Here is a 56,323-nt window from a genome sequence, read left to right as displayed (position 1 = left end):
CACCGCGGTCTGCAGCATCTCGATGCCCAGCGACAGCAGTGCCGCCGCGGCCATGGTGCGGATCAGCGAACCCAGTGGCGAGACGGTCAGCCTGCCCCCCGCCATCGGCAGCAGCACACCCAGCGGAGCGAGCAGCGCGAGCCCCTCGCCGACCCGGCGGGCCCCGGCGCCCCAGCCCAGCGCGAAGTCGGCCCGGATGCCGTCGAAGAGCCGCAGGTTGGCGGGCATCACCCAGGGGACGTTCAGGGGGCGCAGCGTGCACCAGGCGACGAACACGAGGTACGCGGCCAGGAGGAGACCTCCTGTCACACGGACACGGGACGCGGCGGTGCCGCCGACGGGGCCTTGACGCTGCACGAAACCCTAGACGCGACGCCCGGCGGGATCGGTTCCGGGAAGTGCCCCGTTCGCCGGGTGAGGCATGCGCCACAGCCCCGTCGGCCTCGGTCCGTGGCGCCCGTCTTCCGGGGTCACCCCTCGGTGACCGCCGTGGACGGGGGTTCCGTGCCGCCCGGGCGGGCCCGGACCTCGTCCGTGCACCGGTAGCGGCGCGGCGGCCCGTCGTCCTGGCCGCCCAGGACCACCGAGCCGTCTCCCTCGGCCGCCGCCGAGTCGGAGAAGGTGCAGACGATCTGCGCGAGCGCGTAGGACGTCAGGCTCCCCGGCGCGGTGCTCAGGCGCAGCGCGTCCTCCGGGTCGCCGGACCGCGGACCGCTCACGGTCATCCCGCCCCGTACGTCCGTCGTGTACCCGGCCTCCCTCTCGGCGGGCGTCGGCGGCGCCGAGAGCTGGTCCAGCAGGCCCTGCGCCACCAGGGCGCGCCGCTGCCCGGAGTCCGCCGCGCCCTCAGGCACCCGTACCGTCCGGTCGACGGCCATCAGCGACGAGCCGCAGAGCAGGAACACCCGCACCGGCAGGCCCCGCGCGGGCTGCGCCGCCCCGTCCGCCTCGGCCTGCGAGCAGCGCACCCGGGAGGGCGCCGGACCGAAGTCGGTCGGCACCTCGGTGGCCCGGATCCCGCACCCGGAGAGCAGGACACCGAGCGCGGTGACGGCCAGCAGTCCCGGCAGCCCTCGTGTGCCTCGCACACCTCGTATGCCGCGTGTGCCCGTCGAGCGCGGAGTCGTCCGGCGTATGTTCATCGGGCGTCCCCTGCGGCACTCGACCGCCGGGGACCGGCGCCGCCCTTGCCGTGCCGGGCGTTGTCCGGGTTGCCTGGGTTGTCGGCGGGTCCGTCGTCCTGCTCGGTCAGGGCGGATACGTCCCGCGGCAGCCGCAGCGTGAACACCGCCCCGCCCTCGGGGGAGTTGGCCGCGGTGATCTCGCCACCGTGGGCATGGGCGTTCTCCAGCGCGATGGACAGGCCCAGGCCGCTGCCCTCGGAACGCGGCCGGGAGGCACTGGCCTTGTAGAAGCGGTCGAAGACATGCGGCAGGACGTCCTCGGGGATGCCCGGCCCCTGGTCCCGCACCTCGATGACCACAGCGCCTCCGGCCATGGTGTCCCCGACCACGGTGCCTCCGTCCTCGGCGCCCGTCCCGGTGTCTTCCCCGGTGCCGTCCTCGTGGGCCCCGCCGTCCTTGCGCTCCCCGCCCTCCGAACCGCCCCCACCGGCCTCCTCGTTCACGAGGCCTGCGCCGTCGCCGCCGTCCTCGCGGTCCACGCGCACCGACACCCGTACCGGCGAGCCGCCGTGCTTGAGCGCGTTGCCTATGAGGTTGGCCAGGATCACGTCCAGCCGACGCGGGTCGATCCGGGCGTGGATGCCGCGCTCCGCGTCCAACTCCACCGCGTCCAGCCAGGCACGGGCGTCGATGCAGGCGGTGATCTGGTCGGCGATGTCGACGTCGTCGAGGACGAGACGGGCGGTGCCCGCGTCGAAGCGGGTGACCTCCATCAGGTTCTCGACCAGGTCGTTGAGCCGCCGGGTCTCACTGACCACGAGCCGTACGGCGGGCTCGATCATCGGGTCGATGCCACCGCCCTCGAACTCCAGCTCCTCCTCGAGGACTTCCGTCACCGCCGTGATCGCGGTCAGCGGAGTGCGCAGTTCGTGACTCATGTCCGCCACGAACCTGCGGGACGCCTCGTCCCGCGCGGCCATGTCGGCCACCCGTTTCTCCAGCGCCTCGGCCGCCTTGTTGAACGTCCGGGACAGATCGGCCAGTTCGTCCGTCCCCGACACCCTCAGCCGGGTGTCCAGCCTGCCCTCGCCGAGCCGCCGGGCGGCGACCCCGAGCCGCTGCACCGGCTTCAGCACGGTCGTCGCCGCGGCCTGCGCCAGCAGTGCGGAGCCGATCAGGGCGAGGCCGGTGGCGATACCCAGCGACCAGGCCAGCGAGTTGAGGTCCTTGGCCTCCGGCTCCAGCGACTTGAGCATGTAGCCGGTCGGCCCGCCGCCGATCGTCCGGGTGCCGGCCACCAGATAGGGGGTGCCGCCATGGACGGTCCGCTGCCAGTACAGGCGGTAGGGATGCTTGTTGGTCGAGGTGATGCTCTGCCGCTCGTTCACCGCCTTGCGCAGCGAGGTCGGCACGTCCTGGGTCGAGAAGCCGCTCAGCCCGCCCGAACTGCCGTACACCGTGCGGCCCTGCGGGTTCTCGGCGATCAGCAGGACCGAGAACCGCTGACTGCTGTTGGCCATCTGGCCCGCGGTGTGCTGCAGTTCCTCCTGCGTCGGATGCTCCGGCAGTGCTCCCGCCCGGTTCTGCATCTCCTGCTCGAAGTCGCCCAGTACCGCGTCCTGGGTGCGGGTGAGCACCGCCTCGCGGTTGAGCCAGTACGCGATGCCCGAGGCGGACACCGCGGCGGTGAGCGCGACCAGCCCGAACACGACCACCAGCCGAAGCCGCAGACTGGTGAAGCGCAGCCGCGACCAGACCCCCTTGCGCGCCGCGGACCAGCCGCGGGAACTTTCCTGGTGCTCCTGTGTCACTGAGGCGGGTCCAGTCGGTAGCCGACACCGCGCACGGTGCGGATCAAGGTCGGTGACGACGGCACGTCCTCGACCTTGGCGCGCAGCCGCTGGACGCAGGCGTCCACCAGACGCGAGTCGCCCAGGTAGTCGTGCTCCCACACCAGCCGCAGCAACTGCTGCCGGGACAGCGCCTGACCGGGCCGCCGGCTCAGTTCGAGCAGCAGTCGCAGCTCGGTCGGGGTCAGCTGGAGGTCCTCGCCGTTCTTCGTCACGGTCATCGCCGAGCGGTCGATGACCAGGCTGCCGAAGGTCGCCGCGTCGTTGGACTCCCGCTCCCCGCGGCGCAGCACCGCCCGGATCCGGGCGTCCAGCACCCTGCCCTGCACGGGTTTGACCACGTAGTCGTCGGCACCGGACTCCAGGCCGACCACCACGTCGATGTCGTCGTTGCGCGCGGTCAGCAGGATGATCGGCAGCTGGTCGGTGCGCCGGATGCGCCGGCACACCTCGAATCCGTCGATGCCGGGCAGCATCACGTCCAGCACGATCAGATCGGGCCGTTGCTCGCGCAGCAGCTTCAGTCCGTCCTCACCGCTGGCAGCGGTCGCCACGCGGTGGCCCTGGCGCGTGAGTGAGAGCTCCAGGGCCGTGCGGATGGCGTCGTCGTCCTCGATCAGCAACAGGGAAGGCACGGGCTCATTCTGTCCCATGGAGGGCTCCCGGTTCGACCCGTGGGGGCAGAAGCCCGTGGGACCCGCACACGGACGGCCACGTGCGCCGACATCCGTCAGGGCGCCGTGGTCGACGACCGGAGCCCGGCGTGGCGGCCCCTGTGACAGCTCTGTGACAGTCGGCGGACACGGTCATGAAGTCGCCCGGGCAGGATTTTCGTCACCAGCACAACAGCACATGAAGACACCGGAAGTCCACGACGGGGGGCGCGAGATGAACACGCTGCACGGCACCAGCTCCAGCGCGGTTGTCACGCGTCTGCACGACGTGCACCGAGCCGGTGAGAAGTCCGGTGCCCCGGGCAAACGGGGGTGCGCTCGCGGTGCCGGGCGTCACACCGCCTACATGACGGTGATCGACGCGCCCACGGGGGAAACCAACACGGGGGAAACACACGGGGGAAGCGGGTACGGGGAGGCAGAGGGGGAGCGCCGTTCGCTGTCGGAGGTGGAGTTCACCGCCTACGTCCAGGAACGACGCGCCGCCCTGTACGCGACCGCCTACCACCTGACCGGCGACCGCTTCGAGGCCGAGGACCTGCTGCAGAGCGCGCTGTTCTCGACCTACCGGGCGTGGGACCGGATCAGTGACAAGGCCGCGGTCGGCGGATACCTCCGCCGCACCATGACCAACCTGCACATCAGCGCGTGGCGCCGCCGCAAGCTGAACGAGTACCCGACCGAGGAGCTGCCGGAGACGGTCGGCGACACGGACGCGATGCGCGGCACCGAGCTGCGCGCGGTGCTGTGGCAGGCGCTGGCCAGGCTGCCCGAGCTCCAGCGCACCATGCTGGTCCTGCGCTACTACGAGGGCCGCACGGACCCGGAGATCGCGGACATCCTCGGCATCAGTGTCGGCACGGTGAAGTCCAGCATCTGGCGGTCGCTCCGCCGGCTGCGCGAGGACGAGGTCCTCAGCTTCGGCCGTGACCGGGAGGACGCCTTCGGCGAACTGGTCGCCTGAAGGTACGGGGGAACGGGGGAACCGGGAAACCGGAGAAACGGGGGGAATCGGGGGAAACCCGGGGGAGAGGAAAACGGGGAACCGAGGGATCGGGGGATCTCAAGGGGAACCGGGGGGACACGGGGGACAACGGGGGAGCACAAAGGGGCGGGACTGGAGGGCCGGGGGGCCTTTCCGGTCCCGCTTTCGTGCGTACGCGCCGGGTTCGCCCCGGCTACGCCGACTGCGCGGTCGTACTCGCGCCAGAGTCTTCGGTGCGCGTCTCCGCTCCACCCCGCCCGGCGCCGCCGCCGGCCCCCGCCGCCGCCAGGCGGCTCAGGGCCTCGTCGCGGTCGCAGGCGTACGCGCCGAGCGAGGTCTGGCGGGCGACGATCGTCCGCTCCAGCCGCATCAGCCGCCAGCCGCGCCGCAGCAGGAAGGGTACGGACTTGCGCCCCTCCCTGAGGTCCCGCAGGAAGCGGCGGCGGAAGGTCTTCACCGGGCCGCGGCTCAGGCACAGCGCGTCGGCCAGGAGGCCCAGCTCGCCGCAGCGCGTGACGATCTCCGCAGCGAAGATTCCCTCCGCGATGAACAGCGGAGCCACGCCGATGTCCACCGTGTCCGCACCGGTCCGGGCGCTGAGGGAGATGTCGTACACGGGCACGTCCGTACGACCCGTGCGGCACAGCCGGTCGATGGCGGCGACGGCGGCGTCCGCGTCCCACGAGCCGGGGTGGTCCCAGTCGATGTCGGAGCTGCCCGCCACCAGGGGCAGCGTCGGGTCGTCGCCCTCCTTGTAGAAGTCGTCGAGACGCAGCACCGGAAGGCCGGAGCGGGCCGCGAGGAGGGACTTGCCGGAGCCGGAGGGGCCGCAGAGCAGCACGACTCGCGCGGAGATGGGCGACTGGGAACTCACGGGACACCAGTCTGATGCATGGAACAGGTGCTCCACGACCGTGCGGACCGGCTTTGAAGCACGCGTCACACTTCAATTACGCTGCGCGTCTATCCGATTACCGAGAGAAGTAAAGGGTGGCACCAGTAATGGCCCGACACGACGCACCCAAGAAGCCGACCGTCCGGCGCGCCCTGGCCACGCTCGCGGCCGCGGGAGCGGTCCTGGGGGTGGGCGCTACGGCGGCGGCAGCGGCTGACTCCGGCTCCCCGTTGGACCTGACCGGCGCAGCCGGGCACACCGTCGGTCCGGTCGCAGGCCTCAAGCCCAACCCGCTCGCCGGAACCGGCGTCGACCCCCTCGACAACGGCGTCCGTACCCAGGTCGCCGACTTCAAGCCGGTGGACTCGCGCACGGTGACCGACCCGGTCGCCCAGGCCCCGTCGGTCGACGGCGTCCCGGTGGTCGGCCGGGCGACGGGGGCACTCGGCGGCTGACCCGGGGGCAGGGCAACGGCGGAGAGCCGCGCCCCCTCGGGTGGAGGGGGCGCGGCTCTCCGGGGTGCGGAGGGGGTGCTCGGTCAGTAGGCGGAGCCCGAGGCGCCCAGGGAGCCCGTCGGGTGCCAGACCGTCTTCGTCTCCAGGAAGGCCGTCATGCGGTCCGTGCCCGGGGCCGCCGACCAGTCGTCCACAGGCTGTGGACGCAGGACGCGCTTGAGGTTGTCCGCCGCCGCGATCTCCAGCTCCTTCGCCAGCACCTCGTCGGCGCCGGCCAGGTCGATCGCGTTGACGTCTTGGTGCGCGGCCAGCGGCGCGGCGATCTCCGCCGTACGGCCGGAGAGGACGTTGACCACGCCGCCGGGCAGGTCGGAGGTGGCCAGGACCTCGCCCAGAGAGAGGGCGGGCAGCGGGGACCGCTCGCTCGCGATCACGACCGCCGTGTTGCCGGTGGCGATCACCGGGGCGACCACCGAGACCAGGCCCAGGAAGGACGGCTCCTGGGGTGCCAGGACGGCGACCACACCGGTCGGCTCGGGGGAGGACAGGTTGAAGTAGGGGCCCGCGACCGGGTTTCCGCCGCCGACCACCTGGGCGATCTTGTCGGTCCAGCCCGCGTACCAGACCCAGCGGTCGACCGCCGCGTCCACCTGCTCGGCCGCCTCGGACTTCGACAGTCCCTCGGCCTCGGCGACCTCCCGGACGTACTGGTCCCTGCGGCCCTCCAGCATCTCCGCGACGCGGTAGAGGATCTGGCCCCGGTTGTACGCCGTCGCGCCCGACCAGGCGCCGAACGCCTTGCGGGCGGCGACCACCGCGTCCCGGGCGTCCTTGCGGGAGGCGAGCGGTGCGTTGGCCAGCCAGTTGCCCTTCGCGTCAGACACCTCGTACACCCGGCCGCTCTCGGAACGCGGGAACTTCCCGCCGACGTACAGCTTGTAGGTCTTGAAGACCGAGAGCCGCGGTTCGGTCCTCTCGACCTTCTGGGTCCTGTCGGCCTTCTCGGCTTTCGCGCCCTTCTCGGCCTTTTCGATCTTCTCGGACTTCTCAGACATCGAGGTACGCCTCCAGGCCGTGGCGACCGCCCTCGCGGCCGAAGCCCGACTCCTTGTAGCCGCCGAACGGCGAGGTGGGATCGAACTTGTTGAACGTGTTGGACCAGACGACACCCGCGCGGAGCTTGTTCGCCACCGCCAGGATGCGGGAGCCCTTCTCCGTCCAGATGCCCGCCGACAGGCCGTACGGCGTGTTGTTGGCCTTGGCGACCGCCTCGTCCGGCGTACGGAAGGTCAGGACCGACAGCACCGGGCCGAAGATCTCGTCGCGGGCGACGGTGTGCGCCTGGGTGACGCCCGTGAACAGCGTCGGGGCGAACCAGTAGCCGTTCTCGGGGAGTTCGCAGGCCGGGGACCAGCGCTCGACGCCCTCCGCCTCGCCCTGCTCGACGAGCGAGGTGATGCGTTCGAGTTGCTGCGCGGAGTTGATCGCGCCGATGTCGGTGTTCTTGTCCAGCGGGTCGCCCAGGCGCAGCGTGGACAGCCTGCGCTTGAGGGAGTCCAGCAGCTCGTCCTGGATCGACTCCTGGACCAGCAGGCGCGAGCCCGCGCAGCAGACCTGGCCCTGGTTGAAGAAGATGCCGTTCACGATGCCCTCGACCGCCTGGTCGACGGGGGCGTCGTCGAAGACGATGTTGGCGCCCTTGCCGCCCAGTTCGAGCGTGACCTTCTTGCGGGTGCCGGCGACCGTCCGCGCGATCTGCTTGCCGACCGCGGTGGAACCGGTGAAGGCCACCTTGTCCACGTCCGGGTGGGCCACCAGCGCGGCGCCCGCGTCGCCGTATCCCGGGAGGATGTTGACGACGCCCTTGGGCAGGCCCGCCTGACGGCAGATGTCCGCGAAGAAGAGCGCGGAGAGCGGGGTCGTCTCGGCGGGCTTCAGGACCACCGTGTTGCCGGTCGCCAGCGCCGGGGCGATCTTCCACGCCAGCATCATGAGCGGGAAGTTCCACGGGATGACCTGGCCGGCCACGCCGAGGGCCCTCGGGTTCGCCCCGTAGCCCGCGTGCTCGAGCTTGTCGGCCCAGCCCGCGTAGTAGAAGAAGTGCGCGGCGACCAGGGGCAGGTCGGCGTCCCGGGTCTCCCTGATCGGCTTGCCGTTGTCCAGCGTCTCCAGGACGGCCAGCTCGCGGCTGCGCTCCTGGATGATCCGGGCGATGCGGAACAGGTACTTGGCGCGCTCGGCGCCGGGCAGCGCCGACCACTTGGCGAAGGCCTTCCGCGCGGCCCTCACCGCGCGGTCCACGTCCGCCTCACCGGCCTGGGCGACCTCGGAGAGGACCTCCTCGGTGGCCGGGCTGACGGTCTTGAAGGCCCTGCCGTCGGCCGCCTCGGTGAACTCGCCGTCGATGAACAGGCCGTACGAGGGCGCGATGTCGACGATCGCGCGGGACTCGGGGGCCGGGGCGTACTCGAATGCGGACGACCGCTCGTGCGTGGTGCGCGTGGTCTTTTCCGTGGTCATGGTGATCAGTCCACCGTCACGTAGTCGGGGCCGGAGTAGCGGCCGGTGGCCAGCTTCTGGCGCTGCATCAGCAGGTCGTTCAGCAGGGAGGAGGCGCCGAAGCGGAACCAGTGGTTGTCCAGCCAGTCCTCGCCGACGGTCTCGTTGACCAGGACGAGGAACTTGATCGCGTCCTTGCTGGTGCGGATGCCGCCGGCCGGCTTCACTCCGACCTGGACCCCGGTCTGCGCGCGGAAGTCGCGGACCGCCTCCAGCATCAGGAGGGTGTTCGCGGGCGTGGCGTTCACCGCCACCTTGCCGGTCGAGGTCTTGATGAAGTCCGCGCCGGCCAGCATGCCGAGCCAGCTCGCCCGGCGGATGTTGTCGTACGTCGACAGCTCGCCCGTCTCGAAGATGACCTTCAGCCGGGCGCTCGCCCCGCAGGCCTCCTTCACGGCGGTGATCTCGTCGTACACCTTCAGGTAGTTCCCGGCGAGGAACGCGCCGCGGTCGATGACCATGTCGATCTCGTCCGCGCCGGCGGCGACGGCCTCCCGGACGTCGGCCAGCTTGACCGCGAGCGGGGCGCGGCCGGCCGGGAAGGCGGTCGCGACGGAGGCCACCTTGACCGCGGAGCCGGCGACGGCCTCCTTCGCCGTGGCCACCATGTCGGGGTAGACGCAGACCGCGGCCGTGGCGGGGGCCGTGCGGTCGGTCGGGTCGGGGCGGACCGCCTTCGCGCCGAGCGCCCGGACCTTGCCCGGGGTGTCCGCGCCTTCCAGCGTCGTCAGGTCGACCATCGAGATGGCGAGGTCGATGGCGTACGCCTTCGCGGTCGTCTTGATCGAGCGGGTGCCGAGCGAGGCGGCACGCGCCTCCAGGCCGACCGCGTCGACACCGGGCAGCCCGTGCAGGAAGCGACGCAGCGTGCCGTCGGACGCGGTGACGTCACTGAGAGCGTGTGGTGCAGTGGAGGACATGGTCACCAGCCGAGCATATCTACGCGCGTAGCGGCTGTACAGTCCTCCCGCCCGTTTCCGACCCGCCCACCACCCACCGGCGCGTGCGGACCCGTCGGGCAGAATCGGGGGCATGAACACCCCAGCGCAGCAGCCGTCCGCTCCGGAGCCCGAGGGCGGGCACGGGCCCGAGGGCCCCGAGGCCGAGGACCGGGTGTACCGGTCGACCCCGGGCATCGCCGGTGGCGTGCTGCTGCTGGCGATCGTCGGCTGGCTCTGCGTCGACGCCGTGGTCACCGGCGAGGGCCGGGCCCCGTGGCTGGCGCTCGCCACGCTGCTGGCGACCGTGCCCCCGGTGGTCGCCTACACCCTGCTGCCCGCCGTGTACGCCGACGACGACCGGCTGCGCGTCCGCAATCCCTTCCGCACGATCGTGCTGCCCTGGGGCCGGGTCGTCGCACTGCGCGCCAGTTACACCAACGAGGTCGTCTCCGACGCCGGCACCAGGTACCAGCTGTGGGCCCTGCCCGTGTCCCTGCGGGCCCGCAAGCGGGCCGCGCGGCGGGAGATGCAGGCCGCGGGCGAGCGGGCGCAGGGCGTCGACGTCCGCGCCGCGGGGCAGGCCCCGAGGGCGGGCGGCGCGTCCCGGCGCGGGGGTGCCGCGCCCGTGCCGGGCGGATCGGAAGGACCGGAGCGGGCGCCGAGCGACCGCGCGATGGACGAACTGCGCGAGCTGCACGAGGCCCGGCAGGCCGCGGCAAGCGCGCAGGGCGAGGTGAGCGTGCGCTGGTCCTACGAGGTCCTGGCCCCGACGCTCGCCGGGGTGATCCTGCTGACGGTCCTGCTGGTCGTCACCTGAGCCCGGGAGCGACGACCGGAGGGGTCCGCGGTCCGCGGAACCGCGCCCCCTCCGGTTCTCGACCGCTCAGATGCCGGCCGCGGTCTTCAGGTCCTGCTTGATCGCGGTCAGCAGGGCGGCCGCCCTGGCGCGGGCCGCGGGCAGGTCGGCCCGGGCGGTGACCGGGACGACGACCTCCAGGTAGCACTTCAGCTTCGGCTCCGTACCGCTCGGGCGGACGACGACGCGGGCACCCTGGAGGGTGTAGCGCAGGCCGTCGGTGGGCGGGAGGGTGTCCGTGCCGCGGGTCAGGTCCTCGGCCCGGGTGATGCGCAGGCCGGCCAGTGCGGTCGGGGGGTTCTCGCGCAGGCGGCGCATGGCGTCCGCGATGAGCGACAGGTCCTCGACGCGGGCCGACAGCTGGTCGGTCGCGTGCAGGCCGTGGGTCACGGCGAGGTCGTCGAGGAGGTCCAGGAGGGTACGGCCCTCCGCCTTCAGCTCGGAGGCCAGCTCGGCGAGGAGCAGCGCGGCCGTGATGCCGTCCTTGTCGCGCACGCCCTCCGGGTCGACGCAGTAGCCCAGCGCCTCCTCGTAGCCGTAGCGCAGGCCCTCGACCCGGGCGATCCACTTGAAGCCGGTCAGGGTCTCCTCGTGCAACAGCCCCGCCTGCTCGGCGATACGGGCGAGGAGGGTCGACGACACGATCGACTCGGCGAACGTGCCGGTCGCGCCGCGCCGGACCAGGTGGGCGGCGAGCAGGGCGCCGACCTCGTCACCGCGCAGCATGCGCCAGTCCCCGTCGCCGGTGCCCTCCCCGCCGGAGTCCTTGACGGCCGCGGCGCAGCGGTCGGCGTCCGGGTCGTTGGCGATGACCAGGTCGGGCTCGGCCTCGCGGGCCTTCGCGAAGGCCAGGTCCATCGCGCCGGGCTCCTCCGGATTGGGGAACGCGACGGTGGGGAAGTCCGGGTCGGGCTCGGCCTGCTCGGCGACCAGGACCGGCTCCGGGAAGCCGGCCCGGGCGAACGCAGCGAGCAGGACGTCCTTGCCGACGCCGTGCATCGCGGTGTAGACCGTGCGGGCGGTGCGGGGGGAGCCCTCGGCCAGGACCGCGTCCGTGCGGGCGAGGTAGGCGTCCAGGACGGAGTCGTCGAGGGTCTGCCAGCCGGTGGTGGGGCGGGGCACGTCGTTCAGGGACCCGACGGCCGCGATCTCGGCGGCGATCTCCGCGTCGGCCGGGGGGACGATCTGGGACCCGTCGCCGAGGTACACCTTGTAGCCGTTGTCGCGGGGCGGGTTGTGGCTGGCGGTGACCTCGACCCCGGCGACCGCGCCGAGGTGCCGGATGGCGAAGGCGAGCACCGGGGTGGGCAGGGGGCGAGGGAGGACGGCCGCCCGGAGACCGGCGCCGGTCATCACGGCGGCGGTGTCGCGGGCGAAGTCCGCCGACTTGTGCCGGGCGTCGTAGCCGATCACGACGAGGCCGGCTGTGTCGTCCCCGTGGGGGGTCCCCTGCTTCCTGAGGTACGCGGCGAGGCCGGCGGCGGCGCGGATGACGACGGCGCGGTTCATGCGCATCGGGCCGGCGCCCAGTTCGCCGCGGAGACCGGCGGTGCCGAACTGGAGGGTGCCGCTGAAGCGGGCGGCGAGTTCGGCGCCGGCGTCGTCCGTGGCGTTTCTGTCGAGCTTGTCGAGAAGGCCCGCGAGTTCCGCCCGGGTCTCGGGATCGGGGTCCTCGGCGAGCCAGGTGCGGGCCCGAGCGGTCAGGTCGTCGTGCACGTGTCGGTCAGCCTCTCGAGTGGTCGGTTGAGTCGTCCCGCCCCTGCCCCCCGCCGCCGGGGGCCGCGGGCGGCTACAGGCGGCCCAGCACCTGGGTCAGGAGGGTGCCCATGCGGGAGGCGGAGTCCCGGCCCGCCTGGAGGACCTCCTCGTGGTTGAGCGGTTCACCGGTCATACCGGCGGCGAGGTTGGTGACCAGGGAGATGCCGAGCACCTCCGCGCCCGCCTCCCGTGCGGCGATGGCCTCGAGCACCGTCGACATGCCCACCAGGTCCGCCCCGATCACCCGTGCCATGCGGATCTCCGCCGGGGTCTCGTAGTGCGGGCCGGGGAACTGGGCGTAGACGCCCTCCTCCAGGGTGGCGTCGATCTCCTTGCAGAGGGCGCGCAGCCGGGGGGAGTAGAGGTCGGTGAGGTCGACGAAGTTGGCGCCGACGATGGGGGAGGTGGCCGTGAGGTTGATGTGGTCGCTGATCAGGACCGGCTGGCCGGGGCGCATGCCCTCGCGCAGACCGCCGCAGCCGTTGGTCAGGACGATCGTCTTGGCGCCGGCGGCGACGGCGGTGCGCACGCCGTGGGCGACGGAGGCCACGCCGCGGCCCTCGTAGTAGTGGGTGCGCCCCAGGAAGACCAGGACCCGCTTGGCGCCGAGGCGGTACGAGCGGATCTTGCCTCCGTGCCCCTCGACCGCCGGCGGCGGGAAGCCGGGCAGCTCGGTGACCTGGAACTCGGCGTCGGGTGAGCCGAGGGCGTCCACGGCCGGTGCCCAGCCGGAGCCCATCACGAGGGCGACGTCGTGGGTCTCGGCGCCCGTGAGCTCGCGCAGGCGCGCGGCTGCGGCGTCGGCTGCGGCGTGGGGGTCGCCCTGGATGTCGTCCGGAAGAAGAGAAGCGTTCACGCGGATGAGGGTAGCCGGTCTTCGCCTACGCGCGTAGATGCCAAAGCTCACGGGCCCGCGATCGTTGTCTTGTCGTTTCCGGGAATGCCTTGCCGGCTCGGTCCCGACGAGACCTCGCCGGCTCGGGCCTGTCCGGCGGATCAGGTCGCAGGAGATCGGCGGCGCCTTGTCGGCGCGGGTGAGCGGGGGCGATGGGGGTGCCCCCGCTCATGGGGCCCCTCCCGCTCATGGGGGTCCCTCCCGCTCGAGCGAAGTCGAGAGTGGGGTAGAAGTCGAGAGTGGGGGAGAAGTCGAGCGCGGGGGAGCAGCCGAGCGCGGGGGAGCGTGCAGCCGCAAGGCGGAGAAGGGCGTCGACGCGATGGGGCCCCTGCTCGAGCTCGTCGAGAGCTCGGGGGAGTCGGCAACCGACGACAACGCCGCTGGAGGTTTCCCTGCTCGAAGAGCTCGGGGGAGGGCGTGCCGGATCCCGTGTCTGCGGCGTGATCCGCCGGACGGGCCCCAGGGCGGGCGGGTCTCGACGTCCCGGCTCGGGTGCGGGTTCAGCAGGGGCGTTTGCGCAGTTCCATCACGTAGTCGTGGGGGGCGCCCGCGGATTCCGCCGCGTCGGCGACCTCGCCGAGGTAGCGGGCCGAGGGGAGGCCGCCCTCGTAGGTGTTCAGGACGTAGGTCCAGGCGGGTTCCTCGCCGTCCAGGGTGTGGACGCGGACGCGGACGCGCCGGTAGATGTCCAGACCCGTGCCCTCCCAGTGGTCCAGGGACTCCTCGTCCATGGGGGCGATGTCGTACAGCGCGACGAAGACCTGGGCGAAGTGGTCCTCGACGATCGTCGCGAGCGCGCCGCCTCCCGCGACCGGGTCGGTGGGCTCGGACGGGTCGGTGGGCCCGCTCGGCCAGTGCACGCCCAGGTTCTCGCCCCCGAAGGTCAGCCGCCACCCGTTCAGCCAGCCGGTGGCGCGCAGCGGCGAATGCGGAGCGCGGCGGGACATCAGCCGCGCGTCGAGGTTGCCGGCGTACGCGGCGTAGAGCGACATATGGAAGAGCGTACGGCAGCCGCACCGCGGGCCACTCCGGTAACAGGGGGGCCACGGGGGTGGCCCCCGGACGGTCGCACGGTGAAGTGTGCGGGACAATGGAGCATGTGACTCGGATCGTGATCATCGGTGGCGGACCCGGCGGATACGAAGCGGCGCTGGTCGCCGCGCAGCTCGGCGCGGAGGCGACCGTCGTCGACTCCGACGGTCTGGGCGGGGCGTCGGTGCTCACCGACTGCGTGCCCTCGAAGACCCTGATCGCCACGGCCGAGGTGATGACCACCTTCGACTCCTCCTACGAGGAACTCGGCATCATCGTGGCCGACGACACCCCGCACGTGGAGCAGGCCGCCCGGGTCGTGGGCGTGGATCTGGGGAAGGTGAACCGCCGGGTGAAGCGGCTGGCCCTGGCCCAGTCGCACGACATCGCCGCGTCCGTGACGCGGGCCGGCGCGCGGGTGCTGCGCGGGCGGGGGCGGCTCGAGGGCATGCAGGCCCTGGACGGGTCGCGCAAGGTCGTGGTCCGGGCCGCCGACGGGTCCGAGGAGACGCTGACCGCCGACGCGGTGCTCATCGCCACCGGCGGCCACCCCCGCGAGCTGCCCGACGCGCGGCCCGACGGCGAGCGCATCCTCAACTGGACACAGGTGTACGACCTGAACGAGCTCCCCGAGGAGCTCATCGTGGTCGGTTCCGGTGTGACCGGTGCCGAGTTCGCCGGTGCCTACCAGGCGCTGGGGTCGAAGGTGACGCTCGTGTCGTCGCGCGACCGGGTGCTGCCGGGCGAGGACCCGGACGCCGCCGCGGTGCTGGAGGACGTCTTCCGCCGGCGCGGCATGAACGTCATGGCGCGTTCGCGCGCGCAGTCCGCCAAGCGGGTCGGGGACCGGGTGGAGGTGACCCTCGCCGACGGGCGGGTCATCACCGGGTCGCACTGCCTGATGGCCGTCGGCGCCATCCCGAACTCCGAGGGCATGGGGCTCGAGGAGGCCGGGGTCAGGCTGCGTGATTCGGGGCACATCTGGACCGACAGGGTCTCCCGGACGACCGCTCCGGGCGTGTACGCGGCCGGCGACGTCACCGGCGTCTTCGCGCTGGCGTCGGTGGCGGCGATGCAGGGGCGGATCGCCATGTACCACTTCCTGGGCGACGCGGTGGCTCCGCTGAACCTGAAGACCGTCTCGGCGAACGTCTTCACCGACCCCGAGATCGCCACCGTCGGCTACAGCCAGGCCGAGGTCGACTCCGGGAAGATCGACGCGCGGGTCGTGAAGCTGCCGCTGCTGCGCAACCCCCGCGCGAAGATGCAGGGCATCCGCGACGGCTTCGTCAAGATCTTCTGCCGGCCGGGCACCGAGATCGTGGTGGGCGGCGTCGTCGTGGCGCCCCGCGCCTCGGAGCTCATCCACCCCATCTCGCTCGCGGTCGACAACAACCTGACGGTCGAGCAGATCGCGAACGCCTTCACCGTGTACCCCTCGCTGTCGGGGTCGATCGCCGAGGTGGCACGGCAGCTGCACACGCGCAAGGCGGCGGGAGAGGCCTGACGGCCCGGCAGCTCGACGGCCCGGCAGCCTGATGGCCTGACGGGCCGGCAGCCTGGCGGCTGAAACCAACTCCCCGCCGTTCACGGAGAGTTGCCGGATGGGTGTTCGGCATATGCGAGGCGACTAGGGCTTATACCACTCGGCGGTCGGTTGTATGAACAACTTCTGCTATTCAGCGCAAAGTGCTGAAAGCAGACGGTCGCTGGCGTTACTGTCAGTTTCGTGTTCGCTGCAGAACGTCGCCAATTGATCCTCGAAATGGTGCGAGCGAACGGGGCCGTGTCGCTCCGTGAGCTCGCCCGCGTCGTCCAGACCTCCGAAGTGACCGTACGGCGGGACGTGCGCGCGCTGGAGGCAGAAGGACTCCTCGACCGCCGGCACGGCGGTGCGGTACTGCCGGGCGGGTTCACGCGGGAGTCCGGCTTCCCGCAGAAGTCACATCTCGCGACCGCCGAGAAGACCGCCATCGCCGACCTCGCCGCCGGCTTCGTGGAGGAGGGTGAGGCCATCGTGGTCGGTGCGGGCACCACCACGCAGGAGCTGGCCCGCCGGCTGGCCCGGGTGCCCGGTCTGACCGTCGTCACCAACTCCCTGCTCGTGGCCCAGGCGTTGGCGCACGCCAACCGGGTGGAGGTCGTGATGACCGGCGGTACGCTCCGCGGTTCGAACTACGCCCTGGTCGGCAGCGGAGCCGAGCAGTCCCTCCAGGGGCTGCGGGTGTCCAGGGCGTTCCTCTCCGGGAGCGGGCTGACCGCCGAGCGGGGGCTGTCCACGTCCAACATGCTGTCGGCCTCAGTCGACCGGGCGCTGGTGCAGGCGGCCGCGGAGGTGGTGGTCCTGGCCGACCACGGCAAGCTCGGCATGGACACCATGTTCCAGACCGTGCCCACGGACGTCATCACCCGTCTGGTGACGGACGAGCCGCCCGCGCACGACGACCGCGCCGGCACCGAGTTGCAGGCACTCGCCGACCAGGGTGTGCAGATCGCCGTGGCCGGGGCGTCGGGAGGTGCCGCGGGCTCGGGGGGTGACGTGGCCCCGGCACGTCAGCAGCGCCGGGACATGCCGCTGCCGGGGCCGCGTCGACAGGGTCCGGGGCTGCGTTCGGCCGTGGCCCTGGGAGCGGCCGAACAGGCCCAGAGCGCGGAGCGGGCACGCGTCGCGGACCTGCGCAGGCGGTGATGACGCCGGGCGCCCGGCGGGGCCTTCGAGGCTCCGCCGGGCGCCCGGGGGTGTCGTGCGGGTCGGTCGGGCCGTCAGTCCTTGATCTCGCAGATGACCGCGCCGGAGGTGACGGACGCGCCGACCTCGGCACTGAGTCCCTTGACGGTGCCCGAGCGGTGCGCGTTCAGCGGCTGTTCCATCTTCATGGCCTCCAGCACGACGACGAGGTCGCCCTCCTCGACCTGCTGGCCCTCCTCCACCGCGATCTTGACGATGGTGCCCTGCATCGGCGAGGCCAGGGTGTCGCCCGAGGCCACCGGACCGGACTTCTTCGCCGCCCGGCGCTTGGGCCGGGCCCCGGCCGCCAGCCCGGTGCGGGCCAGCGACATGCCCAGCGAGGCGGGCAGCGACACCTCCAGGCGCTTGCCGCCGACCTCGACGACCACCGTCTCCCGGTCGGCCTCCTCGTCCGCCTCGGCGTCCGTGCCGGCCGTGAAGGGCTTGATCTCGTTGACGAACTCGGTCTCGATCCACCGGGTGTGGACCGTGAAGGGCTCGGCGGAGCCGGTCAGCTCGGGGGCGAAGGCCGGGTCCTGCACGACCGCGCGGTGGAACGGGAGGGCGGTGGCCATGCCCTCCACGGTGAACTCGTCCAGCGCCCGGGCGGCGCGCTGCAGCGCCTCGGCGCGGGTGCGGCCGGTGACGATCAGCTTGGCCAGCAGCGAGTCCCAGGCCGGGCCGATCACGCTGCCGGCCTCCACGCCGGCGTCCAGCCGCACCCCGGGGCCGGACGGCGCGGTGAACGCGGTGACGGTGCCGGGGGCGGGCAGGAAGTTGCGGCCGGGGTCCTCGCCGTTGATGCGGAACTCGAGGGAGTGGCCGCGCAGCGGCGGGTCGTCGTAGCCCAGCACCTCGCCGTCGGCGATGCGGAACATCTCGCGCACCAGGTCCAGGCCGGCGACCTCCTCGGTGACCGGGTGCTCGACCTGCAGGCGGGTGTTGACCTCCAGGAAGGAGATGGTGCCGTCGGCGGCGACCAGGAACTCCACGGTGCCGGCGCCGACGTAGCCGGCCTCCTTGAGGATGGCCTTGGAGGCGGCGTACAGCTCGGCGGTCTGCTCGGCGGTCAGGAAGGGGGCGGGGGCCTCCTCGACCAGTTTCTGGTGGCGGCGCTGCAGCGAGCAGTCCCGGGTGGAGACGACCACCACGTTGCCGTGCGCATCGGCCAGGCACTGGGTCTCCACGTGCCGCGGCCGGTCCAGGTAGCGCTCGACGAAGCATTCGCCGCGGCCGAAGGCGGCCGTCGCCTCGCGCACCGCGGACTCGTACAGCTCGGGCACCTCGTCCAGGGTGCGGGCGACCTTCAGGCCGCGGCCGCCGCCGCCGAAGGCGGCCTTGATGGCGATCGGCAGGCCGTGCTGCTCGGCGAAGGCGAGGACCTCCTCGGCGCCGGAGACGGGGTCGGGGGTGCCGGCGACCAGGGGGGCGCCGGCGCGCTGGGCGATGTGCCGGGCGGCGACCTTGTCGCCCAGGTCGCGGATGGCCTGCGGGGGCGGGCCGATCCAGATCAGGCCGGCGTCCAGGACCGCCTGGGCGAAGTCGGCGTTCTCCGAGAGGAAGCCGTAGCCGGGGTGGATGGCGTCCGCGCCGGACTCGGCGGCGGCCTTGAGGACCTTGTCGATGTCCAGGTAGCTGGTGGCCGGGGTGTCACCGCCCAGGGCGAATGCCTCGTCCGCGGCGCGGACGTGCAGGGCGTCCCGGTCCGGGTCGGCGTAGACGGCGACGCTCGCGATGCCGGCATCCCGGCAGGCCCGGGCCACGCGGACAGCGATTTCGCCACGGTTGGCGATGAGCACCTTGCGCACGATTGAGGCTCCCTCCTTGAAACAAGCCGAGTTTAGGGACTGCCGACACGGCACTACGACCCGTCCCCATTGGTGAGCTTGCCCACACGGAGCGTGATCCGAGGCTCGCTCGACCCGCGAAATCCCATGTCGCACCTTGGTACGCAAGACTCCTTCGGGAAACCCTAGCCCTCTCATGTGGTCAAGGTCTCTGTGAGAGCGTGCTGCGGCCCACTACGTTTTTTTGTCGAGTCCCTACGAATGGCCCAATGGTTCTCTGCCCTTCGCGGGACCCTTGTCCCCGGCTTTACTTGTCAGTAACGTTCGCGTTGTCTCGAACATACTCGGGGTAACCACAGTCGTGCTCGAAAGTGGGTGGGGGCCGGTGGTCCGCAGACCGGTGGCGTGGATCGTGGCCTTCGTGCTCTTCGTCGAGGCGCTCGGCATCGGGGCGGTGAACTGGTTCCTCGGGGTCGTCGTCGACCGGCAGCACATGTCACTGGCCGGCCTCGACCCGCACATGATGTCGGTGTCCTCGAAGGCCGGCGGCATCGTCTTCGGGCTCTACTTCGCGCTGTGCGGCCTCGTCGCGCTGCTGGCCGCCCTGCGTGACCGCGCACCCGCTGGACCGGGCAGGGTGCTGCTGATCAGCGCCGCCGTGGTGCACGCGCTGCTCGGCGCTTTCGGGTGGGGCCTGGTCGGCCCGCACGCCTTCCTGTACATGGCGGTGGTGCTGGGCCTCATCGTCCTGCTGCTGATGACGCACGACCGCCCGGAGGAGCCCGTCGCTCCCGAGTCCGCCGACCCCGCGCCCAGCGGGCCCCCGCTCACGCCTCCGGCGGCGCCCACAGCTCCGTGATGCCGACGCCGAGCTCGGCCAGCAGGCGCCGCACCAGCGGCAGGCTGATGCCGATGACGTTCCCGTGGTCGCCGTCGATGCCGTCGATGAACGGGGCCGAGCGGCCGTCCAGGGTGAACGCCCCCGCGACCCGGAGCGGTTCGCCGGACGCGACGTAGGCGGCGATCTCCTCGTCCGTGGGTTCGCCGAAACGGACCACGGTGGACGCGGTGGCGGAGGCGTACCGCCTGCCCTCGGCGAGGGTGTCGTAGACGCAGTGGCCGGTCTGGAGGATGCCCGCACGGCCCCGCATCGCCTTCCAGCGAGCGGTGGCCTCCTCGGCGTCCCTGGGCTTGCCGAGGGCCCGGCCGTCCAGTTCGAGCACCGAGTCGCAGCCGATCACCAGTGCGCCCTTGATCTCGGGCTTCGCGGCGACGACGGAGGCCTTCGCCTCGGCGAGGGCGAGTGCCAGTTCGGCCGGGGTGGGTGCGGTGACGGCGTCCTCGTCGACACCGCTGACGACCACCTCGGGGTCGAGTCCGGCCTGGCGGAGCAGCCCGAGCCGGGCGGGGGACTGGGAGGCGAGTACGAGCCGGCGGCGGGGCTGATCTGTCATGCGGTCAGCGTATCGGCGTGGACCGGATGCCTCACCTCACCCCGATCACGAGCATCGCGAGCACCATGGCCAGCGCCACGAGAACGCTCAGCCGCCGCAACATGTCCTGCGTGTCCCGCAGTTCCTTGGGCGGCTCGTTCTCGGGGTCGGACCACAGCATGCCTTCCATGCTCCGGCGACGACCCCCGGGGGCGCCTGAGTACGCGTACTCAACTTCCCCGGGCGTCACCGTAGGCCGGCGCGTCGGACAGCCCTACCCGCCCGGCCAGTACGTCCGTGACCAGGCCGCCGGCCCCGGCTGGGGCAGGTGGCGGGCGGCGATGCGGGACGGGTCGGACCAGGAGTCGCGGGGGGCGTCCGCGCCGGACGGCGTGGCGGACGCCGCCGCGGCGCGGACGCGGACCACCGCCAGTGCGGCGGCGAGCTCCTCCGGGGTGGGGTTGCCCCGTACGACCTTGATCACAGCGGCTCCTGGGCTAGAGGGGGATGTTGCCGTGCTTCTTCGGCGGCAGCGACTCGCGCTTGCTGCGCAGCTGGCGCAGCCCGCGCACGATGTGCCGGCGGGTCTCGGACGGCATGATCACCGCGTCCAGGTAGCCGCGCTCGGCCGCCGCGTACGGGTTGAGCAGCGCGTCCTCGTACTCCGCCAGCAGCCGGGCCCGGGTGGCCTCGGCGTCCTCGGCCTCGGCGATGGTGCGCCGGTGCACGATGTTGACCGCGCCCTGCGCGCCCATCACCGCGATCTGCGCGGTCGGCCAGGCCAGGTTCACATCGGCGCCCAGGTGCTTGGAGCCCATCACGTCGTAGGCGCCGCCGAACGCCTTGCGGGTGATCACCGTGATCAGCGGCACCGTGGCCTCCGCATAGGCGAAGATCAGCTTGGCGCCGCGGCGGATGATGCCCTCGTGTTCCTGGCCCACCCCGGGCAGGAAGCCGGGCACGTCCACGAAGGTGAGCACCGGCACGTTGAAGGCGTCGCAGGTGCGCACGAACCGGGCCGCCTTCTCGGACGCGGCGATGTCCAGGCAGCCGGCGAGCTGCAGCGGCTGGTTGGCCACGATGCCCACCGGCCGGCCCTCGACGCGGCCGTAGCCGGTGAGGATGTTCGGCGCGAACAGCGGCTGCGTCTCCAAGAACTCGCCGTCGTCCAGCACGTGCTCGAGCACCGTGTGCATGTCGTAGGGCTGGTTCGCGCTGTCCGGGATGAGCACGTCCAGCGCCCGGTCGGCGTCGCTGACCGTCAGGTCGGCCTCCTCGGGGAAGGCCGGCGGCTCGGCGAGGTTGTTGGACGGCAGGTAGGACAGCAGCTGTTTGACGTAGTCGATGGCGTCCTTCTCGTCGCCGGCCAGGTGGTGGGCCACCCCGGAGGCGGTGTTGTGGGTGCGCGCCCCGCCCAGTTCCTCGAAGCCGACGTCCTCGCCGGTGACCGTCTTGATCACGTCCGGGCCGGTGATGAACATGTGCGAGGTCCCATCGACCATCACGGTGAAGTCGGTGATCGCCGGGGAGTAGACCGCGCCGCCCGCGCACGGGCCCAGCACCAGGGAGATCTGCGGGATCACCCCGGAGGCGTGGGTGTTGCGGCGGAAGATCTCGCCGTAGGCGCCCAGCGAGGCCACCCCCTCCTGGATGCGGGCGCCGCCGGAGTCGTTGATGCCGATGACGGGGCAGCCGGTCTTCAGCGCGAAGTCCATCACCTTGACGATCTTCTGCCCGTAGACCTCGCCCAGCGCGCCGCCGAAGACGGTGAAGTCCTGGGAGAAGACCGCGACGGGGCGGCCGTCGACGGTGCCGTAGCCGGTGACCACGCCGTCGCCGTAGGGGCGGTTCTCCTCCAGGCCGAAGCTGGTGGAGCGGTGCCGGGCGAACTCGTCCAGCTCGACGAAGGAGTCCTCGTCCAGCAGCAGGGCGATCCGTTCCCGGGCGGTCAGCTTGCCCTTGGCGTGCTGTTTCTCCACGGCGCGCTGCGAGCCGGCGTGCGTCGCCTGGTCGATGCGCCGCTGCAGGTCCGCGAGCTTCCCCGCGGTCGTACGAATGTCAGGCTGCTGCTCTTCCGGCTCGGACATCGGGATGCGGCTCCCTGCCTGCTCGTAAGGGGGGGACGGTTACTCATCCGTAGAGTAATGCGGGCCCTTGGGGTCGGCAGTGCGGTCTATCCCACACCCCGTGCCTCTTCACGGACCGCAGAACGCGATTCCGCGACAGCGGTCGCATGCCGGCGGACGACGGGGCCGCCCGCGCTGCGGGAGGGAGACTGCCGAACCTAGGGTTGCCCGCATGACTCAGTCACCTGATGACGAAGGTACGCCCGGCGGGCAGCGGCCGCCGCGGCCGGAGCGGTCGCAGCGCTGGTCCGACCTCGACCGCCCCCCGCTGAACGCCGCCGGTCTGCGCAGAGGGCTGGTGCGCGCCGGTGGGCTGTGGCGGCAGGTCGACGTGGTGCAGAGCACCGGCTCCACCAACTCCGACCTGGTGGCTCGTGCCGCCGAGGGGAAGGCGGAGGAGGGGACCGTACTCGTCGCCGAGGAGCAGACCGCCGCGCGGGGCCGCCTGGACCGGCACTGGACGGCTCCGGCCCGCTCCGGACTCTCCTTCTCCGTACTGCTCCGGCCCACCGAGGTGCCCGTGGCCCGCTGGGGCTGGCTGCCGCTGCTCACCGGCGTCGCGGTGGCGACCGGACTCTCCCGGACGGCGGGCGTCGACACCGCCCTGAAGTGGCCCAACGACCTGCTCGTCACCGTCGGCGGCGAGGAGCGCAAGGCCGCGGGCATCCTCGCGGAGCGGGCCGGTGACGGGGTGGTGATCGGCGTCGGCATCAACGTCAGCCTGCGCGCCGACGAGCTGCCGGTGCCCACCGCCGGGTCGCTGGCGCTGGCGGGCGCGGTGAACACCGACCGGGACCCGCTGCTGCGCGGGGTGCTGCGGTCGCTGGAGGACTGGTACGGGCGCTGGCGGGCCGCGGGCGGCGATCCGGCGGTGAGCGGCCTGCAGGAGACGTACGCCGCGGGATGCGCGACGCTCGGGCGGACGGTGCGGGCCGAGCTGCCGGGGGACAGGGTCCTGGTGGGCGAGGCGGTCGCGGTCGACGGGGACGGGCGGCTGGTGCTGGCGACGGAGGCCGGGGTGCAGGAACCGGTGGGGGCGGGGGACATCGTGCACGTGCGCCCCGTCGAGGGCGGGTGACGGGGCCCGGGGCGGGGGCGCGGTGGGCGCACGCGGGTGTGGATGCGGGTGCCCACGGCGGGTACCCCGATCCCGGACGCGCCGGTCGTGCCACCTGCCGGGCCGACCGGGCGGAGTGAGCTGGCGCACACCTGCCGTAGAGTTGAGGCCGGTCGATCCATGGCCGTGGCAGATCGGAAGGGCAGCAACGCGTGACCGTCGACGACTCGGGTTCCGGTACGGAAGCGCAGGGCCGCGCGGAGCCTCCCCCAGCCTCGAATCCTCCCGATCGGGCGGACTCCCCTGAGCGGAGGAGCCGGAGGGGGGACGACTCCCGTTCCGCCGACAACGGCGAGGACCCGCTCGCTCTGCGTCTCGAACAGCTCATCCTGGGCGCCGAACGCCGTTACACCCCCTTCCAGGCGGCGCGCAGTGCCAGCGTCACGGTGGAGCTGGCCACGCGGTTCTGGCGGGCCATGGGGTTCGCCGACGTCGGACAGGCCAGGGTGCTCACGGAGGCGGACGTACTGGCGCTGCGCCGGCTGGCCGGTCTGGTGGAGGCGGGCCTGCTGAGCGAGGCGATGGCCGTGCAGGTGGCGCGGTCCACGGGACAGACCACCGCGCGCCTGGCCGAGTGGCAGATCGACTCCTTCCTGGAGGGCCTGACCGAGCCGCCCGAGCTGGGCATGACGCGCACCGAGGTCACGTACCCCATCATCGAGCTGCTCCTGCCCGAGCTGGAGGAGTTCCTCGTCTACGTCTGGCGGCGGCAGCTCGCCGCCTCGGCCGGGCGGGTGCTCCAGGCGGCCGACGACGAGGAGATGGTGGACCGGCGGCTCGCCGTCGGGTTCGCGGACCTCGTCGGGTTCACCCGGCTCACCCGGCGGATGGAGGAGGAGGAACTCGGCGAGCTCGTCGAGGCCTTCGAGACGACCGCCGCCGACCTGGTGGCCGCGCGCGGCGGGCGGCTCATCAAGACCCTCGGCGACGAGGTGCTCTACGTCGCCGACGACGCGGGGACGGCCGCGGAGATCGCCATGCGGCTGATCGAGACCATGGCGAACGACGAGACGATGCCGGAGCTGCGGGTCGGCATGGCTTTCGGCACCGTCACCACCCGGATGGGCGATGTCTTCGGTACGACGGTGAATCTGGCCTCCCGGCTCACCTCGATAGCTCCTCGGGACGGCGTACTCGTCGACACCGCGTTCGCCGAGGAGCTGATCCGCACCGGAGACGCCCCCGCCTCCGAGGCGGCCGCTGCCGAGGCGGCGGCGTCGGCGGAGAAGGAGGGCGAGGAGCCGCCGACGTACCGCTTCGCGCTGCAGCCGATGTACCAGCGGCCGGTGCGTGGTCTGGGCGTGGTGGAACCCTGGCTGCTCACCCGCCGGGACGATCACTGACACTTCCTCTCGGCCGCCCCGGCCGGTTCTGTCCGTTCGGTCTGCTCAGCCGCTGAGAGCCAGGTCGCCGTCGACGCACAGGCCGATGATCGGTACGCAGAGGAGGGGGCCGTCGTCCGTTTCGCCCGGCCGGTCCGACGGCGGGGGCGGTGGTGTCTGCCGGTCCGGTGGCGGCTTCGGCTTTGGCTTCGGCTCAGACGGCGTGCGGCCCGGAGGGCCCGGTGGGGGCCCGTCCGGTGCGGCGCCGACGGGGGGCGGCGCGCCGGGGGTGTTCGGTGCCTTCGGAGTGCTCGGTGCGTTCGGGGCGGCCGGGGTCGGAGCGGTGAGGGCCGGGGCCGTGGCGGTCGGCGCGGTGGCCTTGCCCGGAGCGGACGGTGTGAGCGGCGCGCCGCTCTGGCCGCCCAGGACGGTGGGCGAGGAGGGACCCGCCTTCGGGGCGGGGGACGCCGGACTCTCGGTGGTGGTGCCGACGGTGCCGTCAGAACCGTCGGTGCCGTCAGAACCGTCGGCGCCGTCGGCGCCGTCAGGGCCGGGGCTCGCCGAACTCGCGGTGTCCGGGACCGGACGGGGGCCGGCCTCGGCTCCGACGTCCCCGGGGCCGGGGTCGGACGCCATGCGGACGAGGCTCAGGGCGCCGACCGCCAGGGCCAGACCGCCGACGGCCAGCAGCAGCTTCCGGGGGCGCGGTTTGCGGTGGCGGCCCCGGATACGCGCGCTGAAGAGGGCGAATCCGGTGTGCGCCGGTGCCCGGTCGACCGCGTCCGGTGCGGTGGGCTGTGGCCTGGTCGGCGTGTTCGTCGTCATGGCGATTCCTCCCCCTGCGTACGCGCCCCCAACGCGCCGCGGTGCAGCGCACGTTATGCGTTCCGGCCCGGGGCCGGGCCGAAGTGGGCGGGATATCACTCGAACGGGTGGACGGGGGGTGATGAGGGAACTGGACGTACGCCCTTTTGCCGGGTGGGTTCCGGCTGCGATGATCGGGAACGACGGATGTTAACCCGCGTTAACCGGAGGGTGTCATGAGTGAGGAACGGTTCGGGGAGTTCGTGCTGGTGCGGCGGCATGAGCAGGGGCATGTCGCGGAGCTCGTCCTCGACCGGCCCAAGGCCATGAACGCGGTCTCGACCGAGATGGCCCGGTCCGTCGCCGGAGCCTGCGCGGAGCTGGGGAGGGACCCGGAGGTGCGGGTGGTGGTGCTGACCTCGTCGCACGAGCGGGCCTTCTGCGTCGGGGCCGACCTGAAGGAGCGCAATTCCTTCAGTGACGCCGACCTGGTCCGTCAGCGGCCGGTGGCGCGCGGGGCCTACACCGGTGTGCTGGAGCTGCCGGTGCCGACCGTGGCGGCGGTGCACGGGTTCGCGCTGGGGGGCGGTTTCGAGCTGGCCCTGTCCTGCGATGTGATCGTGGCCGACCGCACGGCCGTGCTGGGGCTGCCCGAGGTGTCCGTCGGGGTGATTCCGGGCGGCGGTGGTACGCAGTTGCTGCCCAGGCGGGTGGGGGCGGCCCGGGCCGCCGAGCTGATCTTCACGGCGCGTCGGGTGGAGGCCGCCGAAGCCCGTGAACTGGGCCTCGTCGACGAGCTGGTGGAGGCGGGGCGGGACCGGGAGGAGGCGCTGGCCATGGCCGCCCGGATCGCCGCGAACTCGCCGGTGGGCCTGCGGGCCGCCAAGCGGGCACTGCGTCTCGGGCAGGGGCTGGATCTGCCCGCGGGGCTCGAGGTGGAGGACGCCGCCTGGCGGTCGGTGGCGTTCTCGGGCGACCGCGCGGAGGGCGTCGCCGCCTTCAACGAGAAGCGCAGGCCGAACTGGCCGGGGCGGTGACGGGCGGCAGAGTGACGACGGGCCGACAGCGGGCGGGCAGTGGTGGGCGGAGCCCCGCCCACCTGCGGCGACTTGCCTCGACGGATTCCCATTCGCTCCTTAAATCTCCCGATTCGTACGGAACGTCCCTAGCCTGGAGGGATGGGTGAGGACAGCCGGCTGGCGGCCGTGGTGGCACTGGCGCAGGGCATGGCCGCCGCGCAGGGCTCGCAGGGGGTCTGGCGGGCCGCTGCCCTCGGAGCCTGCCGGGCGCTCGGCGGGAGTTTCGCCGCGCTGTCCGTGTGGGAGCGGGAGCTGGGGCGGCTGCGGGTCCTGGTGAACGTCGGCGAGCTGGCCGAGGACGAGGAGGAGTTCCCGGAGGGCGAGGCGTATCCCGTGCACCAGTTCGCCGAGATCACCGAGTTCCTGCACGAGCGGTGGGCCGGTGGCGGCGAGCCCGACGCCTGGATGGAGACCACCGAGGGGCCGGCGGAGGGAAGCCCCGGCCACTGCCATCAGCGGGTCGCGGCCCTGCGGCGGCGCGGGCGCGGCTGCTGCGTGGTCGCCCCGATCGTGCTGCACGGGCGGGCGTGGGGGGAGCTGTATGTGGCCCGGCCGGTGGGGGCGCCCGTCTTCGGGCGCGGTGACGCCGACTTCGTGACGGTGCTGGCCGCCGTCGTCGCCGCCGGGCTCGCGCAGACCGAGCGGCTGGAGGAGGCGCAGCGGCTGGCGTACACGGACGCGCTCACCGGGCTCGCCAACCGCCGGGCGGTGGATGCGCGCCTCGACGAGGCGATCGAGCGGCATCGCGGGGACGGGGCGGTCGTCAGCCTCGTCGTGTGCGATGTCAACGGGCTCAAGCGGGTCAACGACACGCAGGGGCACGCCGTCGGCGACCGGCTGCTGGAGCGGTTCGGGACCGTGCTGTCCCTGTGCGGGGCCGTGCTGCCGGGGGCCCTGGCGGCGCGGCTCGGCGGGGACGAGTTCTGTCTGCTGGCGGTGGGGCCGCCCGCCGACGAGGTCGTCAAGGCGGCCGACGAAGTGTGCCGCCGTGCCGTGGAGTTGGGGATCGGGGACGGTGTGGCCTGCGGTGTGGCCTCCACCGGCGACCCCATCGGGCCGGTGTCCTCCGCCCGGCGGCTCTTCCGGCTGGCCGACGCGGCGCAGTACCGCGCCAAGGCCGAGCGGGCCACCCGTCCCGTCGTCGCCGGGCGTGCGGGGCCGGGCGACCCGGTCGTGCGGCTGGCGGACGAACCCGCGCGGAACGCGGACGGAGAGCGGCGCCGCTTCCGGGGCCGGCCCCAGGGCAGGTAAGGGGTGAACGCGGGTTCCAGTGATGACATCATCGAATTCACTGCGTACTCTCCTGAATATGGATATGCACACTGTGGTGAACGGGGAAGGCGCGCGGCGCGGCCTTGAAAGGGTGGTGCTGGGAGACGGGCGGGCGTCCGGAGTGACCGCGTCCGACGTGCTCGCCGTGGCGCGCGGCGGTGCCCGCGTCGAGCTCTCCGGCGAGGCGCTGGCCGCCCTCGCCGCCTCCCGCGAGATTGTGGACGCCCTGGCCGCCAAGCCGGACCCCGTGTACGGGGTGAGCACCGGCTTCGGTGCCCTGGCGACCCGGCACATCGGCCCGGAGCTGCGCGGCCGGCTGCAGCGCAACATCGTCCGCTCGCACGCCGCCGGCATGGGCCCCCGCGTCGAGCGGGACGTCGTACGCGCCCTGATGTTCCTGCGCCTGAAGACCCTCTGCTCCGGGCACACCGGCGTACGCCCCGAGGTAGCGCAGACCATGGCCGACGTGCTGAACGCCGGGATCACCCCGGTCGTGCACGAGTACGGCTCCCTCGGCTGCTCCGGCGACCTGGCCCCGCTGTCCCACTGTGCCCTCGCGCTGATGGGCGAGGGGGAGGCCGAGGGGCCCGACGGGACCCTGCGCCCCGCCGGCGAACTGCTCGCCGCGCACGGGATCCGGCCCGTCGAACTGCGCGAGAAGGAAGGACTCGCCCTCCTCAACGGCACCGACGGCATGCTCGGCATGCTCGTCATGGCCCTCGCCGACCTCGACGTCCTGTACCGGTCCGCCGACGTCACGGCCGCCCTGAGCCTGGAGGCGCTGCTCGGCACCGACAAGGTGCTCGCCCCCGAACTGCACGCCCTTCGCCCGCACCCGGGCCAGGCCGCCAGCGCCGCCAACATGCTGGCCGTACTCGCCGGTTCGGGGATGACGGGACATCACCAGGACGACGCCCCACGGGTCCAGGACGCCTACTCCGTGCGCTGCGCCCCGCAGGTCGCGGGCGCCGGACGGGACACCATCGCCCACGCCCGGCTGGTCGCCGAGCGCGAACTCGCCTCCGCCGTCGACAATCCGGTGGTGCTGCCCGCGGACACCGGCTCGGGAGCGTTCGGCTCCGGGGGAGGACGCGTCGAGTCCAACGGCAACTTCCACGGCGCCCCGGTGGCGTACGTGCTGGACTTCCTCGCCATCGCCGTCGCCGACCTCGGCTCCATCGCCGAGCGCCGCACCGACCGGCTGCTGGACAAGAACCGCAGCCACGGACTGCCGCCGTTCCTCGCCGACGACGCCGGTGTCGACTCGGGTCTGATGATCGCTCAGTACACACAGGCCGCGCTGGTGAGCGAGCTGAAGCGGCTCGCCGTACCGGCGTCGGCGGACTCGATCCCGTCCTCCGCGATGCAGGAGGACCACGTCTCCATGGGCTGGTCGGCCGCGCGCAAGCTGCGGACGTCCGTCGACAATCTCACCCGGGTCATCGCCGTGGAACTGTACGCCGCCGCACGTGCCGTCGAACTGCGCGAGGGGCTGAGCCCGGCGCCCGCGACCCGGGCCGTCATCGAGGCCGCGCGGAGGGCGGGCGTGGGCGGCCCCGGCCCGGACCGTCATCTCGCGCCCGACCTCGCCGCGGCGGAAGCGTTCGTGCGTGACGGCCGACTGCTGGCGGCGGTGGAAGAGGTCACCGGTCCGCTGCGGTGACGTTCACGCGGGGCGAGGCGTCGGAGGCGGGCTCATCTCAAGGGATGGTCACGGGAGTCAGAAGTCCAGGCGCTCCCGGCGCACCGAGTAGACGACGAAGCCCGCGCCGAGGGTGAGGCAGGCGGTGCCGCCGAGGATGTACGGCGTGCTGTTGAAGCTGCCGGTGTCGGCGAGTCTGACCTGCCCGCCGGCGGTGTCCGCACCCCCCGAAGACACTGACGACGCCGACGATATGGACGAGGTGCTGGACACGACCCTCGCCTGCTCCGTGACCTGCGGAGACGGGCTTGCCGAGGGCGTCCCTCTCGCCGGGATGTCCGATGTCGCGTTGGCGGACGGGACGAACCACAGGGCGCACAGCAGGGTGCCCGCGGCGGTGGCGGTCAGCAACGGACGGAGAGCGGATGACACGGAATATCGATCCCCTTGTGGCGCTGGCTAATTGGCCGTGTGGGGTGATGTTAGTGAAAGTCGCGGGTCACAGGAAAGTCACGGCCCCCGGACCCGTACGCTCCGGACATGAGCACTCCAGAGACGTCACGGTTTGTGAGGCTTCGCGTCGACCTCGTCCTCCAGGTCGACGACGAGGAGGCGGTGACCAGCGCCGCGCTGGCGAGGACCGCGGACGACGGCGACATGACGGACGCCGAACGGCTGCCCGCCCGGAACACGGTGAACGAGGACGCGGCCGAGGCACTCGCGTATCTCGTCGACCCCTTCAGGCTGGTCGGCGACGTGCCGGGGGTGGAGCTCCAGCAGGCCTCGTGGAGCAGCGAGTGGATCGACTACGACCCGGACTCGCCGGAGTGGGACCTCGACGAGGGTGACGGCTATGAGCTTTACGATATGTCAGGCGAAAGCAATAACAACGGCAAACAGTTCAATTCAGGCAATAAAGGCAAAATGGACAATTAACGTAAAGCGCGTGATGGTGATGAACCGGGAAAATAGCGGGAGTTGGCCGGAGGGGGGCGACCCGGAAAAGGTGAGCCGCGCCAAGTCGACGTGACTGGACGGGGGGCGTGGGGGAAATCGTGACCTCGGGCGGCAACCGCGGCCCGGGGCCATGACGTCTCAGTCGGGGCACGGGTCGACCCCCGCCCGGCCGCTGTGGACGTGGTGAGCCCCACATTTGCGGCCCGTATGGAACGGGGCCCACCGGTCGTAGCGTTGAAATGATTGACGGGGACTCTCGGCTTCGGGCGCGGGGGACCGCGGGGTTCGGGGAAGCGGCGATGATGGAGAAGCGTGTGATGACGGACGGTAAGCGGCGCAGGGGTCTGATGGCTGCGTCCGCTCTGCTCGGTGGAGTGATGGTGCTCTCGGCATGCTCCGGCGGCGACGACACCGCCTCCGGTGGGGGTGACGGCAAGGGCGCGTCGCAGGCCCAGGTCGACGAGGCGGCGGCCAAGAAGACCTCCGAGGCCCAGATCAAGATCACGCCGAAGGACGGCTCGAACAACGCCTCCATCAACAACTCCGCCGCGGTGGCCGTGACCAAGGGCACCCTCACCGAGGTGGAGATGACGGCCACCGACGGCACCGCCGTCGAGGGTGAGATATCTGCCGACAAGAAGAGCTGGAAGCCCAGCGGCCAGCTGGAGCGCGCCACCACCTACAAGCTGTCGGTCAGCGCGGAGGACTCCGAGGGCCGCGCCGCCCACGAGAACGCGTCGTTCACCACGGTCGCCCCGGACAACAGCTTCATCGGCACCTTCACCCCGGACGACGGCTCGACCGTGGGCGTCGGCATGCCGGTGTCGATCAACTTCGACAAGGCGATCACCAACAAGGCCGAGGTCCAGAAGGGCATCACCGTCTCCAGCACCAGTGGTCAGGAGGTCGCCTGTCACTGGTTCAACGCCAACCGGATGGACTGCCGTCCCGAGGACTACTGGCAGGAGAACTCCACCGTCACCCTGAAGCTGGCGCTCGACGGCGTCCAGGGTGCCGAGGGTGTCTACGGCGTCCAGCAGAAGACGGTCAACTTCAAGATCGGCCGCAACCAGGTCTCGGTCGTCGACGCCGAGACCAAGCAGATGAAGGTCATGCAGGACGGCAAGACCGTCCGGACGATCCCGATCTCCGCCGGGTCCCCCGAGAACAAGACGTGGGAGGGCCAGATGGTCATCTCCGAGAAGTTCAAGGAGACCCGGATGGACGGCGCGACCGTCGGCTTCACCGACGACGACGGCAAGGGCGAGTACGACATCAAGGACGTGCCGCACGCCATGCGCCTGAGCAACTCCGGCACCTTCCTCCACGGCAACTACTGGGGCGCCAAGTCCATCTTCGGCAGCGCCAACACCAGCCACGGCTGCATCGGTCTGGCCGACACCCAGGGCGCGGGCGACCCGAACACGCCGGGCGCCTGGTTCTACGACAACTCCATCGTCGGTGACGTGGTCGTCGTGAAGAACACCGGCGACAAGACCATCGCCCCGGACAACGGCCTCAACGGCTGGAACATGGACTGGGCCCAGTGGAAGGCGGGTTCGGCGGTCTGACACCGGCCGCTCGCCGCAGCCGCCCCAACCCAACAGCTCAACCTCTCGGCCCACTTGACCGATGCCGCGTCCGCCCTTTCGGGGGCGGACGCGGCATCGGTCTTCTCATGCAGCTCATGCAGCTCTTGTCGCGGGCTTACCGGCTTCATCGGGACCCCTCTGTAGATACCCAGGTCTGAAAGTCGGGGTGGGTTACCGCCCGCTTGCGAGGGGGAGAAACGGACATCCTGCGGAGCAGGGCAGGGAAAGCCGAGTCGCCGCCGGGGTGATTCGACGTCCACCGGCCACCGTCGAAGTCCTTGGCTCACACGAGAGCTGAAAGAATGTTAGGCATGGTGCAGCAGGTCAAGCGGGCTTTCAAGTACCGCTTCTACCCCACGGGCGAGCAGGCAGCAGAACTGTCCCGCACGTTCGGCTGCGTCCGCCTCGTGTACAACAAGGCGCTGGAGGTCCGCACACGGGCCTGGTACGGCGAGCAGCGCCGGATCTCCTACGTACAGTCGTCGGCCGCCCTGACGGAGTGGAAGAAGGCCAAGGAACTCGTCTTCCTGACAGAGGTGTCCTCGGTGCCGCTCCAGCAGGCGCTCCGTCACCTTCAGACGGCGTTCGCGAACTTCTTCGCCAAGCGGGCCAAGTACCCGCGCTTCAAGTCGAAGAAGACGTCCCGGCAGTCGGCCGAGTACACGCGCTCCGGCTTCACGTGGCGTGACGGCGGGCTGACGCTGGCCAAGATGTCTGCCCCGTTGGACATCCGATGGTCCCGTCCCCTTCCCGAGGATGCCAAGCCGTCCACGGTGACCGTTTCCCGCGATGCCGCGGGCCGCTGGTTCGTGTCCCTGTTGTGCGAGGACACCATCACCCAGGCCCCCGCCACCGATCAATCGGTCGGTATCGACGCCGGAATCACGTCGCTGGTGACGCTGTCCACCGGAGAGAAGGTCACCAACCCCCGCCACGAGCGCCGTGACCGGGCCCGGCTGGCTCGCGCGCAGCGGGAGCTGTCCCGGAAGGCGAAGGGCTCGGCGAACCGGGCCAAGGCCCGTCAGAGGGTGGCCCGCGTGCATGCGCGGATCGCCGACCGGCGCCGGGACTTTTTGCACAAGCTGACCACTCGACTCGTCCGTGAGAACCAAACGGTCGTGATCGAGGACCTCACCGTCCGCACCATGGTCAAGAACCACACGCTGGCGCGCGCCATCTCGGACGCGGCCTGGACCGAGCTGCGGACGATGCTGGAGTACAAGTGCGCCTGGTACGGGCGCGAACTCGTCGTGATCGACCGCTGGTTCCCCAGCTCGAAGCTGTGCGGGGCCTGCGGCACGGTCCGCGAGAAGCTGCCCCTGGACGTCCGCGAGTGGACGTGCGACTGCGGCACCGTGCATGACCGCGACGTGAACGCGGCACGCAACATTCTGGCCGCCGGGCTGGCGGCGTCTGCCTGTGGAGACGGTGTAAGACCTCAACGGGAGTCCTCCCGGACGGGGCGGTCGTCGGTGAAGCAGGAACCCCAGCGGGCGACCGCTGGAATCCCCGCCTCTGGGCGGGAGAGGAAGCCAAGTTCTTCACCTACCTGAGGCGCGAACTGCGCCGCCGCAGAAAGACGGCTCTCGGCATCACTATCGGTCTGGCTGGCGCATACGTCGTTACCACGGTCAGCCCCACCCTGCAGGCCCAGCTCGGCGGGGGTAGGGGCGGCCCCGTTAGCGGTGGTATGGCCGGCCCCGTACGGCGGGCGGTCACCAAGACTCTCGACGTCGCCCTCACCACCATCGTCCTCGCGGTTGGCCTAGCCGTGGCAGGAGGCCCGAGGCCCGGCTCACCCGGGTGCGCAGCGAGAACATCGGCTTCGTCTTCCAGTCCTTCAACCTGATCCCGACCCTCACCGCGCAGGAGAACGTCGAGACCGCCCTCGTACCGCTCGGGGTGAGGGCCGAGGAGCGGCGGGAGAAGGCCGCCGAGGCGCTGGCGTCGGTCGGACTCGGCGAACGGCTCGGGCACCTGCCCGCCGAGATGTCCGGCGGCCAGCAGCAGCGGGTGGCCATCGCGCGGGCACTGGTGAAGGAGCCGAAGGTGCTGCTCGCCGACGAGCCCACCGGAAACCTCGACGAGTCGACGCGCGACGAGATCATGGACGTGCTGATCCGCATGTGGAAGGAGCTGGGGCTCACCTTCGTCATGGTCACCCACGACTCGTCCCTGGCGAAACGGGCGCCGCGCGTGGCGACCATCCGCAAGGGCCGCATCACGGTGAAGGAGAACCCAGCCGCCTGACCGGGCACGCGGACGGCGCACGGCGACGCGCTCCCGGCCGGAACGGATCCGGTGGCCGGGAGCGCGTCGCTCCTCGGGTGTCCCGTCAGCCGTCCCCGAGGAGTGACTCCAGGGCCGTCGCCGGCTCCGGGTGGCGGGACAGGAGGGCGGCACCGCCCGCCGGGGGCGGCCCGGTCGGCACCCAGGAGCCCTCGCAGCCCAGCAGCTCCGCGACCGCGTCGCAGGTCGCCGGGTACGCGGGCAGCAGCGCCACGCCCGCGGGGGCGGCCAAGACGGCGGCCGGTGCCCACCCGTCCGTGCAGCCCAGCAGCTCCGCCACCGCGTCGAACGCCGCCGGGTACGCGGCCGGCAGCGCGGCACCACGTCGTATCTCCTCTGCCGCCCGCCCCGCGCGGCGGACGGGAGCCGGAGCCGGGGCCCGCCACGGCGGCACCCACGCGTCCAGCGCCGCCAGCCGGGCCGGGAAGATCCGCCCGGCCTCGCGGATCAGCAGCGGCGCGAGGTCCGCCGCGCCCGACCGCAGCGTGCTGATCAGCGTCGGCAGCCACGGCAGCAGCACCGCGTCGGGCAGCCTGCCGAACGCGTTCGACACCGCCTCCACGACCACGTCCGCCAGGCCCGGCACCGGCTCCAACGCGTGCACGAAGCCGCTGAGGTAGCGCGGATACGCGGGCACCACCAGCGGGTTGGCCAGCAGCTCGTCGCACCGCGCCCGCAACTGCTCGCGGGACAGGGTGCCGAGCTGCACCTGCGCCGCCCACAGCAGCGCCGTCCTCGACGGGTCCTCGGGATGGGACTGCGCGACCGCCAGCTCCAGTTGCGCCCTGTCGCAGCCCAGCGACAGCGCCAGGCTCTCCATGCTGAACAGGAAGCCCAGCATCGCCGCGACCTGACCCGTCGTCGCGTCCTCGTCCGTGAACGCCGTCGGCAGCAGCGTGCAGTAGTGCGCGTAACCGGCCTTGACGAAGGACTCGATCCACGGCGGCAGCACCGGCTCGCTGGTCCGGTAGTACCCGAGCAGTCGGCGCACCCGGCGCAGCACCTCCGGCGCGCCGTCGACACTGCGCTCGGCGGCCAGCACCTCCAGCGCGCGCGTCCCCAGCTCGTCGGCCAGGCGCCGGCCGCCCAGGTACAGCGTCGCGTCCTCGACGGCTTCGAGGACCGTCGCCGCCGTCGCCTGCGGCGCGTACGCGGCGCGGCGCAGCCGCTGCTCCAGGACCTGCTCGATGCTGACGCCCTCGTAGCCCAGCTCGATCAGGGCCCGCTGATGGGTGCCGAGCGCCAGGTCCCAGGACTCCTGGATCGACCGCTCACCGAGCCCGCGCTCGCCCATGACGGTCCGTGCCGCGCCCTGCGGCAGCAGCCGGCGCAGCATCCACAGCACGTCGGAGCAGGCCCGCAGCTCAGGCCGGGAGGCCATGTCCAGCAGGGCCCGCCGCACGCCCCGCTGCTGGAGCTTCAGCCCCAGCGGCTCCAGCCGGTCGTGCACGTCGCGCGCCAGCGGCGGCAGCGAGTCGTAGCCGACCTGGCCGATCCGGTCGCCACCCATCATGATCTCGACGAGCCGCCGCACGTCCCGGCGCCCGGGCACCGCGTCCTTCTCGATGCAGGTGACCGCCGCGTCCTGGAAGTCGTACGGCGTGGGCTTGGCCCGGTCCCGCATCCCGGCGAGCAGGATCGACGTCTCGAAGACCGCGATCGCGTCGGCGGTGGAGGCCAGGTAGCCGTTGCGCCGCGCCGCGCGCACGATGTCCACCGACCAGCCGAGCAGTTCGGCCTCGTCCAGGGCGTCGAGGACGGGCGGCCGGCGCAGGAAGCCGGACAGCTTGTCCGTGGCGGCGGGCGCAGCCGACACGGCCGGTACGGCGGTCTGCTGCGCCCGGGACTTCTTCGTCCCGGCCTGCCCCTCCAGCCGGTACGGCCGGACCCGGGTACGCCTGAGGCTCTTCGCCCACTCGGTCGCCGCGATGGACACCGAGCCGGCGGCGAGACCGAACTGCGCCTCGATCGCCGCGTGACTGGACGGGATCAGCCCGTACTGCCAGGTCGTGGCCGAACGCGGCGAGATCTCGAACGTGCCGGTGCCGCGCACCCCGAACTCCTCGACCCTGCTGGCCGCGTGGAACGCGCCGCAGACGTACAGGCAGTCCTCGGGGTCGGTGCCGGTCGCGGCCAGGTGCTCGCGCATCCGGGCCCACATGTACCGCTCGCGGTCCTCGTCCACCCGCACCCGCGACGCGTCACCGGGGGCGAGCCGCCGGAACAGACTGCCGATGAGGAGCATGACCTGGCGGTAGGTCTCGTGGTCGCCGTCGCCGAGCGGAAGCTCGACGTACTGGTGCCACCACTCCGACCAGTGCCGCACCTTGCCGTGCCGCAGCAGGTGCTCCTCCAGCTCGGCGAAGCGCGGCCGCAGGTCACCGATCTCCACACCGACGGCCTCGCCGTGCAGCGCGGTCTCGTCGCCCGCGCCGCCTGCGCCGTCCGTGTCGCCCGTGCCGTCCGTGGCCTCCTCGGCCGGCTCCGGGGCGCGCTCCGCCCGGCTGTCCCACTGGAAGACGTGGTCGGAGGACCGGTCGACGAGGACCAGTTCGACGCCCGGCGTGTCCAGCGCGTACGCGATCGCCTGGTACTCGGCGGACGCCTCGGTGATCGGTGCGACCACCGACAGCGGCGCCCACTCGGGCGGGAAACCCTCCACCTCGCTCGCGAACGCCTGGACGGCCACCGGAAGTCGGCAGTTGCGCAGCTCGGTGAGGAGCGGCGCCATGTCCTCGCACAGCTCCAGGTACACCACCTTGGGCTGCTTCTCGCGCAGGCGGCGGGCCATCGCGAGGGCGGAGGCGGGCGAGTGGTGGCAGACGGGGAAGATCTCCAGCGGCTCGCGCACCGCGCGGTCCACGTCGTCGACCATGCCCAGGAGGATGCCCTCCAGGGCGTCGGGCCCGCCGGCGAACGTGGCGGCGGCCTCGTGGAGCTGGTCGCGCAGCGCGGCGAAGGTGCTCTCCCGCGCGGCGACCGTGTTCTCGGGGCTCTCGGGGCTCTCGGGTGCGGCGCTCATGACAGCGTGGCGATCGCGTCCCGGCCGCCCTCCAGGAACTCGGGCCAGGAGCCGCCCTGCTCCTTGCTGCGCGGCTCGACCACACCGTGCAGGTACTTGTTGAGGATGGCCAGGTCCTCCGGCTCACGGCGGGCGAGGGAACCGACGAGGGAGGAGGCGAGGGTACGGGCGGTCAGCGCGCGCTCACCGAAGAAGTTGCTGTGCAGCACGGCGTCCTCCAGCACGCCGATCTGCTCGGCCGTCGACAGCGCGGACTCCAGCTTCTCGTCGTCGCTCCCGGCCGCGGCGGCGGAGGCGCGCAGGTCGGCGAAGCTCTGCAGCAGCACGTCGAGCAGGGTCGGCGGCACCTCCAGCTCGATCGAGTGGCGGCGCAGCAGCTCCTCGGTGCGGAAGCGGACGATCTCCGCCTCGCTCTTCTTGTTGGTCATGACCGGGATGCGCACGAAGTTGAAGCGGCGCTTGAGCGCGGAGGAGAGGTCGTTGACCCCGCGGTCGCGACTGTTGGCGGTGGCGATGATCGAGAAGCCCGGCTTGGCGAAGACGATGTTGTCGCTGCCGCCGCTCTCCAGCTCGGGCACCGAGATGTACTTCTCGGAGAGTATGGAGATCAGCGCGTCCTGGACGTCACTGGTGGAGCGGGTCAGTTCCTCGAAGCGGCCGATCGAACCCGCCTCCATCGCGGTCATGATCGGCGACGGGATCATCGACTCCCTGGACTGGCCCTTGGCGATGACCATGGACACGTTCCAGGAGTACTTGATGTGGTCCTCGGTGGTGCCGGCCGTGCCCTGCACCACGAGGGTGGAGTTGCGGCTGATCGCCGCGGACAGCAGCTCGGCCAGCCAGCTCTTGCCGGTGCCGGGGTCGCCGATCAGGAGCAGACCGCGGTCGGAGGCGAGGGTGACGATGGAACGCTCGACGAAGCTCCGGTCGCCGAACCACTTCTGGGAGACCTCCCGGTCCAGGCCGTCGGAGCGCTCGGAGCCGAGGATGAACAGCCGGACCATCTTCGGGGACAGCCGCCAGGAGAACGGCTTGGCGCCGTCGTCGATCGACTCCAGCCAGTCCAGTTCCTCGGCGTACTTGATCTCGGCGGGCGCGCGCAGCAGGTCGGACATCGGGTGAGGGCCTTTCCGTTCGGTGCTGGAGAAAGAGACTCGGGGAGCAGGGGGATTCAGAGGGGTCAGAAGGACCCGAGGAGTGAGGGGAATCAGGTGAGGAACGTCTTGAGCTCGTGCACGAGCTTCTTGATGTGGCCGGAGATCACCGGCGTGCCGAGGTCCTTGAAACGCTCCCGGAACCACGGGTTGACGCTGCCGCGCCCGGCGCTGGTCACCGAACCGACCGGGATGAACTTCGCACCCGAGCGGTGGATGGCGGCCATGCTCTCGAACAGCTCGTCGGTGCGCCATTCGTAGAAGTCGGAGATCCACACCACGACGGTGTTGCGCGGCTCGGCGATCTTCGGCTGGGCGAGCGCCATGGCGACGGTGCCGTCGGTGCCGCCGCCGAGCTTGGTGCGCAGCAGGGTCTCGAACGGGTCGTGCGCCCAGGGCGTGAGGTCCAGTGCCTGGGTGTCGTAGGCGATCAGGTGGACGTCCACCTTCGGCAGCCCGGCGAAGATGGAGGCCAGGATGGTGCAGTTGACCATCGAGTCGACCATGGAGCCCGACTGGTCCACGACGACGATCAGCCGCTGCGGTGTCGTCTTGCGGCTGGTGTGCCGGTAGTAGAGGCGGTCGACGTAGAGCCGCTCCTCCTCCGGGCTCCAGTTGGTGAGGTTCTTCCAGATGGTGCGGTCGATGTCGAGGTTGCGGAAGACCCGCTTGGGCGGGACGGACCGGTCGATCTCACCGACCGTGGCCTTCTCCACCTGGGTGCGCAGGACCTGGGAGACCTCGTCGACGTAACGGCGGATCAGCGACTTGGCGTTCGCCAGGGCCACACCGGAGAGGTTGTCCTTGTCCCGCAGCAGCTGCTCGATCAGGGACATGCTCGGCGTCAGCCGCGCGGCCAGCTGCGGATCGGCCAGCACCTCGCGCAGCCGCATCCGCCTGACCAGACCGGCCTCGATGGAGCCGAGTTCCGGGCCGATGGCGGGGATCAGCCGGCCGAGGTCGGGTGTGCGCCCGCCACCGCCGGTACCGGTCGGGCTGACGCCCTGGCCACCCGCACCGACACCGCCGCCCGCGCCGCCCGCGCCGCCGCGTCCGCCCCGCAGCTCACCGGGCCGGCAGCCGAGCGCCCGCTCCAGCCAGCCCGCGTCGGACTGCCAGCGGGCCAGCTGCTCGGCGGTGACGGCGCCGGAGCCGGTGGCGAAGACGTTCAGCAGGACCTTGGAGACGAGGGCCGCGCGCCGCACCTCGGCGGCCCGGTCGCGGGCGTCGTCCTCCTCCGGCTCGGGGGCCATCAGCCCGTCGAACTCGGCGGCCAGCTCCGGGTGCCGCTGCACCACGGAGTCGACGGAGGCGCCCGGGTCGAGCAGTGCGGGCGGCAGCCCGATGTCCTCGACCACGGCCAGGCTCGCCGACTCCAGCGAGGCCTGCTCCTCCGGGTCGAACAGCCGGGCCAGCAGCCTCCAGTACAGCACCTGGCGCCGGTTGTCGTGCGGGTCGGGCACGGCGGCCGGGGCGGTGGTGGGGTCGGTCATTTCCGCAGCAGCCTTCCGGCTCGTTCGCGGAGCGCGTCGACGGCGCCGGTGGCGGCCTTCTCCGCGCGGACACCGGCCTTGTCGGTGGTGCCCCCGGCCCAGGCGCCCGCGTGGACGGCGACGGGCTTCTTCCGCACGGTCCTCTCCACGGCCAGCGGCTGGACGTGGAACTTTCCGGCGTCCCAGCGGAGCAGCGCCACGCACGCGACGGACGCGGCGACGGCCTCCGCGGTGAGCGGTCCGGCGGCGGGTGTCCGGTCGGTGTCGACGGCCAGGCGGTGCCCGGCGATCTCGAACGCCGTCCCGTCGTCGTCCTGGTGCACCTCGTAGCCCTCCAGCAGGACGGGAACGGCGATACGGGCCGGGTGCCGGTCCAGCGGCGCGGTCGCCGCCGCGGCGGCCGTGGGCAGGGCCACGCGCGCGGTGGTGAAGGCGTCGGCCGGCTCGCCCGTGCGGGCGAGCGCGTCGTCCCAGACCAGGTCGCCCTCGGCGGTGACGGGCATGGCGTCGAGGTCCATCGCGCGGCCCTCGCTCACGGCGGTCAGCAGGGACAGGTGCGGGCGCAGCAGCTGCCACAGACCCGCTCCGACGACGGTGTCGGGCTTCGGGGCGGACGCGGCGGCCCGCACCAGCCGGGGCGCGGAGCCGTCGGCGGGCTCGAACACCGCGTGGACCTGGGCCTGTACGGCGGTCGCGTGTTCCTGCACGTCGACCCCGAGCGGCAGCAGGCGGCCGGTGGCCGTGCCCCTCGCGGAGGTGCCGGTCGCTCCGGGCACGGTCAGCAGCAGGGTCCGTGACCACAGGTCCGCCCACCGACGCACCGGGATCCGCTCCAGGGTGGCTCCCGGGCAGGACGCGGCGAGCTCGGCGGCGAATCCGTCCAGCAGGGTGGCCTGCCGGCGCAGCGCCGGGTCGGGCAGCATCGCGGAGACGACGGGTGCGGCACCGGCGACCAGCTCGTGGTCGATGCCCTGCCAGCCGGCCCGCGCGAGATCACACAGCCAACTGCGGGCGGCGGCGAGCAGGTTCGCCGCGTGGTCCGCGCCGTCGGCCCCGGCCGCGGCGGCCTCCTCGGCAAGGGGACGGCCGACGGCCTCCGTCACGCGAGCGGTCAGCGCGTCGTGCACGGAGCCGAGCAGCGCGCAGCGGGCGGCGGCCAGTGCGACGAAGTGGTCCTCGCCCGCGGCCCCGGCCGCCGTCCTGTCAGCCGCCTCGCCGACCCGCGCGGCGAGCGGGGTCCCGGCCACGGCGTCGGCCAACTCCATCACACCGGCGGCCTGTTCGGGCTGTGGCCGGAGCAGACCGGCGACGAGCGCCGTATCGAAGGCGTCCACGGCCGCGAGGGCCTCGTCGAGGCCGTCGACGCCGTCGAACAGCAGATCGGTACGCATCAGGCCGCCGCCCTCGTCGTCGGGAACCACTGCATCTCGGGCAGCGGCGCGGTGCTCGGGGCGAGCTCGAGGTATGCCAGGTGCCGCAGGAACCGGCTGAACACGGGCGCCGCGGCCGAGGTGTCACCCTGCGCGGGCCGTGTACGCGTCATGGCGGTGGTGATGGCGTCCGCGTCGAGCTCGCCGTCGGCCACCTCGGCCTTCAGGTACCGGGCCACGCGCTCGGCGCCGTACTGCACCACGGCCTCGGCGACCAGTGCCCGGATGTGGTTGCAGAACCACCCGCGCGCGCCGCCGCAGGGGCGGTTGTTGTTGGTGCTGCACGCGAACGCGTAGGTTCCGGCGACGACGGACGACACATACACGCGCCCGATGTCCGACCCGCTGGACACCACTCCCTGCAGCCGCCCGTCCGCCAGCTCGACGAACGGCACCTTGGACAGCTTCCGCGGCCTCGCGGGCGGCACCACCCGCGCCGTGCTCGACTTCTCCCAGACGGACAACGCACCATCTCCCATGCATGCGAAAGGGGACGTCCGCGCCACTTCGGCGCCAACACGATCGAAGCTATCCCCGGCCACTGACAACGCGGCCGGAGAGAGCGCGACCGGGACGTGACCGGGGGACGACCGGGACGTGACCGCCGCTCGGCACACGGCCCGCGCGGCCGTCCGGGCGGCCTCAACCCGTCGGTCAGGTAACGGAGTTCCGGCAGTGGTGTCACAGATACCCGTCGACTCGGTGTTCTTCTCCTGGGTCCCTTGAGGCGTTTCATCACCACTCGGCATACTGCGTGACCCGGGGGGTGCGCACACGCGTACGAGACCACCCCCGGTCGGGTGAAGGGGAATTCGCCCGGCAACTCAGCTAGGGGGAACCTTGCGCAGACAACTCAAGAGAGCGCGCGCGACGGGCGCGGCCACGGTCGCCACGGCAGCCGCCGTGGCACTCGTGGCGGGCATGACCGGCCCGGCCGCGGCGAACGGGGAACGGACGGCGGCGGGCACCGCGTCCGGTACGGCCGCCGAGGCGTCCGGGCCGGCGCACACGAACGCGGCGCAGGCGAAGGCGTCGTCCTCGCCGAAGGCCAAGCACCGCATCACCCTCATCACCGGTGACCGGGTCGCCGTGGACGCCAAGGGCCGCGTGGTCGGCCTGGAGCGGGCCAAGGGGAGGGAGCACATACCCGTCCAGGTCCACAGGGCGGGCGGCCACACCCACGTGCTGCCGGCGGACGCCGCCCGGCTGGTCGCGAGCGGCAAGCTCGACCGGCGGCTCTTCGACATCACCGAACTCGGCAAGGACTCCACCCGACGCTCCCAGCAGCGGGGCCTGAAGGTCATCGTGGGGTACCAGGGCCGTGCCGCCGCCGCGAAGTCCGACGTCCGCGACGCGGGCACCCTCCGTCGGACCCTCACCGCCCTGAACGCGGACGCGGTGCAGACCCCGCACGAGGAAACGCCCGACCTGTGGAAGGCGGTCACCGACGGCGACCGGACCGCGTCGGGCATCGCCCACGTCTGGCTCGACGGCGTCCGCAAGGCCGCCCTGGACAAGTCCGTCGCGCAGATCGGCACCCCCAAGGCGTGGGCCGCCGGCTACGACGGCAAGGGCGTGAAGATCGCCGTCCTGGACACCGGTGTCGACGCGACCCACCCGGACCTGAAGGGCCAGGTGACCGCGTCCAAGAACTTCACCAGCTCGTCGAGCACCGGCGACAGGGTCGGCCACGGCACCCACGTCGCCTCGATCGCGGCCGGTACCGGCGCAAAAGGCGGAGGCAAGTACAAGGGCGTCGCCCCCGGTGCCAAGATCCTCAACGGCAAGGTCCTCGACGACGAGGGCTTCGGTGACGACTCCGGCATCCTCGCCGGCATGGAGTGGGCGGCCGCGCAGGGCGCCGACGTCGTCAACATGAGCCTGGGCGGCGGCGACACCGCAGAGATCGACCCGATGGAGGCGGCGGTCAACAAGCTCTCCGCCGAGAAGGGCATCCTGTTCGCCATCGCGGCGGGCAACGAGGGCCCGGAGTCGATCGGTTCGCCCGGCAGCGCCGACGCCGCCCTCACGGTCGGCGCCGTGGACGACAAGGACAAGCTCGCCGACTTCTCCTCCACCGGCCCCCGCGTCGGCGACGGCGCCGTCAAGCCGGACGTCACCGCGCCCGGCGTCGACATCACGGCCGCCTCGGCCAAGGGCAACGACATCGCCAAGGAGGTCGGCGAGAAGCCGGCCGGCTACATGTCCATCTCGGGCACGTCGATGGCGACCCCCCATGTCGCCGGCGCGGCCGCGCTCCTGAAGCAGCAGCACCCCGACTGGACCTACACGGAGCTGAAGGGCGCGCTCACCGGCTCCGCCAAGGGCGGCGCGTACACGCCGTTCCAGCAGGGCTCCGGGCGGATCCAGGTCGACAAGGCCGTCCAGCAGACGGTGATCGCCGACCCGGCCTCGGTGAGCTTCGGCGTCCAGCAGTGGCCGCACACCGACGACAAGCCGGTCACCAAGCAGCTGACCTACCGCAACCTCGGCACCGAGGACGTCACCCTGAAGCTGACGTCGACCGCCACCGATCCCAAGGGCAAGGCGGCCCCGGCCGGCTTCTTCACCCTGGGTGCCACCACGGTGACGGTCCCCGCGGGCGGCAAGGCCTCCGTCGACTTCACCGTCGACACCCGGCTCGGCGGCACGGTCGACGGCGCCTACTCGGCGTACGTGGTCGCCACGGGTGGCGGCCAGACCGTCCGCACGGCCGCGGCGGTGCAGCGGGAGGCCGAGTCGTACGACGTGAAGCTGAAGTTCCTCGGCCGTGACGGCAAGGCGACCGGCAACTACTTCGCCGCCCTCCTCGGCGTCTCCGGTCCGGGCGCCGACAAGTTCCACCGGCCCTACGACGCCGACGGCACCGTCACCGCCCGTCTGCCCAAGGGTGATTACGTCCTGGACTCCGCCGTCCTGGTCGGCACCGACCCGGAGAAGTGGAAGGGCGCCGACTGGATCGCCCAGCCCAAGCTGAGCGTCACCAAGAACACCACCGTCACGGTGGACGCCCGCAAGGCCAAGCCGGTGAAGATCACCGTGCCGGACAAGGCGGCCAAGCCGGAGTTCGCCTCGGCCGACTACATCGTGGAGACGAAGGACTCCGCCTTCGGCTTCGGCTGGTGGCTGGACTCGTACGCCGACTTCCGCTCCGCCCACCTCGGCCCGCAGATCACCGACGGCTCGCTGACCCAGCAGTGGGACGCCCACTGGAGCAAGGGCGGCAAGACGCAGTACAGCACCGTCACCGGCGGCAAGGTCAAGAAGCTCGCCACCGGCTTCACCCGCACCTACAAGGCGTCCGAACTGGCCACGGTGAAGGTCGGCCTGGGCGCGGCGGCGAGCGGCAAGAAGGGCGCGGTCGGCGCCGTCGGCTGGCTGCCGGGAAGCTACTCCGCCTCCTCGATCGGCATCCCGCAGAGCCTGCCCGGCACCCGCACCCTGTACCTGTCCACCACGGGCGGGGTGAAGTGGGACCTCGACTTCGAGCAGCAGGGCGGTGTCGACAAGGACGGCTGGCCGGTCACCGAGGCCGGTTACACCGTCGGCGACTCACTGGCCCTCAAGGGCGGCAAGAAGTACTCCCGGACCGTGCACACGGCCGTCTTCGGGCCGCGTGTCACCTCGCAGTTCGGCCTCTTCCGGGACGGCAACAACATCTACGGGTTCCTCCCGCTGTTCGCCGACGGCAAGGGCAACCCCGGCTCCTCCCTGTTCACCTCGGTCACCACCAGCCTCTACCGCAACGGCACCAAGGTCGGCTCCCACGGCGACCCGCTGTTCGGGGAAGAGGAGTTCGCGGTTCCCTCCGGCGACGCCGCCTACAAGTTGACGACCTCGGTCAAGCGCAGCGCCAAGGTCGCCGCCGCGTCCACCCGCATCGACGCGAGCTGGACCTTCCGTTCCAAGAAGACCTCCGGCCTGAAGCAACTGCCCGCCTCCACGGCCCGCTTCCAGGCGGTCACCGGACTGGACAGCAAGGTCGCCGCAGGCAAGAAGGCCACCTTCCCGGTCACCGTCGAGGGCGCCGCCAAGGGCAAGAACCTCAAGTCGCTCGCGGTGTACGTCTCCTACGACTCCGGGAAGACCTGGAAGAAGACCGACGTCAAGAAGGGCAGGATCACCGTCAAGAACCCCGCCAAGGGGAAGGCGATCTCCTTCCGCGCCAAGATCACCGACAAGAAGGGCAACCAGTCGACGATCTCGATCTACAACGCCTACCACGGCAAGTGAGCCGCCCGCCGGCTCCCTGCTGAGCACCGGGCGAGGGCCCGCCGGAAGCACGGCTTCCGGCGGGCCCTCCGCATGCGGGACGCCACGGGCGGCGGGGGGTCTGCGGCCTCAGTGCGGCAGCGTGGCCGGGCTGCCGCCGTTGGCCTCGTAGCCCGCGACCGCCAGTGCCCGGTAGACCGCGAACTCCGCGGCGGGATCGGGGGACAGGGTCCAGGGCAGCGCGCCGACGTGGCCGTCGATGTGTATCAGCTGGTCCATGGCCTCCGCCCAGCGCTCACCCCGGACCAGGAAGAACACCAGAAGATGCCGGACGTGCGCCGACATCGGGTCGTCGGGGCGGGCCGAGTGCACCGCGTGCAGCGCGCCGTGGACCGCCCTGGTCACCACCTGGCTCTGGTAGAAACCGCTGACCAGGTTCACCTCCGGCAGATGCTCGAACACGGCGAACAGCGGCATCGCGGCCAGCAGCGAACCCTGCGGTGCGCGTGCCGCCGCGGCCTCCGCGAACGAGTTCGCCAGCTCCCGCGAGCCGTGCCACTTCTCGCACCAGTAGTGCAGCGCGGCCAGGTGCGCCCCCATGTGGGCCGGCGCGCGGTCCAGGATCTTCAGCCAGACCTGCTCGAAGTCCTTCTGCTCGTAGGCCAGTCCACGGGCCACCGAGAGCTCCACGATGTACGGGACCGGGTCACCGGGGGCCAGCAGCGCCGCCTCACCGCACGCCGCCTTCGCCTCCTCCATGATGATCCGGAACTCGTCCGTCCCCCGCGTCGCCGTACGCCACGCCTGCTGCACCAGGAACTCGGCGTGCACCGCCGCGCCGCCCGCGTCCTTGGGCGCCTCGGCGCGCCACGCCCGCAGCCACTGCCCGCCCGGCGACTCACCGGCCCCGCCGGGTCGCGCGGCGAGCTCCAGCGAGGCGGCGCCCGCGAAGGCCTGCACGCGCTGCCAGCGCAGCTCGCTCCTCGCGTCCGTACCGGCCAGCAGTTGCTGCGCCCCGCGATAGTCCTGGGTGCGCTGGACCAGGTCCAGGACATCCAGCAGGTCCTGGTCGGGGCCGGGCATACGGATGTCCAGCTCCTCCTCGCGGGCGAAGCCGTAGGCCGCAGGGTCCGCCGCGTCCGGATGGCCGGGCGACACCTGCGCGATCCCGCCGCGCGTGCGCCTGAGGAACGGCACCAGCACGAAGCCGATCATGACCAGCCCGAGCAGGACCAAGAGAATTTCCATGTCACCAGCGAACCAGATCGCGCCGACGATTGGCCAACCTGCCGCCTGATCCGTGGAAAACTCCCGGGAGCGTGGGGGAACTCCCTGACGCGTCGTCCACCGCGCGCGGACTACCCTCGGGGCCCATGAGCGACAGGCACATCAGTCAACACTTCGAGACGCTCGCGATCCACGCGGGCAACACCGCGGACCCCCTGACCGGCGCGGTGGTCCCGCCGATCTACCAGGTGTCCACCTACAAGCAGGACGGCGTCGGCGGCCTGCGCGGCGGCTACGAGTACAGCCGCAGCGCCAACCCGACCAGGACCGCGCTGGAGGAGAACCTCGCCGCCCTGGAGGGCGGCCGCCGCGGCCTCGCGTTCGCGTCCGGGCTGGCGGCCGAGGACTGCCTGCTGCGCACGCTGCTCGGCCCCGGCGACCACGTGGTGATCCCGAACGACGCCTACGGCGGCACGTTCCGGCTGTTCGCCAAGGTCGTCGCCCGCTGGGGGGTGGAGTGGTCGGTGGCCGACACCAGCGACCCGGCCGCCGTCCGGGCCGCCATCACCCCGAAGACCAGGGTGGTGTGGGTGGAGACCCCCTCCAACCCGCTGCTCGGCATCACCGACATCGCCGCCGTCGCCCAGGTCGCCCGGGACGCCGGCGCCCGCCTCGTCGTCGACAACACCTTCGCCACGCCCTACCTCCAGCAGCCGATCGCGCTCGGCGCGGACGTCGTCGTGCACTCCCTGACCAAGTACATGGGCGGCCACTCGGACGTCGTCGGCGGCGCCCTGATCACCGGCGACGCGGAGCTCGGCGAGGAGCTGGCCTACCACCAGAACGCGATGGGCGCGGTCGCCGGGCCGTTCGACTCCTGGCTGGTGCTGCGCGGCGCCAAGACGCTCTCGGTGCGCATGGACCGGCACAGCGAGAACGCCACCAAGGTCGCCGACATGCTCAGCCGGCACGCGCGCGTGACGAGCGTCCTCTACCCGGGGCTGCCGGAGCACCCCGGCCACGAGGTCGCCGCCAAGCAGATGCGCTCCTTCGGCGGCATGGTCTCCTTCCGGGTGGAGGGCGGCGAGGAGGCGGCCGTCGAGGTCTGCAACCGGGCCGAGGTGTTCACGCTGGGCGAGTCCCTGGGCGGCGTCGAGTCGCTGATCGAGCACCCCGGGCGCATGACGCACGCCTCCGTGGTCGGCTCCGCGCTCGAGGTCCCCGGCGACCTGGTGCGCCTCTCCGTGGGCATCGAGAACATCGACGACCTGCTCGAAGACCTCCAGCAGGCCCTCGGCCGGTAAGGCCGCGCGGGGGTTCCGGCGCGGTTCGCACCCGGCCGGTTCACCAGCCCGTCAGGGGTGGGGTCGTCTCCGACGGCGGCTCCACCCACGGGTGCGTGGTCAGCGCCCAGATCACGAAGGCCAGGCTCGCCGCGATCAGCACCAGCCACCCCAGACGGCGGGCGAGCGCCCTGCGCCGCAGCATGCGGGCACCGCGGCGCACGGCCTTTGCGTGCAGGTCGGGCGGCACCGGCGGCGGTGCCTGCTCCAGCAGCCGTCGTACGGCCGCCGCACGGCCCCAGCTCATGACGACACCGCCCTGACGCCCCGCACCGCCGGAGCCGGCACACGCCGCCGCTGGTCCAGTACCGCGGTCGTCGCGCGGTTGCAGATCGCGCGGACCCGGTCCGTGGACAGGCCGAGCAGGGCCGCCGTCTGCTCCTCGGCGACATCCTCGTAGAGCCGCAGCACCAGGATCAGACGCTCCTGCGGGCCGAGCCCGGCCAGCGGGCTCGCGGGGTGCGGACGGGAGCGGAGCAGGCCGCCGCGCTCGTGCCAGGCGGTACGGGCGAAGCGGGTGGCCAGGTACTGGCGGGTCCGGTCGTAGGGATCGTCACCGCGCAGCCGGTCCCAGCACGCGTACGTGTGGGCCAGCGCCAGGGTCAGCAGGCGCCGCGCGCGGGGGTTGTCGTCCCGCGCCTCCGCGGTGAGCAGGGTGGCGGCATGCAGCAGCCGCCCGGCCGCGCCCGCGACGAACGCCTCGAACTCGCGGGCCCGGCGAGCCTCCCGGGACGCATGCCCTTGCAGCAACCGCGCCTCCCGCACAACCTGCCCGAGCCGGTCCCGGCCGCGAACGGCCTTCGGCGGGCGCGTGCGACGGGACCCGGTCTCATCTCAGGGCAGGGCCGGCCCCGCGGTCAAGAGCCGCGCACGGCTCGGCGCGCAGGCTGCCCGGCACCCAGGTCCTCTCGTACGGATCAGGCCGGTTCAGCCGGTTCAGCCGGATCAGGAATCCGACCGGCCGTTCTCCGGCCCCGGTCCCCCCGGAACCGACATCCGCGCGGAGAGCGCGTCGTTGAAGCGCGTGAGGAGCGCGCAGAACGCCTCGCGCTCCTCCGGCTCCCAGTCATGGGTCAGGTCGGCCATCAACTGGCGCCGTGAGGAGCGCACTTCCTCCAGACGCGACTGCCCGCGCGGAGAGAGCTGGAGCACGACCGCCCGGCCGTCCTCGGGATGCGAGGTGCGCTTCACCAGTCCGGTGTCCACCAGCGGGGCCACCTGCCGGGTGACGGTCGACGAGTCGATGCCCATGCCGGCGGCGAGCGCCTTGACGCCCATCGGGCCTTCCTTGTCGAGGCGGTTGAGCAGGAGATAGGCGGCGCGGTCCATGGAGTTGCGCACCTGGCCGACGCCGCCCAGCCGGGTCTGTTCGGCGCGCCGGGCGAACAGCGCCACCTCGTGCTGCAGCGTGTCGAGAAGACCGGTGTCACCGACGGTCGTCATGTCCATCGACATGTCAGGTGTAGTGGGCATGGCCGGAGGCTCACTTCGTGGAGGGCTGCTCATTGGGGGACAGAGTACGCGGCCGGGGGCCCCGTCGTACCGGCGCTGCGCAAAGCCGTATCCGCGGATCGGCCGCCGCGATCGCCGACGGCGGTGAACTGCGATGCTGGAGTCATGAGCTACGGCACGGCTGACTCCCTGCGTACCGTCACGCCCGACGATGTGCGCGGCGCCCGGAAGATGCTCTCGGGTGTGGCGAGGGTGACCGCGATGGAGAGCAGCAGGCACCTTTCCCGGACGGTGGGCACACCGGTGCACCTCAAGTGCGAGAACCTCCAGCGGACGGGATCCTTCAAACTGCGAGGCGCGTACGTCCGGATCGCCGGGCTGCTGCCCGAGCAGCGCGCCGCCGGTGTGGTCGCGGCGAGCGCCGGCAACCACGCACAGGGCGTCGCGCTCGCGTCCTCGCTGCTCGGGGTGCGGTCGACGGTGTTCATGCCGAAGGGCGCCCCGCTGCCGAAGATCAGCGCCACCCGGGAGTACGGCGCCGAGGTGCGCCTGCACGGCCAGGTGGTCGACGAGGCACTGGCCGCCGCCGAGGAGTACGCGGACGAGACAGGCGCCGTGCTGATCCACCCCTTCGACCACCCCGACATCATCGCGGGCCAGGGCACCGTGGGCCTGGAGATCCTGGAGCAGTGCCCCGAGGTGCGCACGATCGTCGTCGGCATGGGCGGCGGCGGGCTGATCGCCGGGATCGCCGTCGCGGTGAAGGCGCTGCGGCCGGACGTACGGATCATCGGGGTGCAGGCGGCGGGCGCGGCGGCGTACCCGCCCTCACTGGCGGCCGGGCACCCGGTGTCGGTGCGCCACCCGGCGACGATGGCCGACGGCATCAAGGTGGGGCGGCCCGGCGACGTGCCGTTCGGGATCGTCGAGCACCTGGTGGACGAGGTCCGCACGGTCACCGAGGGCGAGCTGTCCGCCGCCCTGCTGCTGTGCCTGGAGCGGGCCAAACTGGTCGTCGAGCCGGCCGGGGCGAGCCCGGTCGCGGCGCTGCTGAGCCGCCCCGACGCGTTCGCGGGCCCGGTCGTCGCCGTGCTGTCCGGTGGCAACGTCGACCCGGTGCTGATGGAGCGGGTGCTGCGGCACGGCATGGCGGCACAGGGCCGCTACCTGGCCGTCCGGCTGCGGCTGACGGACCGGCCGGGCGCTCTCGCGTCGCTTCTCGGGGCGTTGTCGGTGGTGGACGCCAACGTCCTCGACGTGAGCCACGTACGGACCGATCCGCGGCTCGGGCTCACGGAGGTGGAGGTCGAAGTGCACCTGGAGACGAAGGGCCCGGAGCACTGCGCCGAGGTCGAGCAGGCCCTGCGGGACGCGGGTTACCTGGTCCTGCACGGCATGGACTGACTCGGACGCCCGGTCCGTGCGGCTCGGCGGCGGCATGACGAAGCCCCCGGCACCGCGGTGGGGACGCTCACGCGTCCCGCGGCGGGCACGGCGCCGGGGGCACCCTCACGGTCTTGAGCCGTGGGCTGCGGGTCAGCCCTTGTACGGCTCGGCCTTCAGGATCTTCACGGAGGCCATCTTGCCGTTCGGCAGCTCGTACTCCACGGTCTCGCCGACCCCGTGGCCGGACACTCCGGCACCCAGCGGGGACTGCGGGGAGTACGTCTCGATGTCCGCACTCGCGTACTCGCGCGAGGCGAGGAGGAAGGTCAGCGTGTCGTCCTCGTCGCCGTCGAAGGCGATCGTCACGACCATGCCCGGCGCCACCGAACCGTCGGCCGCCGGCGCCTCACCGACCTTGGCGCTTTCGAGGAGCTGGGTGAGCTGCCGCACGCGGAGCTCCTGCTTGCCCTGCTCCTCCTTGGCCGCGTGGTACCCGCCGTTCTCCCGCAGGTCGCCCTCCTCGCGCGCGGCGGCGATCTTGGCGGAGATCTCCGTACGCGCGGGACCAGTAAGGTATGCAAGCTCGTCCTTGAGCTTGTTGTACGCCTCCTGCGTCAGCCAGGTGGCGTTCTCGCTGGTCTGGGTCACTGGTGCTCCTCGTAGGTGCTGGAATACAAAGCAACGCCCTCCCTGAAGGATGTTCCTCCACGGATGGGCGAAACCACGAGCCTAACAATTCAGCGGCCAAAGGGGGAGGACATATGCCATCGAGGCTGTTTTTTCGCAGGTCAGCGGCCCTGTGTCGCTCGCGACACCGGTCCCCGGCAGCGGGGGAGCCGTCCGGAGCCGGCCGGAGTCAGTCGGCGTGGCAGCCGAGCAGCTCGGCCGTCGCGCCCGGGGAGGTCGTGCGGAGCGTGACGACCTCGTCGAAGCGCGTGCCGTCCCCGTCGAAGCGGAAGTCGGCGCGGCCCACCTCGGCGCCGTCCACGGCCTGGGACCGCACCGTGCAGTAGCCGTCCACGCCCGCGTCCTTGTGGACCTCCAGGCGCACCCGCACGGTGTCCTTCGCGGTGTCGAAACCGATCATCTCGCCGCTGATCTCGCTGCCCGCGACGTAGTGGTAGCCGAACCAGCCGATCAGGGCCACCATCACCGCGGCCAGGACCGCGCCGACGATCTTGAGGGTGCGGTCGGCACGTTCGTCCGAGGTGCGGCCGTACCGGCCCTCGGGCGGTCGCGTGCTCGCCGTACTCATGATCGTCTCCTCGGCGGAAAAAAGGGGGGACGCCTGCTCCGGGCGGGGCCCGGTACCGGGCTCCGGAATTATTCGTCCCCGGCTTCGGTCACTATAGAAGTCTTCCGCCCGTCGCCCGACCGCCACCCCACCGCGACGTCCCACGGGGACGACAGCCAGGGGGACCGCACCGGGCACCCCGGGCGCCTACCGACTTGAGGAATGAGTCTTGACTGACCAGCTGCGACTGATGGCCGTGCACGCCCACCCCGACGACGAGTCGAGCAAGGGCGCGGCCACCATGGCGAAGTACGTGTCCGAGGGGGTGGACGTGCTGGTCGTGACCTGCACGGGCGGGGAGCGCGGCTCCATCCTCAATCCCAAGCTGCAGGGCGACCCGTACATCGAGGAGAACATCCACGAGGTACGCAGGAAGGAGATGGACGAGGCCCGGGAGATCCTCGGTGTGAAGCAGGAATGGCTCGGCTTCATCGACTCCGGCCTGCCCGAGGGCGACCCGCTGCCCCCGCTGCCCGAGGGCTGCTTCGCCCTGGAGGACGTCGACAAGGCGGCCGGCGAGCTGGTGCGGAAGATCCGTGCGTTCCGCCCCCAGGTGATCACCACCTACGACGAGAACGGCGGCTATCCGCACCCCGACCACATCATGACCCACAAGATCACGATGGTGGCCTTCGAGGGCGCGGCGGACACCGGGAAGTACCCGGAGAGCGAGTTCGGCCCGGCCCACCAGCCGCTGAAGGTCTACTACAACCAGGGCTTCAACCGCCCCCGCACCGAAACGCTGCACCAGGCGCTGCTGGACCGCGGCCTGGAGTCGCCGTACGGGGACTGGCTCAAGCGCTGGGCGGAGTTCGAGCGCAAGGAGCGCACGCTCACCACGCACGTCCCGTGCGGGGACTTCTTCGAGGTCCGTGACAAGGCCCTGATCGCGCACGCCACACAGATCGACCCCGACGGCGGCTGGTTCCGGGTGCCGATGGAGATCCAGAAGGAGGTCTGGCCCACCGAGGAGTACGAGCTCGCGAAGTCGCTCGTCGACACATCCCTCCCCGAGGACGACCTCTTCGCGGGCATCCGGGACAATGCCTGACATGAGCGCTAGCGCAAGCCTGGCAATGAGCCACCTGGTCACCCTCGCCGAAGTCGACAAGGACAAGGTCACCCCCGGTGTCCTCGGCTTCATCGTCTTCGCGGTGATGGCCCTGGCGGTCTGGGGCCTGATGAAGTCGATGACCCGCCACATGAACCGGGTCGACTTCGACGAGTCCGCGGACCGCCGGACCGGATCCGAGGACGCCACGAAGCCGGCGTCGTCCGGCGCGGCCGCGGGTGCGCCGTCCGACGGGGCCGGGAAGAAGAAGCAGGGCTGAGCCACGTAGCCTTCCGGCCCCCGGAGGGCTACGCGGCGGCACCCCGCCGGGCCCGCGTCCCTACGTGGTCGGCCCCATGGCCACCCCCATCACCTCACGGGCGTGGCGGCTGGGGACCATGCCGAGGCGCCAGGCCTGCCAGCCCGCCTCCAGACTCACCCCGCGCTCCAGCAGGAGCTGGTAGGCGTCCACGCAGTCGCCCAGCTTCTCGTCGCGGGCGGCGTGCGCGGTCCGGGCCAGCTGCGCCAGGTCCTCCTGGGCCACCGCCGTACCGACCTCGGTACCGCCCGGGGCCGCGTACGGCAGGAGCGTGCAGCGCAGGAACCGGGCCCAGTCATCGCCGCGCCGGTCCCCGTAGGACGCGAACAGCGCCGCCGCCTCGTCGCACAGGGCCAGCGCCTGCTGGGTACGGGCATTGCCCGCGTCGACGACCGCCAGCTCCAGACACGTCCACGCCTCGCCGTGGGCCACACCGATCCGCTGGAAGTCCGCGCGGGCGTCGACCAGCAGCTGACGGGCGAAGCCCGAGTTGCGCAGCGAACCGGTCCGCGCGGCCCGCTGGTCACGGGTCACCCGGGCCGAATGGTGCCGGGCGCAGGCCAGCCCGTAGACGTCCCGCATCCGGGAGAACATGGTGCGGGACCGCTCCAGCTCACGCACCGCCCGGTCCAGGTCCCCGGTCTCCTCCAGCGCCTGGCCCAGGTAGTACAGCGTCCACGCCTCCCCGCGCGCGTCCTCGTTGTCCCGGTGTCGGGCGGCGGCCCGCCGCAGGTCCTCCACCGCCGACGAGGCGTCCCCGCCGATCAGCAGGGCCCGGGCCAGCTGGGTCAGCGCCCACGCCTCACCCCGGGCGTCCCGGGTACGGCCGTACAGCTCGAGCGCCTCGCGCAGCTCGGACTCGGCGCGCGGCACGTCACCCGTGCGCAGCCTCAGCTGCCCGAGCTGGAAGTGCGCCCAGGCCTGACCGTGCACGGACTCGCCCGCGCGGTGCAGCACCAGCGACTCGGTGAGCAGGTCCAGCGCCTCGGACAGCCGGGAGCGGTCGCGTTCCACCGCGCCCAGCGCGTGCATCGTCCACGCCCGGTCGGTGGCCAGCTGGGGCGCTGACTGCAGGTCCATCGCCTCCCGCAGCCTCGCCGACGCCTCCGTCAGATTGCCCTGGTGGTGCAGCGTGATGCCGAGGGAGGTCAGCGCCCGCGCGGCCCCCGCGTCGTGATGGGCCTCCCGGTACAGGTCGACCACCGAGGACAGCGTCGTCCGCGCCTTGTCCAGCTCACCCAGCTGGCGTGCCGCGATACCCGTGCGCCACTGCACCGAACGCATCAGCAGCCCCTCGTCCACGGCCTGCGTCAGTTCGTTGATCTCACCGAGGCGGTACAGGTCGCCGCGCAGCAGGCAGTAGTCGCACAGCGCGCCGAGGAGATTGAGCACCGCCGCCTGGTTCACGCCCTCCGAGTGCCGCAGCGCCGCCGTGATGAAGCTCGACTCGTCGTCCAGCCAGCGCAGCGCCTCGTCCAGCGAGGTGAAGCCGTACGGGCCGAAGCGGTCCGAGCGGGTCGACATGTTGCCGTCGACCAGCCGCAGCACCGAGTCGGCGAGCTCGGAGTAGTTCACGATCAGCCGTTCCTGCGCCGCCGTCCGCTCGGCCGGGTCCTCCTCGTCCAGGAGGCGGGCCAGCGCGAAGGCGAGCACGAGATCGTGCAGCCGGTACCGGCCGGGCCGCACCGGGGTGATCAGACCGGCCCGGGACAGCGCCTGGAGGTGCCGGGTCGCCTCGGCCTCGTCGGTGGCCAGCAACGCGGCCGCCGCCGCGGCGCCCAGCGACACCCGGCCGGCCAGCGCCAGCCGGCGCAGCAGCCGCCGCAACGTCTCCGGCTGGTCGGTGTAGCGCAGCCACAGGGCGCGCTCGACCGGGCTCACCGGGCCGTAGGCGCCCAGATCGGTGGCCAGCGCGCGCGGGGAGCGCGGGCCCAGGGAGGAACCGGCGATCCGCAGCGCCAGCGGCAGCCCGCCGCACAGTTCCCGGACCCGGTCGGCGGAGTCGGCGGCCTCGCTGCCGGACCCCGACGAGTCCTGCGCGACGGCGGCCAGCAGCTCCTCGGCGCCCGCCGCGTCCAGGGCACGTACCGGCAGCTGGTGCACCCGGGCCGGCAGATCGTCGGGCAGGCCGAGCGGCACGCGGGAGGTCACCAGGACCAGGCTGTCGGAACGCTCCGGCAGCAGCGTGCGGACCTGCTGCGGATCCGCCGCGTCGTCGAGGACGACCGTCACCGGCATGCCCGTCACATGCTGGTGGTACAGCTCGCTCAGCCGTCTCACCTGCTGGTCGGGGGAGGACCGCTCACGGAACAGCAGCTGCTCGCGGGGCGCCCCCAGCCGGTTCAGCAGATGCAGCAGCGCGTCCCGGGTGGACAGCGGCGGCTCACCGGGACTGTCGGCGCGCAGATCGACCACGCAGGCGCCGCGGAAGTAGTCCTTCAGGTCGTGTGTCGCGCGCACCGCGAGGGTGGTCCGGCCGCTGCCGGGCTCCCCGTGCAGCACCACCACCGTCGGCTGCGTCTCCGTGCTCGCGCGCGCCGCCCGCACCCACTGCCGGATCCGCGCCATCTCCTGCCGCCGCCCGGCGAACGGCCCCACCGGCTCCGGAAGTTGCCCGAACGACTGCTCCAGCACACTCCGCCCGCGGGCCGCCGCGCTCTTGTCCGCGCCGCGCAGCCGAGGCCCCGTCTGCTGGGGGCCCGTGGACGCGGTGAGGATCCGCTGCTGGTCCAGGAACGGCCGGATGCCCCGCACCTCCAGCGCCG

The 56,323-nt window shown here is 72.1% G+C and carries 49 protein-coding genes and 1 pseudogene (2 of these 50 running past the window's edge); 20 read left to right on the top strand and 30 right to left on the bottom strand.

Annotated features, from left to right (window positions below; translation table 11 throughout):
- The 4 genes from AC6F7H_RS08880 to afsQ1 form a co-directional block, all read right to left on the bottom strand.
- Positions 1 to 357: the 5' portion of a VanZ family protein gene (locus AC6F7H_RS08880; RefSeq protein WP_500756351.1), read on the bottom strand. 225 nt of this gene lie to the left of the window's left edge; the window shows 357 of its 582 coding nt (coding positions 1-357); the start codon lies at positions 355 to 357; the stop codon falls past the left edge of the window.
- 113 nt (positions 358 to 470) lie between these two features.
- Complete coding sequence (locus AC6F7H_RS08875) at positions 471 to 1,142, bottom strand: hypothetical protein (protein WP_500756349.1); 672 nt, start codon at positions 1,140 to 1,142, stop codon at positions 471 to 473.
- Positions 1,139 to 2,935 carry an ATP-binding protein gene (locus tag AC6F7H_RS08870; protein WP_500756347.1) on the bottom strand — a complete coding sequence of 599 codons (1,797 nt, stop codon included), beginning with the start codon at positions 2,933 to 2,935 and terminating at the stop codon, positions 1,139 to 1,141. The genes AC6F7H_RS08875 and AC6F7H_RS08870 overlap by 4 nt, the downstream gene beginning before the upstream one ends.
- Complete coding sequence (gene afsQ1 / locus AC6F7H_RS08865; protein WP_158101933.1) at positions 2,932 to 3,609, bottom strand: two-component system response regulator AfsQ1; 678 nt, start codon at positions 3,607 to 3,609, stop codon at positions 2,932 to 2,934. The genes AC6F7H_RS08870 and afsQ1 overlap by 4 nt, the downstream gene beginning before the upstream one ends.
- Before the next feature lie 253 nt (positions 3,610 to 3,862).
- Here afsQ1 and AC6F7H_RS08860 point away from each other — a divergent pair, with 253 nt between their 5' ends.
- Positions 3,863 to 4,612, top strand: a complete 750-nt coding sequence (locus AC6F7H_RS08860) for a SigE family RNA polymerase sigma factor (RefSeq protein WP_500761720.1) — start codon at positions 3,863 to 3,865, stop codon at positions 4,610 to 4,612.
- A gap of 214 nt (positions 4,613 to 4,826) precedes the next feature.
- On the opposite strand, the gene AC6F7H_RS08855 is transcribed toward AC6F7H_RS08860, so the two are convergent.
- Complete coding sequence (locus tag AC6F7H_RS08855; RefSeq protein ID WP_500756346.1) at positions 4,827 to 5,507, bottom strand: uridine kinase; 681 nt, start codon at positions 5,505 to 5,507, stop codon at positions 4,827 to 4,829.
- Positions 5,508 to 5,635: 128 nt separating this feature from the next.
- Here AC6F7H_RS08855 and AC6F7H_RS08850 point away from each other — a divergent pair, with 128 nt between their 5' ends.
- The gene (locus AC6F7H_RS08850) at positions 5,636 to 5,983 is read left to right on the top strand and encodes a hypothetical protein (protein ID WP_500756345.1); all 348 of its coding nucleotides are present in this window, start codon (positions 5,636 to 5,638) and stop codon (positions 5,981 to 5,983) included.
- An 83-nt stretch (positions 5,984 to 6,066) separates the two neighbouring features.
- Here the strand turns inward: AC6F7H_RS08850 and AC6F7H_RS08845 are convergent, their stop codons facing one another.
- From AC6F7H_RS08845 to deoC, 3 genes are read right to left on the bottom strand one after another with little or no spacing between them, the layout of a single operon-like run.
- A complete protein-coding gene (locus AC6F7H_RS08845) occupies positions 6,067 to 7,038 on the bottom strand; it encodes an aldehyde dehydrogenase family protein (RefSeq protein ID WP_500756344.1) in 972 nt (323 codons plus the stop codon).
- Entirely contained in the window at positions 7,031 to 8,503 is a 1,473-nt protein-coding gene (locus AC6F7H_RS08840; protein ID WP_500756343.1) for an aldehyde dehydrogenase family protein, read from the bottom strand. The genes AC6F7H_RS08845 and AC6F7H_RS08840 overlap by 8 nt, the downstream gene beginning before the upstream one ends.
- 5 nt (positions 8,504 to 8,508) lie before the next feature.
- Positions 8,509 to 9,462: a deoxyribose-phosphate aldolase gene (gene deoC, locus AC6F7H_RS08835; protein WP_500761718.1), complete on the bottom strand. Its 954-nt coding sequence runs from the start codon at positions 9,460 to 9,462 to the stop codon at positions 8,509 to 8,511.
- A 112-nt stretch (positions 9,463 to 9,574) separates the two neighbouring features.
- On the opposite strand from deoC, the gene AC6F7H_RS08830 reads away from it, so the two are divergent.
- The gene (locus AC6F7H_RS08830) at positions 9,575 to 10,300 is read left to right on the top strand and encodes a PH domain-containing protein (RefSeq protein WP_500756341.1); all 726 of its coding nucleotides are present in this window, start codon (positions 9,575 to 9,577) and stop codon (positions 10,298 to 10,300) included.
- Positions 10,301 to 10,366: 66 nt separating this feature from the next.
- Here AC6F7H_RS08830 and AC6F7H_RS08825 read toward each other — a convergent pair whose 3' ends face one another.
- The 3 genes from AC6F7H_RS08825 to AC6F7H_RS08815 form a co-directional block, all read right to left on the bottom strand.
- Positions 10,367 to 12,055, bottom strand: a complete 1,689-nt coding sequence (locus AC6F7H_RS08825) for a phospho-sugar mutase (protein WP_500756339.1) — start codon at positions 12,053 to 12,055, stop codon at positions 10,367 to 10,369.
- 73 nt (positions 12,056 to 12,128) lie between these two features.
- Positions 12,129 to 12,953 carry a purine-nucleoside phosphorylase gene (locus tag AC6F7H_RS08820; protein ID WP_457460894.1) on the bottom strand — a complete coding sequence of 275 codons (825 nt, stop codon included), beginning with the start codon at positions 12,951 to 12,953 and terminating at the stop codon, positions 12,129 to 12,131.
- 539 nt (positions 12,954 to 13,492) lie between these two features.
- Positions 13,493 to 13,984 carry a gamma-glutamylcyclotransferase family protein gene (locus AC6F7H_RS08815; protein WP_500756338.1) on the bottom strand — a complete coding sequence of 164 codons (492 nt, stop codon included), beginning with the start codon at positions 13,982 to 13,984 and terminating at the stop codon, positions 13,493 to 13,495.
- A gap of 98 nt (positions 13,985 to 14,082) precedes the next feature.
- Here AC6F7H_RS08815 and AC6F7H_RS08810 point away from each other — a divergent pair, with 98 nt between their 5' ends.
- Positions 14,083 to 15,531: an NAD(P)H-quinone dehydrogenase gene (locus tag AC6F7H_RS08810; RefSeq protein ID WP_500756336.1), complete on the top strand. Its 1,449-nt coding sequence runs from the start codon at positions 14,083 to 14,085 to the stop codon at positions 15,529 to 15,531.
- Positions 15,532 to 15,753: 222 nt separating this feature from the next.
- Entirely contained in the window at positions 15,754 to 16,713 is a 960-nt protein-coding gene (locus tag AC6F7H_RS08805) for a DeoR/GlpR family DNA-binding transcription regulator (RefSeq protein ID WP_500756334.1), read from the top strand.
- A 74-nt stretch (positions 16,714 to 16,787) separates the two neighbouring features.
- Here the strand turns inward: AC6F7H_RS08805 and AC6F7H_RS08800 are convergent, their stop codons facing one another.
- Entirely contained in the window at positions 16,788 to 18,560 is a 1,773-nt protein-coding gene (locus AC6F7H_RS08800; RefSeq protein ID WP_500756332.1) for an acetyl/propionyl/methylcrotonyl-CoA carboxylase subunit alpha, read from the bottom strand.
- Between the two features lie 364 nt (positions 18,561 to 18,924).
- Here AC6F7H_RS08800 and AC6F7H_RS08795 point away from each other — a divergent pair, with 364 nt between their 5' ends.
- On the top strand, positions 18,925 to 19,398 hold the full coding sequence (locus tag AC6F7H_RS08795; protein WP_500756330.1) for a hypothetical protein: 474 nt from the start codon (positions 18,925 to 18,927) through the stop codon (positions 19,396 to 19,398).
- Here the strand turns inward: AC6F7H_RS08795 and AC6F7H_RS08790 are convergent.
- The 4 genes from AC6F7H_RS08790 to AC6F7H_RS08775 form a co-directional block, all read right to left on the bottom strand.
- Positions 19,367 to 19,993, bottom strand: a complete 627-nt coding sequence (locus tag AC6F7H_RS08790; protein ID WP_363045440.1) for a Maf family protein — start codon at positions 19,991 to 19,993, stop codon at positions 19,367 to 19,369. The genes AC6F7H_RS08795 and AC6F7H_RS08790 overlap by 32 nt on opposite strands.
- Before the next feature lie 31 nt (positions 19,994 to 20,024).
- On the bottom strand, positions 20,025 to 20,153 hold the full coding sequence (mmpB, locus tag AC6F7H_RS08785; protein ID WP_109381152.1) for a morphogenic membrane protein MmpB: 129 nt from the start codon (positions 20,151 to 20,153) through the stop codon (positions 20,025 to 20,027).
- Positions 20,154 to 20,246: 93 nt separating this feature from the next.
- The gene (locus AC6F7H_RS08780; protein WP_500756329.1) at positions 20,247 to 20,456 is read right to left on the bottom strand and encodes an acyl-CoA carboxylase epsilon subunit; all 210 of its coding nucleotides are present in this window, start codon (positions 20,454 to 20,456) and stop codon (positions 20,247 to 20,249) included.
- Between the two features lie 13 nt (positions 20,457 to 20,469).
- Positions 20,470 to 22,059 (bottom strand): acyl-CoA carboxylase subunit beta, encoded by a 1,590-nt coding sequence (locus AC6F7H_RS08775; RefSeq protein WP_500756328.1) that lies wholly within the window; start codon positions 22,057 to 22,059, stop codon positions 20,470 to 20,472.
- 211 nt (positions 22,060 to 22,270) lie between these two features.
- Here AC6F7H_RS08775 and AC6F7H_RS08770 point away from each other — a divergent pair, with 211 nt between their 5' ends.
- Both AC6F7H_RS08770 and AC6F7H_RS08765 read left to right on the top strand, forming a co-directional pair.
- Positions 22,271 to 23,176 carry a biotin--[acetyl-CoA-carboxylase] ligase gene (locus AC6F7H_RS08770; RefSeq protein ID WP_500756326.1) on the top strand — a complete coding sequence of 302 codons (906 nt, stop codon included), beginning with the start codon at positions 22,271 to 22,273 and terminating at the stop codon, positions 23,174 to 23,176.
- 191 nt (positions 23,177 to 23,367) lie between these two features.
- Positions 23,368 to 24,558: an adenylate/guanylate cyclase domain-containing protein gene (locus AC6F7H_RS08765; RefSeq protein WP_500756325.1), complete on the top strand. Its 1,191-nt coding sequence runs from the start codon at positions 23,368 to 23,370 to the stop codon at positions 24,556 to 24,558.
- Between the two features lie 45 nt (positions 24,559 to 24,603).
- On the opposite strand, the gene AC6F7H_RS08760 is transcribed toward AC6F7H_RS08765, so the two are convergent.
- Complete coding sequence (locus AC6F7H_RS08760; RefSeq protein ID WP_500756323.1) at positions 24,604 to 25,362, bottom strand: hypothetical protein; 759 nt, start codon at positions 25,360 to 25,362, stop codon at positions 24,604 to 24,606.
- Between the two features lie 215 nt (positions 25,363 to 25,577).
- On the opposite strand from AC6F7H_RS08760, the gene AC6F7H_RS08755 reads away from it, so the two are divergent.
- From AC6F7H_RS08755 to hutH, 3 genes are all read left to right on the top strand, one after another.
- Positions 25,578 to 26,378, top strand: coding sequence for an enoyl-CoA hydratase/isomerase family protein (locus AC6F7H_RS08755; RefSeq protein ID WP_500756321.1), 801 nt, complete (start codon positions 25,578 to 25,580; stop codon positions 26,376 to 26,378).
- Positions 26,379 to 26,519: 141 nt separating this feature from the next.
- A complete protein-coding gene (locus AC6F7H_RS08750) occupies positions 26,520 to 27,671 on the top strand; it encodes a GGDEF domain-containing protein (RefSeq protein WP_500756319.1) in 1,152 nt (383 codons plus the stop codon).
- 58 nt (positions 27,672 to 27,729) lie between these two features.
- The gene (hutH, locus tag AC6F7H_RS08745) at positions 27,730 to 29,355 is read left to right on the top strand and encodes a histidine ammonia-lyase (RefSeq protein ID WP_500756318.1); all 1,626 of its coding nucleotides are present in this window, start codon (positions 27,730 to 27,732) and stop codon (positions 29,353 to 29,355) included.
- A gap of 57 nt (positions 29,356 to 29,412) precedes the next feature.
- Here hutH and AC6F7H_RS08740 read toward each other — a convergent pair whose 3' ends face one another.
- The gene (locus AC6F7H_RS08740) at positions 29,413 to 29,766 is read right to left on the bottom strand and encodes an LPXTG cell wall anchor domain-containing protein (RefSeq protein ID WP_500756316.1); all 354 of its coding nucleotides are present in this window, start codon (positions 29,764 to 29,766) and stop codon (positions 29,413 to 29,415) included.
- Between the two features lie 108 nt (positions 29,767 to 29,874).
- Here AC6F7H_RS08740 and AC6F7H_RS08735 point away from each other — a divergent pair, with 108 nt between their 5' ends.
- From AC6F7H_RS08735 to AC6F7H_RS08720, 4 genes and pseudogenes are all read left to right on the top strand, one after another.
- Complete coding sequence (locus AC6F7H_RS08735) at positions 29,875 to 30,270, top strand: hypothetical protein (protein WP_500756315.1); 396 nt, start codon at positions 29,875 to 29,877, stop codon at positions 30,268 to 30,270.
- A 338-nt stretch (positions 30,271 to 30,608) separates the two neighbouring features.
- Positions 30,609 to 31,862: a L,D-transpeptidase gene (locus tag AC6F7H_RS08730; protein ID WP_500756313.1), complete on the top strand. Its 1,254-nt coding sequence runs from the start codon at positions 30,609 to 30,611 to the stop codon at positions 31,860 to 31,862.
- A 332-nt stretch (positions 31,863 to 32,194) separates the two neighbouring features.
- A complete protein-coding gene (locus AC6F7H_RS08725; RefSeq protein ID WP_500756312.1) occupies positions 32,195 to 33,436 on the top strand; it encodes an RNA-guided endonuclease InsQ/TnpB family protein in 1,242 nt (413 codons plus the stop codon).
- Positions 33,437 to 33,668: 232 nt separating this feature from the next.
- Positions 33,669 to 34,133: pseudogene (locus AC6F7H_RS08720) on the top strand (ABC transporter ATP-binding protein); the annotation flags it as partial.
- A gap of 85 nt (positions 34,134 to 34,218) precedes the next feature.
- On the opposite strand, the gene AC6F7H_RS08715 reads toward AC6F7H_RS08720, so the two are convergent.
- The 5 genes from AC6F7H_RS08715 to AC6F7H_RS08695 form a co-directional block, all read right to left on the bottom strand.
- Entirely contained in the window at positions 34,219 to 37,194 is a 2,976-nt protein-coding gene (locus AC6F7H_RS08715) for a DUF5682 family protein (RefSeq protein WP_500756311.1), read from the bottom strand.
- Positions 37,191 to 38,312, bottom strand: coding sequence for an ATP-binding protein (locus AC6F7H_RS08710; RefSeq protein WP_109383277.1), 1,122 nt, complete (start codon positions 38,310 to 38,312; stop codon positions 37,191 to 37,193). The genes AC6F7H_RS08715 and AC6F7H_RS08710 overlap by 4 nt, the downstream gene beginning before the upstream one ends.
- A gap of 92 nt (positions 38,313 to 38,404) precedes the next feature.
- The gene (locus tag AC6F7H_RS08705; RefSeq protein WP_500756309.1) at positions 38,405 to 39,844 is read right to left on the bottom strand and encodes a vWA domain-containing protein; all 1,440 of its coding nucleotides are present in this window, start codon (positions 39,842 to 39,844) and stop codon (positions 38,405 to 38,407) included.
- Positions 39,841 to 41,265 (bottom strand): hypothetical protein, encoded by a 1,425-nt coding sequence (locus tag AC6F7H_RS08700; protein ID WP_500756307.1) that lies wholly within the window; start codon positions 41,263 to 41,265, stop codon positions 39,841 to 39,843. Before AC6F7H_RS08700 ends, AC6F7H_RS08705 begins: the two co-directional genes overlap by 4 nt.
- Positions 41,235 to 41,753, bottom strand: coding sequence for a hypothetical protein (locus tag AC6F7H_RS08695; protein WP_500756306.1), 519 nt, complete (start codon positions 41,751 to 41,753; stop codon positions 41,235 to 41,237). Before AC6F7H_RS08695 ends, AC6F7H_RS08700 begins: the two co-directional genes overlap by 31 nt.
- Positions 41,754 to 42,114: 361 nt before the next feature.
- Here AC6F7H_RS08695 and AC6F7H_RS08690 point away from each other — a divergent pair, with 361 nt between their 5' ends.
- On the top strand, positions 42,115 to 45,507 hold the full coding sequence (locus AC6F7H_RS08690) for a S8 family peptidase (protein ID WP_500756304.1): 3,393 nt from the start codon (positions 42,115 to 42,117) through the stop codon (positions 45,505 to 45,507).
- 108 nt (positions 45,508 to 45,615) lie between these two features.
- On the opposite strand, the gene AC6F7H_RS08685 is transcribed toward AC6F7H_RS08690, so the two are convergent.
- Positions 45,616 to 46,734 carry a hypothetical protein gene (locus AC6F7H_RS08685; protein ID WP_500756302.1) on the bottom strand — a complete coding sequence of 373 codons (1,119 nt, stop codon included), beginning with the start codon at positions 46,732 to 46,734 and terminating at the stop codon, positions 45,616 to 45,618.
- A gap of 125 nt (positions 46,735 to 46,859) precedes the next feature.
- On the opposite strand from AC6F7H_RS08685, the gene AC6F7H_RS08680 reads away from it, so the two are divergent.
- Positions 46,860 to 48,017, top strand: coding sequence for a cystathionine gamma-synthase (locus tag AC6F7H_RS08680; RefSeq protein ID WP_500756301.1), 1,158 nt, complete (start codon positions 46,860 to 46,862; stop codon positions 48,015 to 48,017).
- A gap of 40 nt (positions 48,018 to 48,057) precedes the next feature.
- Here AC6F7H_RS08680 and AC6F7H_RS08675 read toward each other — a convergent pair whose 3' ends face one another.
- From AC6F7H_RS08675 to AC6F7H_RS08665, 3 genes are all read right to left on the bottom strand, one after another.
- Complete coding sequence (locus tag AC6F7H_RS08675) at positions 48,058 to 48,303, bottom strand: hypothetical protein (protein ID WP_500756299.1); 246 nt, start codon at positions 48,301 to 48,303, stop codon at positions 48,058 to 48,060.
- Positions 48,300 to 48,806, bottom strand: coding sequence for a sigma factor-like helix-turn-helix DNA-binding protein (locus AC6F7H_RS08670; RefSeq protein WP_500756298.1), 507 nt, complete (start codon positions 48,804 to 48,806; stop codon positions 48,300 to 48,302). Before AC6F7H_RS08670 ends, AC6F7H_RS08675 begins: the two co-directional genes overlap by 4 nt.
- Positions 48,807 to 49,001: 195 nt before the next feature.
- The gene (locus AC6F7H_RS08665; RefSeq protein ID WP_500761716.1) at positions 49,002 to 49,511 is read right to left on the bottom strand and encodes a MarR family winged helix-turn-helix transcriptional regulator; all 510 of its coding nucleotides are present in this window, start codon (positions 49,509 to 49,511) and stop codon (positions 49,002 to 49,004) included.
- Between the two features lie 162 nt (positions 49,512 to 49,673).
- Between AC6F7H_RS08665 and ilvA the strand changes: the two genes are divergently transcribed.
- Complete coding sequence (gene ilvA, locus AC6F7H_RS08660) at positions 49,674 to 50,912, top strand: threonine ammonia-lyase (RefSeq protein ID WP_500756297.1); 1,239 nt, start codon at positions 49,674 to 49,676, stop codon at positions 50,910 to 50,912.
- A gap of 132 nt (positions 50,913 to 51,044) precedes the next feature.
- Here the strand turns inward: ilvA and greA are convergent, their stop codons facing one another.
- Entirely contained in the window at positions 51,045 to 51,542 is a 498-nt protein-coding gene (gene greA / locus AC6F7H_RS08655; protein WP_500756296.1) for a transcription elongation factor GreA, read from the bottom strand.
- 208 nt (positions 51,543 to 51,750) lie between these two features.
- On the bottom strand, positions 51,751 to 52,149 hold the full coding sequence (locus tag AC6F7H_RS08650; RefSeq protein WP_500756295.1) for a DUF4307 domain-containing protein: 399 nt from the start codon (positions 52,147 to 52,149) through the stop codon (positions 51,751 to 51,753).
- Between the two features lie 208 nt (positions 52,150 to 52,357).
- Between AC6F7H_RS08650 and mca the strand changes: the two genes are divergently transcribed.
- Complete coding sequence (mca, locus tag AC6F7H_RS08645) at positions 52,358 to 53,239, top strand: mycothiol conjugate amidase Mca (protein ID WP_500756294.1); 882 nt, start codon at positions 52,358 to 52,360, stop codon at positions 53,237 to 53,239.
- Positions 53,232 to 53,519 (top strand): hypothetical protein, encoded by a 288-nt coding sequence (locus AC6F7H_RS08640; protein WP_500756292.1) that lies wholly within the window; start codon positions 53,232 to 53,234, stop codon positions 53,517 to 53,519. Before mca ends, AC6F7H_RS08640 begins: the two co-directional genes overlap by 8 nt.
- A 60-nt stretch (positions 53,520 to 53,579) precedes the next feature.
- Here the strand turns inward: AC6F7H_RS08640 and AC6F7H_RS08635 are convergent, their stop codons facing one another.
- Positions 53,580 to 56,323: the 3' portion of a tetratricopeptide repeat protein gene (locus AC6F7H_RS08635; RefSeq protein WP_500756291.1), read on the bottom strand. It continues 463 nt past the right edge of the window; only the last 2,744 of its 3,207 coding nucleotides appear in the window; its start codon lies beyond the right edge, outside the window — the gene reads right to left on this strand; its stop codon occupies positions 53,580 to 53,582.

The sequence above is a fragment of the Streptomyces sp. MMS24-W38 genome (assembly GCF_059889265.1).
The sequence above is the reverse complement of the archived record's forward strand: the minus strand, read 5'-3'. Positions and strand labels throughout refer to the sequence as shown.

Bases quoted from the DNA above. Each gene is read 5' to 3' on its own strand.
- AC6F7H_RS08875 (WP_500756349.1), bottom strand. From the start codon at position 1,142: ATGAACATACGCCGGACGACTCCGCGCTCGACGGGCACACGCGGCATA.
- AC6F7H_RS08860 (WP_500761720.1), top strand. From the start codon at position 3,863: ATGAACACGCTGCACGGCACCAGCTCCAGCGCGGTTGTCACGCGTCTG.
- AC6F7H_RS08850 (WP_500756345.1), top strand. From the start codon at position 5,636: ATGGCCCGACACGACGCACCCAAGAAGCCGACCGTCCGGCGCGCCCTG.
- AC6F7H_RS08845 (WP_500756344.1), bottom strand. From the start codon at position 7,038: ATGTCTGAGAAGTCCGAGAAGATCGAAAAGGCCGAGAAGGGCGCGAAA.
- AC6F7H_RS08840 (WP_500756343.1), bottom strand. From the start codon at position 8,503: ATGACCACGGAAAAGACCACGCGCACCACGCACGAGCGGTCGTCCGCA.
- deoC (WP_500761718.1), bottom strand. From the start codon at position 9,462: ATGTCCTCCACTGCACCACACGCTCTCAGTGACGTCACCGCGTCCGAC.
- AC6F7H_RS08830 (WP_500756341.1), top strand. From the start codon at position 9,575: ATGAACACCCCAGCGCAGCAGCCGTCCGCTCCGGAGCCCGAGGGCGGG.
- AC6F7H_RS08815 (WP_500756338.1), bottom strand. From the start codon at position 13,984: ATGTCGCTCTACGCCGCGTACGCCGGCAACCTCGACGCGCGGCTGATG.
- AC6F7H_RS08810 (WP_500756336.1), top strand. From the start codon at position 14,083: ATGGAGCATGTGACTCGGATCGTGATCATCGGTGGCGGACCCGGCGGA.
- AC6F7H_RS08790 (WP_363045440.1), bottom strand. From the start codon at position 19,993: ATGACAGATCAGCCCCGCCGCCGGCTCGTACTCGCCTCCCAGTCCCCC.
- mmpB (WP_109381152.1), bottom strand. From the start codon at position 20,153: ATGCTGTGGTCCGACCCCGAGAACGAGCCGCCCAAGGAACTGCGGGAC.
- AC6F7H_RS08775 (WP_500756328.1), bottom strand. From the start codon at position 22,059: ATGTCCGAGCCGGAAGAGCAGCAGCCTGACATTCGTACGACCGCGGGG.
- AC6F7H_RS08770 (WP_500756326.1), top strand. From the start codon at position 22,271: ATGACTCAGTCACCTGATGACGAAGGTACGCCCGGCGGGCAGCGGCCG.
- AC6F7H_RS08760 (WP_500756323.1), bottom strand. From the start codon at position 25,362: ATGACGACGAACACGCCGACCAGGCCACAGCCCACCGCACCGGACGCG.
- AC6F7H_RS08755 (WP_500756321.1), top strand. From the start codon at position 25,578: ATGAGTGAGGAACGGTTCGGGGAGTTCGTGCTGGTGCGGCGGCATGAG.
- AC6F7H_RS08750 (WP_500756319.1), top strand. From the start codon at position 26,520: ATGGGTGAGGACAGCCGGCTGGCGGCCGTGGTGGCACTGGCGCAGGGC.
- hutH (WP_500756318.1), top strand. From the start codon at position 27,730: ATGGATATGCACACTGTGGTGAACGGGGAAGGCGCGCGGCGCGGCCTT.
- AC6F7H_RS08735 (WP_500756315.1), top strand. From the start codon at position 29,875: ATGAGCACTCCAGAGACGTCACGGTTTGTGAGGCTTCGCGTCGACCTC.
- AC6F7H_RS08730 (WP_500756313.1), top strand. From the start codon at position 30,609: ATGACGGACGGTAAGCGGCGCAGGGGTCTGATGGCTGCGTCCGCTCTG.
- AC6F7H_RS08725 (WP_500756312.1), top strand. From the start codon at position 32,195: ATGGTGCAGCAGGTCAAGCGGGCTTTCAAGTACCGCTTCTACCCCACG.
- AC6F7H_RS08715 (WP_500756311.1), bottom strand. From the start codon at position 37,194: ATGAGCGCCGCACCCGAGAGCCCCGAGAGCCCCGAGAACACGGTCGCC.
- AC6F7H_RS08710 (WP_109383277.1), bottom strand. From the start codon at position 38,312: ATGTCCGACCTGCTGCGCGCGCCCGCCGAGATCAAGTACGCCGAGGAA.
- AC6F7H_RS08705 (WP_500756309.1), bottom strand. From the start codon at position 39,844: ATGACCGACCCCACCACCGCCCCGGCCGCCGTGCCCGACCCGCACGAC.
- AC6F7H_RS08695 (WP_500756306.1), bottom strand. From the start codon at position 41,753: ATGGGAGATGGTGCGTTGTCCGTCTGGGAGAAGTCGAGCACGGCGCGG.
- AC6F7H_RS08685 (WP_500756302.1), bottom strand. From the start codon at position 46,734: ATGGAAATTCTCTTGGTCCTGCTCGGGCTGGTCATGATCGGCTTCGTG.
- AC6F7H_RS08680 (WP_500756301.1), top strand. From the start codon at position 46,860: ATGAGCGACAGGCACATCAGTCAACACTTCGAGACGCTCGCGATCCAC.
- AC6F7H_RS08675 (WP_500756299.1), bottom strand. From the start codon at position 48,303: ATGAGCTGGGGCCGTGCGGCGGCCGTACGACGGCTGCTGGAGCAGGCA.
- AC6F7H_RS08665 (WP_500761716.1), bottom strand. From the start codon at position 49,511: ATGTCGATGGACATGACGACCGTCGGTGACACCGGTCTTCTCGACACG.
- ilvA (WP_500756297.1), top strand. From the start codon at position 49,674: ATGAGCTACGGCACGGCTGACTCCCTGCGTACCGTCACGCCCGACGAT.
- AC6F7H_RS08650 (WP_500756295.1), bottom strand. From the start codon at position 52,149: ATGAGTACGGCGAGCACGCGACCGCCCGAGGGCCGGTACGGCCGCACC.
- AC6F7H_RS08640 (WP_500756292.1), top strand. From the start codon at position 53,232: ATGCCTGACATGAGCGCTAGCGCAAGCCTGGCAATGAGCCACCTGGTC.